Origin of the sequence: Streptomyces sp. NPDC014991 (assembly GCF_043080665.1) — a bacterium.
GTDB lineage: Bacteria > Actinomycetota > Actinomycetes > Streptomycetales > Streptomycetaceae > Streptomyces.
The window spans coordinates 1-56,675 of record NZ_JBIBVY010000023.1; the positions used below are offsets into that span (position 1 = coordinate 1).

Annotated in this window: 51 protein-coding genes and 9 pseudogenes (1 of these 60 running past the window's edge); 37 read left to right on the top strand and 23 right to left on the bottom strand. The window is 70.2% G+C overall.

The window, feature by feature from the left end; all coding sequences use genetic code 11:
- The 9 genes and pseudogenes from ACF1BE_RS28680 to ACF1BE_RS28720 form a co-directional block, all read left to right on the top strand.
- Positions 1–2,166: amino acid adenylation domain-containing protein (locus ACF1BE_RS28680; protein WP_392201914.1), on the top strand; the 2,166-nt coding region annotated here is incomplete at its 5' end.
- 92 nt (positions 2,167–2,258) lie between these two features.
- Entirely contained in the window at positions 2,259–2,489 is a 231-nt protein-coding gene (locus ACF1BE_RS28685; protein ID WP_392201915.1) for an MbtH family protein, read from the top strand.
- A gap of 26 nt (positions 2,490–2,515) precedes the next feature.
- Positions 2,516–3,568, top strand: a complete 1,053-nt coding sequence (locus ACF1BE_RS28690; RefSeq protein ID WP_392201916.1) for a TauD/TfdA family dioxygenase — start codon at positions 2,516–2,518, stop codon at positions 3,566–3,568.
- Positions 3,569–3,755: 187 nt separating this feature from the next.
- Positions 3,756–4,301 carry a GNAT family N-acetyltransferase gene (locus tag ACF1BE_RS28695; protein ID WP_392201917.1) on the top strand — a complete coding sequence of 182 codons (546 nt, stop codon included), beginning with the start codon at positions 3,756–3,758 and terminating at the stop codon, positions 4,299–4,301.
- 111 nt (positions 4,302–4,412) lie between these two features.
- Positions 4,413–4,976, top strand: coding sequence for a cysteine hydrolase family protein (locus tag ACF1BE_RS28700; protein WP_392201918.1), 564 nt, complete (start codon positions 4,413–4,415; stop codon positions 4,974–4,976).
- A gap of 135 nt (positions 4,977–5,111) precedes the next feature.
- Positions 5,112–5,645 (top strand): 2'-5' RNA ligase family protein, encoded by a 534-nt coding sequence (locus tag ACF1BE_RS28705; protein ID WP_392201919.1) that lies wholly within the window; start codon positions 5,112–5,114, stop codon positions 5,643–5,645.
- A gap of 631 nt (positions 5,646–6,276) precedes the next feature.
- Positions 6,277–6,459 (top strand): annotated as a pseudogene (locus tag ACF1BE_RS28710) (Tn3 family transposase); the annotation flags it as partial.
- Between the two features lie 173 nt (positions 6,460–6,632).
- Positions 6,633–7,055: pseudogene (locus ACF1BE_RS28715) on the top strand (DUF6882 domain-containing protein).
- A gap of 69 nt (positions 7,056–7,124) precedes the next feature.
- Positions 7,125–7,661, top strand: a complete 537-nt coding sequence (locus ACF1BE_RS28720) for a GNAT family N-acetyltransferase (protein WP_392201999.1) — start codon at positions 7,125–7,127, stop codon at positions 7,659–7,661.
- Here ACF1BE_RS28720 and ACF1BE_RS28725 read toward each other — a convergent pair.
- A complete protein-coding gene (locus ACF1BE_RS28725; protein ID WP_392201920.1) occupies positions 7,645–7,935 on the bottom strand; it encodes a transposase in 291 nt (96 codons plus the stop codon). The genes ACF1BE_RS28720 and ACF1BE_RS28725 overlap by 17 nt on opposite strands.
- A gap of 544 nt (positions 7,936–8,479) precedes the next feature.
- Between ACF1BE_RS28725 and ACF1BE_RS28730 the strand changes: the two are divergent.
- A pseudogene (locus ACF1BE_RS28730) lies at positions 8,480–9,200 on the top strand (IS5 family transposase); the annotation flags it as partial.
- A gap of 17 nt (positions 9,201–9,217) precedes the next feature.
- On the opposite strand, the gene ACF1BE_RS28735 reads toward ACF1BE_RS28730, so the two are convergent.
- Positions 9,218–9,385: a hypothetical protein gene (locus ACF1BE_RS28735; protein ID WP_392201921.1), complete on the bottom strand. Its 168-nt coding sequence runs from the start codon at positions 9,383–9,385 to the stop codon at positions 9,218–9,220.
- Positions 9,386–9,523: 138 nt separating this feature from the next.
- Here ACF1BE_RS28735 and ACF1BE_RS28740 point away from each other — a divergent pair.
- Positions 9,524–9,688, top strand: a pseudogene (locus ACF1BE_RS28740) (IS5/IS1182 family transposase); the annotation flags it as partial.
- A gap of 16 nt (positions 9,689–9,704) precedes the next feature.
- On the opposite strand, the pseudogene ACF1BE_RS28745 reads toward ACF1BE_RS28740, so the two are convergent.
- Positions 9,705–10,082, bottom strand: a pseudogene (locus ACF1BE_RS28745) (DUF5959 family protein); the annotation flags it as partial.
- A gap of 1,027 nt (positions 10,083–11,109) precedes the next feature.
- On the opposite strand from ACF1BE_RS28745, the gene ACF1BE_RS28750 reads away from it, so the two are divergent.
- The gene (locus ACF1BE_RS28750) at positions 11,110–11,385 is read left to right on the top strand and encodes a hypothetical protein (protein ID WP_392201922.1); all 276 of its coding nucleotides are present in this window, start codon (positions 11,110–11,112) and stop codon (positions 11,383–11,385) included.
- A gap of 390 nt (positions 11,386–11,775) precedes the next feature.
- Positions 11,776–12,138, top strand: coding sequence for a hypothetical protein (locus ACF1BE_RS28755; RefSeq protein WP_392201923.1), 363 nt, complete (start codon positions 11,776–11,778; stop codon positions 12,136–12,138).
- 30 nt (positions 12,139–12,168) lie between these two features.
- Here the strand turns inward: ACF1BE_RS28755 and ACF1BE_RS28760 are convergent.
- Positions 12,169–12,981 (bottom strand): annotated as a pseudogene (locus tag ACF1BE_RS28760) (IS5 family transposase).
- A gap of 100 nt (positions 12,982–13,081) precedes the next feature.
- On the opposite strand from ACF1BE_RS28760, the gene ACF1BE_RS28765 reads away from it, so the two are divergent.
- The gene (locus ACF1BE_RS28765; RefSeq protein ID WP_392201924.1) at positions 13,082–13,822 is read left to right on the top strand and encodes a class I SAM-dependent methyltransferase; all 741 of its coding nucleotides are present in this window, start codon (positions 13,082–13,084) and stop codon (positions 13,820–13,822) included.
- Between the two features lie 54 nt (positions 13,823–13,876).
- On the opposite strand, the pseudogene ACF1BE_RS28770 reads toward ACF1BE_RS28765, so the two are convergent.
- Positions 13,877–14,354, bottom strand: a pseudogene (locus tag ACF1BE_RS28770) (aldo/keto reductase); the annotation flags it as partial.
- Positions 14,355–14,707: 353 nt separating this feature from the next.
- On the opposite strand from ACF1BE_RS28770, the gene ACF1BE_RS28775 reads away from it, so the two are divergent.
- The 3 genes from ACF1BE_RS28775 (at position 14,708) to ACF1BE_RS28785 (ending at position 17,780) form a co-directional block, all read left to right on the top strand.
- Complete coding sequence (locus ACF1BE_RS28775; protein WP_392201925.1) at positions 14,708–15,358, top strand: hypothetical protein; 651 nt, start codon at positions 14,708–14,710, stop codon at positions 15,356–15,358.
- A 354-nt stretch (positions 15,359–15,712) separates the two neighbouring features.
- A complete protein-coding gene (locus ACF1BE_RS28780; RefSeq protein WP_392201926.1) occupies positions 15,713–16,546 on the top strand; it encodes a PIG-L family deacetylase in 834 nt (277 codons plus the stop codon).
- A 748-nt stretch (positions 16,547–17,294) separates the two neighbouring features.
- Positions 17,295–17,780, top strand: a complete 486-nt coding sequence (locus tag ACF1BE_RS28785; protein ID WP_392201927.1) for a hypothetical protein — start codon at positions 17,295–17,297, stop codon at positions 17,778–17,780.
- A gap of 234 nt (positions 17,781–18,014) precedes the next feature.
- On the opposite strand, the gene ACF1BE_RS28790 is transcribed toward ACF1BE_RS28785, so the two are convergent.
- Entirely contained in the window at positions 18,015–18,557 is a 543-nt protein-coding gene (locus tag ACF1BE_RS28790; protein ID WP_392202000.1) for an NUDIX domain-containing protein, read from the bottom strand.
- Positions 18,558–18,718: 161 nt separating this feature from the next.
- Here ACF1BE_RS28790 and ACF1BE_RS28795 point away from each other — a divergent pair, with 161 nt between their 5' ends.
- Positions 18,719–20,698, top strand: a complete 1,980-nt coding sequence (locus ACF1BE_RS28795; RefSeq protein ID WP_392202001.1) for an amino acid transporter — start codon at positions 18,719–18,721, stop codon at positions 20,696–20,698.
- A gap of 590 nt (positions 20,699–21,288) precedes the next feature.
- On the opposite strand, the gene ACF1BE_RS28800 is transcribed toward ACF1BE_RS28795, so the two are convergent.
- Positions 21,289–21,579, bottom strand: coding sequence for a hypothetical protein (locus ACF1BE_RS28800; RefSeq protein WP_392201928.1), 291 nt, complete (start codon positions 21,577–21,579; stop codon positions 21,289–21,291).
- Positions 21,580–21,615: 36 nt separating this feature from the next.
- Between ACF1BE_RS28800 and bla the strand changes: the two genes are divergently transcribed.
- The gene (bla, locus tag ACF1BE_RS28805) at positions 21,616–22,467 is read left to right on the top strand and encodes a class A beta-lactamase (protein ID WP_392201929.1); all 852 of its coding nucleotides are present in this window, start codon (positions 21,616–21,618) and stop codon (positions 22,465–22,467) included.
- A gap of 232 nt (positions 22,468–22,699) precedes the next feature.
- Here bla and ACF1BE_RS28810 read toward each other — a convergent pair whose 3' ends face one another.
- From ACF1BE_RS28810 to ACF1BE_RS28825, 4 genes are all read right to left on the bottom strand, one after another.
- Positions 22,700–23,029, bottom strand: coding sequence for a hypothetical protein (locus ACF1BE_RS28810; protein WP_392201930.1), 330 nt, complete (start codon positions 23,027–23,029; stop codon positions 22,700–22,702).
- A complete protein-coding gene (locus ACF1BE_RS28815; RefSeq protein WP_392201931.1) occupies positions 22,987–23,493 on the bottom strand; it encodes a lamin tail domain-containing protein in 507 nt (168 codons plus the stop codon). Before ACF1BE_RS28815 ends, ACF1BE_RS28810 begins: the two co-directional genes overlap by 43 nt.
- Positions 23,494–24,737: 1,244 nt before the next feature.
- Positions 24,738–25,139 carry a hypothetical protein gene (locus ACF1BE_RS28820; RefSeq protein ID WP_392201932.1) on the bottom strand — a complete coding sequence of 134 codons (402 nt, stop codon included), beginning with the start codon at positions 25,137–25,139 and terminating at the stop codon, positions 24,738–24,740.
- Positions 25,140–25,305: 166 nt separating this feature from the next.
- Positions 25,306–26,286: a helix-turn-helix domain-containing protein gene (locus ACF1BE_RS28825; RefSeq protein WP_392201933.1), complete on the bottom strand. Its 981-nt coding sequence runs from the start codon at positions 26,284–26,286 to the stop codon at positions 25,306–25,308.
- A 720-nt stretch (positions 26,287–27,006) separates the two neighbouring features.
- On the opposite strand from ACF1BE_RS28825, the gene ACF1BE_RS28830 reads away from it, so the two are divergent.
- A protein-coding gene (locus ACF1BE_RS28830) for an IS5 family transposase (RefSeq protein ID WP_392202002.1) occupies positions 27,007–27,833 on the top strand; the annotation gives its coding sequence in 2 pieces (ribosomal slippage) (positions 27,007–27,354 and positions 27,357–27,833; 825 coding nt in all).
- 50 nt (positions 27,834–27,883) lie between these two features.
- Here the strand turns inward: ACF1BE_RS28830 and ACF1BE_RS28835 are convergent.
- The 5 genes and pseudogenes from ACF1BE_RS28835 to ACF1BE_RS28855 all read right to left on the bottom strand — a co-directional run bounded on the left by ACF1BE_RS28835 (position 27,884) and on the right by ACF1BE_RS28855 (position 31,801).
- Complete coding sequence (locus ACF1BE_RS28835) at positions 27,884–28,228, bottom strand: hypothetical protein (RefSeq protein ID WP_392201934.1); 345 nt, start codon at positions 28,226–28,228, stop codon at positions 27,884–27,886.
- Positions 28,229–28,719: 491 nt separating this feature from the next.
- Positions 28,720–29,516: pseudogene (gene istB / locus ACF1BE_RS28840) on the bottom strand (IS21-like element helper ATPase IstB).
- Positions 29,517–29,523: 7 nt separating this feature from the next.
- Positions 29,524–29,994 (bottom strand): hypothetical protein, encoded by a 471-nt coding sequence (locus ACF1BE_RS28845; protein ID WP_392201935.1) that lies wholly within the window; start codon positions 29,992–29,994, stop codon positions 29,524–29,526.
- Positions 29,995–30,161: 167 nt separating this feature from the next.
- Positions 30,162–30,557: a RidA family protein gene (locus ACF1BE_RS28850; protein WP_392201936.1), complete on the bottom strand. Its 396-nt coding sequence runs from the start codon at positions 30,555–30,557 to the stop codon at positions 30,162–30,164.
- A 38-nt stretch (positions 30,558–30,595) separates the two neighbouring features.
- Positions 30,596–31,801, bottom strand: coding sequence for an MFS transporter (locus tag ACF1BE_RS28855; RefSeq protein WP_392201937.1), 1,206 nt, complete (start codon positions 31,799–31,801; stop codon positions 30,596–30,598).
- A gap of 47 nt (positions 31,802–31,848) precedes the next feature.
- On the opposite strand from ACF1BE_RS28855, the gene ACF1BE_RS28860 reads away from it, so the two are divergent.
- Together ACF1BE_RS28860 and ACF1BE_RS28865 are read left to right on the top strand one after the other, a co-directional pair.
- Positions 31,849–33,258 carry a PLP-dependent aminotransferase family protein gene (locus tag ACF1BE_RS28860; RefSeq protein ID WP_392201938.1) on the top strand — a complete coding sequence of 470 codons (1,410 nt, stop codon included), beginning with the start codon at positions 31,849–31,851 and terminating at the stop codon, positions 33,256–33,258.
- 11 nt (positions 33,259–33,269) lie between these two features.
- A complete protein-coding gene (locus tag ACF1BE_RS28865; protein WP_392201939.1) occupies positions 33,270–34,031 on the top strand; it encodes a maleylpyruvate isomerase family mycothiol-dependent enzyme in 762 nt (253 codons plus the stop codon).
- A 33-nt stretch (positions 34,032–34,064) separates the two neighbouring features.
- Here the strand turns inward: ACF1BE_RS28865 and ACF1BE_RS28870 are convergent, their stop codons facing one another.
- Positions 34,065–34,967 (bottom strand): LysR family transcriptional regulator, encoded by a 903-nt coding sequence (locus tag ACF1BE_RS28870; protein WP_358591962.1) that lies wholly within the window; start codon positions 34,965–34,967, stop codon positions 34,065–34,067.
- A 258-nt stretch (positions 34,968–35,225) separates the two neighbouring features.
- On the opposite strand from ACF1BE_RS28870, the gene ACF1BE_RS28875 reads away from it, so the two are divergent.
- The 3 genes and pseudogenes from ACF1BE_RS28875 (at position 35,226) to ACF1BE_RS28885 (ending at position 37,148) form a co-directional block, all read left to right on the top strand.
- Entirely contained in the window at positions 35,226–36,119 is an 894-nt protein-coding gene (locus ACF1BE_RS28875) for a ketopantoate reductase family protein (RefSeq protein ID WP_392201940.1), read from the top strand.
- Between the two features lie 5 nt (positions 36,120–36,124).
- Positions 36,125–36,400, top strand: a pseudogene (locus ACF1BE_RS28880) (DUF6817 domain-containing protein); the annotation flags it as partial.
- A gap of 193 nt (positions 36,401–36,593) precedes the next feature.
- Positions 36,594–37,148: a VOC family protein gene (locus ACF1BE_RS28885; protein WP_392201941.1), complete on the top strand. Its 555-nt coding sequence runs from the start codon at positions 36,594–36,596 to the stop codon at positions 37,146–37,148.
- A gap of 578 nt (positions 37,149–37,726) precedes the next feature.
- Here the strand turns inward: ACF1BE_RS28885 and ACF1BE_RS28890 are convergent.
- Positions 37,727–38,158 (bottom strand): ASCH domain-containing protein, encoded by a 432-nt coding sequence (locus ACF1BE_RS28890; protein ID WP_392201942.1) that lies wholly within the window; start codon positions 38,156–38,158, stop codon positions 37,727–37,729.
- A gap of 288 nt (positions 38,159–38,446) precedes the next feature.
- Here ACF1BE_RS28890 and ACF1BE_RS28895 point away from each other — a divergent pair, with 288 nt between their 5' ends.
- The 6 genes from ACF1BE_RS28895 (at position 38,447) to ACF1BE_RS28920 (ending at position 46,132) form a co-directional block, all read left to right on the top strand.
- Positions 38,447–39,142 (top strand): TetR/AcrR family transcriptional regulator, encoded by a 696-nt coding sequence (locus ACF1BE_RS28895; protein WP_392201943.1) that lies wholly within the window; start codon positions 38,447–38,449, stop codon positions 39,140–39,142.
- 256 nt (positions 39,143–39,398) lie between these two features.
- Positions 39,399–40,538 (top strand): FAD-dependent oxidoreductase, encoded by a 1,140-nt coding sequence (locus tag ACF1BE_RS28900; protein ID WP_392201944.1) that lies wholly within the window; start codon positions 39,399–39,401, stop codon positions 40,536–40,538.
- 383 nt (positions 40,539–40,921) lie between these two features.
- Positions 40,922–41,575: a zinc-binding dehydrogenase gene (locus ACF1BE_RS28905; RefSeq protein ID WP_392201945.1), complete on the top strand. Its 654-nt coding sequence runs from the start codon at positions 40,922–40,924 to the stop codon at positions 41,573–41,575.
- A 349-nt stretch (positions 41,576–41,924) separates the two neighbouring features.
- Positions 41,925–42,683: an SDR family oxidoreductase gene (locus ACF1BE_RS28910; protein ID WP_392201946.1), complete on the top strand. Its 759-nt coding sequence runs from the start codon at positions 41,925–41,927 to the stop codon at positions 42,681–42,683.
- A 1,533-nt stretch (positions 42,684–44,216) separates the two neighbouring features.
- Positions 44,217–45,620: a cytochrome ubiquinol oxidase subunit I gene (locus ACF1BE_RS28915; protein WP_392202003.1), complete on the top strand. Its 1,404-nt coding sequence runs from the start codon at positions 44,217–44,219 to the stop codon at positions 45,618–45,620.
- A 53-nt stretch (positions 45,621–45,673) separates the two neighbouring features.
- Positions 45,674–46,132 carry a cytochrome d ubiquinol oxidase subunit II gene (locus ACF1BE_RS28920; RefSeq protein ID WP_392201947.1) on the top strand — a complete coding sequence of 153 codons (459 nt, stop codon included), beginning with the start codon at positions 45,674–45,676 and terminating at the stop codon, positions 46,130–46,132.
- Positions 46,133–46,491: 359 nt separating this feature from the next.
- Here ACF1BE_RS28920 and ACF1BE_RS28925 read toward each other — a convergent pair whose 3' ends face one another.
- Positions 46,492–46,653, bottom strand: coding sequence for a hypothetical protein (locus ACF1BE_RS28925; protein ID WP_392201948.1), 162 nt, complete (start codon positions 46,651–46,653; stop codon positions 46,492–46,494).
- A 313-nt stretch (positions 46,654–46,966) separates the two neighbouring features.
- Here ACF1BE_RS28925 and ACF1BE_RS28930 point away from each other — a divergent pair, with 313 nt between their 5' ends.
- The 4 genes from ACF1BE_RS28930 to ACF1BE_RS28945 all read left to right on the top strand — a co-directional run bounded on the left by ACF1BE_RS28930 (position 46,967) and on the right by ACF1BE_RS28945 (position 52,705).
- Complete coding sequence (locus ACF1BE_RS28930) at positions 46,967–51,694, top strand: RHS repeat-associated core domain-containing protein (protein ID WP_392201949.1); 4,728 nt, start codon at positions 46,967–46,969, stop codon at positions 51,692–51,694.
- Positions 51,695–51,725: 31 nt separating this feature from the next.
- Positions 51,726–52,187, top strand: a complete 462-nt coding sequence (locus tag ACF1BE_RS28935; protein ID WP_392201950.1) for a hypothetical protein — start codon at positions 51,726–51,728, stop codon at positions 52,185–52,187.
- A gap of 78 nt (positions 52,188–52,265) precedes the next feature.
- The gene (locus tag ACF1BE_RS28940; protein WP_392201951.1) at positions 52,266–52,568 is read left to right on the top strand and encodes a hypothetical protein; all 303 of its coding nucleotides are present in this window, start codon (positions 52,266–52,268) and stop codon (positions 52,566–52,568) included.
- Positions 52,481–52,705 (top strand): hypothetical protein, encoded by a 225-nt coding sequence (locus tag ACF1BE_RS28945; protein WP_392202009.1) that lies wholly within the window; start codon positions 52,481–52,483, stop codon positions 52,703–52,705. The genes ACF1BE_RS28940 and ACF1BE_RS28945 overlap by 88 nt, the downstream gene beginning before the upstream one ends.
- On the opposite strand, the gene ACF1BE_RS28950 is transcribed toward ACF1BE_RS28945, so the two are convergent.
- Positions 52,647–53,033 carry a helix-turn-helix transcriptional regulator gene (locus ACF1BE_RS28950; protein WP_392201952.1) on the bottom strand — a complete coding sequence of 129 codons (387 nt, stop codon included), beginning with the start codon at positions 53,031–53,033 and terminating at the stop codon, positions 52,647–52,649. The two genes, ACF1BE_RS28945 and ACF1BE_RS28950, sit on opposite strands and share 59 nt — an antisense overlap.
- 268 nt (positions 53,034–53,301) lie before the next feature.
- Here ACF1BE_RS28950 and ACF1BE_RS28955 point away from each other — a divergent pair, with 268 nt between their 5' ends.
- A complete protein-coding gene (locus tag ACF1BE_RS28955; RefSeq protein ID WP_392201953.1) occupies positions 53,302–53,427 on the top strand; it encodes a hypothetical protein in 126 nt (41 codons plus the stop codon).
- 40 nt (positions 53,428–53,467) lie between these two features.
- Entirely contained in the window at positions 53,468–53,683 is a 216-nt protein-coding gene (locus tag ACF1BE_RS28960) for a hypothetical protein (RefSeq protein WP_392201954.1), read from the top strand.
- 21 nt (positions 53,684–53,704) lie between these two features.
- Here ACF1BE_RS28960 and ACF1BE_RS28965 read toward each other — a convergent pair whose 3' ends face one another.
- The 3 genes from ACF1BE_RS28965 to ACF1BE_RS28975 all read right to left on the bottom strand — a co-directional run.
- Positions 53,705–54,604 (bottom strand): hypothetical protein, encoded by a 900-nt coding sequence (locus ACF1BE_RS28965; protein WP_392201955.1) that lies wholly within the window; start codon positions 54,602–54,604, stop codon positions 53,705–53,707.
- Complete coding sequence (locus tag ACF1BE_RS28970) at positions 54,601–55,614, bottom strand: SPFH domain-containing protein (RefSeq protein WP_392201956.1); 1,014 nt, start codon at positions 55,612–55,614, stop codon at positions 54,601–54,603. Before ACF1BE_RS28970 ends, ACF1BE_RS28965 begins: the two co-directional genes overlap by 4 nt.
- A gap of 1,018 nt (positions 55,615–56,632) precedes the next feature.
- Positions 56,633–56,675, bottom strand: partial view of an SDR family oxidoreductase gene (locus ACF1BE_RS28975; protein ID WP_392201957.1) — the 3' portion only. Its footprint extends 686 nt past the window's final position; the window shows 43 of its 729 coding nt (coding positions 687–729); its start codon lies beyond the right edge, outside the window; its stop codon occupies positions 56,633–56,635.

Here is a 56,675-nt window from a genome sequence, read left to right on the forward strand (position 1 = left end):
GGACGGACCGCCCCCCTGACACCGGCGCACCCCGCCTACGTGCTCTACACCTCCGGCTCCACCGGCACACCCAAAGGCGTCGTCGTCCCCCACGCCGCGGTCGTCAACCGGCTCCTCGGCATACAGGACGAGTTCGGTCTCGAACCCTCCGACATCTGCCTGTACAAGGCACCCGCCACCTTCGACGCGTCCGTGTGGGAACTGTTCTGGCCCCTGACCACCGGCGCCCGCATCGTCGTCGCCGACCCCGAAGGGCACCGGGACCCCGCCTACCTCGCCTCACTCATCCGCCGACACGCGGTGACGACCGTGCACTTCGTGCCGTCCATGCTGCGGGCCTTCCTCGACGAGCCCACCGCGGCCCTGTGCACGAGCCTGCGACGCGTCCAGACCGGCGGCGAGGCACTGCCGGCGGAGCTGCGCGACCGCACCACCGGCCTGCTCGGCGCCACCCTGAACCACCTGTACGGCCCGACCGAAGCCACCATCCACGCCACCACCTGGACCTGCGGGCGCCGCCCGGCCACCGGCCGGGACACCACCCGCCCGGTACCCATCGGCCACCCCGTGCGCAACGTCCGCGCCTATGTGCTCGACGCGGGCCTCGGCCCGGTGCCGCCCGGCGTCACCGGGGAGCTGTACCTGTCCGGCGTCCAGCTCGCCCGCGGCTACCTGGGCCGGCGAGACCTCACGGCGGAGCGCTTCGTCGCCTGCCCCTTCGGCGCGCCGGGAGAACGCATGTACCGCACCGGCGACCTGGCCCGCTGGACGGCCGACGGACTGCTGGAGTTCGCAGGCCGGGCCGACGACCAGGTCAAGATCCGCGGCTTCCGCGTCGAACTCGGTGAGATCGAGGCGGTGCTGGCCGGCCACGGCACCGTCGCCCGGGCCGCCGCCGTCGTCCGAGAGGACCAGCCGGGGCAGCGGCGGCTGGTGGCCTACGTGGCCGCGGCGCCGGGCGCCGAACCGCGCCCCGCCGACCTGCGGCGCCACGCCGCGGAGCGGCTGCCGGAGTTCATGGTGCCGGCCGCCGTGGTCGTGCTGGCCGCCCTGCCCCTGACGACCAGCGGAAAGCTCGACCGGCGCGCCCTGCCGGAGCCGGGACCGCTGTCCGCGGTGTCCAAGCGGCCCGCCCGCACTCCCGAGGAGGAGACGCTCTGCGGACTGTTCGCCGAGGTCCTCGGCCTGGTCGGCACCGGGATCGACGACGACTTCTTCGACCTCGGCGGGGACTCGCTCGCGGCGATCCGGCTGGCCGGCCGGATCCGGGACACGACGGGCATCGCCCTGTCCGTCCGGGACCTGTTCGCGGCGCCCACGGTCAGCAGCCTGATGGACCGGCTGCACCTCGGCGTCCCGGGCGACGCCTTCGACGTCCTGCTTCCGCTGCGGGCCTCCGGCGGGCGCCCGCCGCTGTTCTGCGTCCACCCCGCCGGCGGTCTGAGCTGGTGCTACACCGGCCTCCTGCGGCACCTGGGACCGGACCGACCCGTGTACGGGCTCCAGTCCCGCGGCCTGGCCCACCCCGAGGCGTACCCGGAGACCATGGAGGAGCTGGTCGCCGACTACGTCGAGCAGATCCGCTCGGTCCAGCCCACCGGCCCCTACCACCTGCTGGGCTGGTCCTTCGGCGGCCTCGCGGCCCACGCGGTCGCCGTCCGCCTCCGGGCCCAGGGCGACGACGTCGCCTTCCTCGCCCTGCTCGACTCCTATCCCCAGGACCCCGAGGTTCCCGCCCCGCCCGCGGACGAGCAGGAGGTCCTGGCCACGCTGCTCGACTTCGCGGGCCACGGCGAGGACGTCGCCGGCGGCGAACGGCTGCGGATCGACGACGTCATGGAGATCCTGCGCAGCGGCGGCGGCCCCCTGGCGGACATCGAGGAGCGCCGTGTCGCGGCTCTGGCCGACGTATACGCCAACAACAGGAAGCTCGCGTCGGCGCACGCGCCCGGCCGGTTCCACGGCGACCTCCTGCACTTCACCGCGACCGCCGACCGCCCGGACGGAGCACCCACCGCGGACGTCTGGGAGCCCGTCGTCACCGGGCACGTGCGGCGGTACACCGTGGACGCCACCCACCACGACATGTGCCGCCCCGAGCCGCTGGCCGAGATCGGCCGTGTACTCGCCGAGCGGCTGGACGCGGCGGACGGACCCGCCCGGTAGTGCCCCCCGGCCCGCGCCCCGGGCCCGCCAGCTCACAGTCCGAGGCCGGGAACGCCCCGGACCCCGTAGAAGGAAAGAAGAAGGAGCACGCCATGACCAATCCTTTCGAGAGCACCGACGGCACGTACCTGGTACTGGTCAACGACGAGGGTCAGCACTCGCTGTGGCCGTCGTTCGTGAAGGTCCCGGCCGGCTGGACGGTCGTCCACGGCGAGGACTCCCGGGACGCCTGCCTCGCCTTCGTCGAGGAGCACTGGACCGATATGCGCCCGAACAGCCTCGTCCGGGCCATGGACGAGGCCGCGTCCCCCTCCGCCCGTTGACTGCCGGACCCTGAGGAGACACCGCCTTGCTGACGTACCAGGAGCCCCCCATCGGCGGCGTCGAGGGCGTGACGGTGGAGCTGACACCGCAGGAGGCCGAACAGTTCCGCACGGTCGCCGCCGAGATCGCCGGCATACTGCCCCGCGGGGGCCCGGCCGGCCCCGGGCAGCTCGACGACCCCGGGCTGCTCGCGGAGATCGAGGTGGCGGCCCGCTGGCTCCCGCCGAGGCTGACCCGCGCGCTCAGTCGCTTCCGACGGGAGGGCAATCCGCACGGCACACTGATCGCGCGGAACGTACCGCTCGACGACGAACTGCCCCCCACCCCCACCGACGGCGTCGCTCCCGACTGGTCACGGCTTCCGCTCACGACCGTCGCCCAGCTCGCCGTGATGACCTGGCTCGGCGACGTCATCGCCTACGCCGACGAGAAGGCCGGCCGCCTGGTCCAGGACATCGTCCCCGTCAGGGGTGCCGAGCGGCGGCAGGAGAACAGCGGCAGTGTGATGCTCGAACTGCACACCGAGGACGGCTTCCACCCCTACAAGCCGGACTTCGTGACGCTGCTGTGCCTGCGCGCCGACCACGAGCGGCGGGCGCGCACCACCTGCGGCGCCATCACACGGGCGCTGCCCCGCCTGTCCGCCGAGTGCGTTTCCGTACTGCGCCGCCCGCTGTTCCGGATCAGCCACAGCAGCTCGTTCGGCGGACCCGGCGGCGGAGCGGCCACCGCCGTCTCGCCGCCGCTTCCGGTCCTGTCCGGGCCTGCCGCCACCCCCGAGCTCGTCGCCGACTTCCACGCCATGGAACCGCTGGACGAAACCGCGGCGCGCGCGTTCGACGAGCTGCGCGAGGCCATGCTCGCCGTGCTCGTGGGCACGGTCCTCGAGGCCGGCGACCTGATCGTCGTCGACAACCGGGCCGCCGTGCACGGTCGCACCGACTTCCGGCCCCGCTACGACGGGCGGGACCGGTGGCTGCGGCGCTGCTTCGCGGTCGCCGACCTGCGTCCGTCCCGCGCCGTCAGGGCCCCCGGATCGCAGGTGTGCGCACCGCTGCGACCGGCGGGCGGGCCGTGAGGGCCGTTCCCCGGGCCGGGGCGAGACCGCGGCGTTCGGCCGGGCGCGTCGACGCTCGGCCGACCGACGGCTTCGGCCGGGCGAGTACCACGCGGTAGGTCCCGCGACTGGCTGCCTGCCGGGTCGCGGGGCGCCGGTGCTGGTAATTGCGTTGTCGATCCGGTGAGGCCGAGGCAGCATCCCGGTCATGGGACAGCCTGCTGATGTGCTTCGCTCCGACCAGGTCGAACTACGCCGATGGCGTGGCGACGACATCGAGACCCTGCATCGGGTGATCACCGAGTCGCGTGATCACCTGCTGCCGTGGATGCCCTTCGCGGCCACCCACGACCGGAAGCAGGGGGAACGGTTCCTGGCCCACTCCGAGGAGCAGTGGACCTCGGGGCAGGCATACAACTACGCGATCACCTCGGGTGGAGTAGTGGTCGGCAGCTGCGGACTGCACCGCCGGATCGGACCTGGCGGTCTGGACATCGGGTATTGGCTCCATCACGCGTGGACCGGGAAGGGGCTGGCCACTATGGCCGCGGCTGCCCTGGTGCAGGCGGGGCGGAAGCTGCCGAGCACCGACCGCATCGAAATCCACCACGACGAGGCCAATCCCGCGAGTGGCGCCGTCGCCCGCCGCTTGGGCTTCACAGAGGTCGAACGCGCGCGGGTGCCGGAGGGGCCCGAAGCCCCAGGCGAGACGGGCGTCCGCGTCATCTGGCGCCTTCAACTGCCTCGTAACTGACGGGCGACACCGCTTCTCACCGAGTGCGGACAGCAATTGGTGAGAAGCGGCACCGCGGCTCGGTCGGTTCACCAGACTTGTTCTTGTTCCCCAACGGAAGGGTCGGCGAGCATGGCGAACAGCGCACTTCTGGTGATGGACGTCCAACGGGACATCGTGGCCATCGCCGACGACGGTTCCGGTTACCTGCCCCGCTTGCGCAGAGCGATCGACGGTGCCCGGGCTGCCGGCATCCCCGTGATCTACGTGATGATCGCGTTACGGCCGGGCGATCCAGAAGTCAGCCCTCGTAACAAGGTGATCACAAACGCCGTGCGGGCCGGCCTGTTCACCGAAGGTGCCGCCGGCACCGAGATCCATCACGACGTCGCGCCCCAGCAGGGCGACGTCGTGGTCACCAAGAGGCGGGGGAGCGCGTTCTCGGGCAGCGACCTCGAACTGGTACTCAGGGCCCGCGACATCGACAGCCTTGTTCTCACCGGCATCGCCACCAGCGCCGCGGTGCTGTCCACCCTGTGGCACGCCATCGACCTGGACTACGGCCTCACCGTCCTGGCGGACGCCTGCCTCGACACCGACCCCGAGGTGCACGGGGTCCTCACCGAGAAGCTGTTCCCCCAGTGGGCAGATGTCCTCTCCGTCGAGGATTGGCTCGAAGCCATCGCACCGCAATAGCGGGGGGGCCGTCCGGACCTCACCACGCAGAGCACTCCAAGGCCGGTACCGTACGGAGACCCCAACGGACCGTCACCGAGTCGGACGCAGCGGCAACATGGCGGGACCACGGGCGATCGCCGGTAGGCTGCGGCGATGCGCACGGTCGAGCTCCTGCTGGATGAGGCGGCGGACCTGGCGGTCCGGGAGGCTTGGCGGCGGCTCGCGGACGCGGGACTGCCCAGTCAGGCGCGCCACCGCTCACCCACCAACAGCCCGCACCTGACCCTGGCCACCTGCCCGGAGCTGACCGCACCGATTCGCTGGGAGCTCGCGGAGGTGGCCGCCGCCCTGCCGCTGCCGGTGCGGTTCACCGGCGTGGTCCGGTTCGAGCGGCCCACCTCGGTGCTGGCCTGGGCGCTGGACCTCGACTCCGCGCTGGCCGGCTTGCACCGCCGGGTATGGGAGGCGGTCGCATCGGACAGCCCACCCGAGACCCTCAACCCGTTCCACGAACCCGGACGCTGGAGCCCGCACATCACCCTCGGCCGGACCCGGTCCGCCGGTGCCTTTGCCGGCCGGCGGGTCCCCGAGCTGCTGCCGGCGCCACCGCTGTCGGCCCGGCTCACCACCTTGCGTAGCTACGACACCGAAACCGGCGCCGTGGAGATGCTGGAGCCCCGTTCCTGAGACGTCCCCGCCCCAGACGTACCGCGAAGTGGCAGCCTGCACGTCCCTACGTACGCGATCGGTACGGGATCTGTACGCGGCAGGGGTGCACGTGCGGCGGATCGCCCTCCTGGTCTTCGCCGGGAGAGACCCGCGAGTAGTGCAGCTACCCACGCTCACATCTTGCGTTCTGGGGTGCATCGGCGGTCCTGCTCGCCCGCTGACAGGCCACAAGCATCGGCAAGCCGACGCCTCGTGGAGACACGGTAGAGCGTGCGGCCGGGTCGGTGCGGAGGGTAGGCCAAGGCCAGGCGGGCTCGGGCGCCGCGGGCCGGTCGGGTGCCCGGCGCGTTGCGCGACCAGCGAATCCGCTGATACGACCACGGGATTCCGGGGTAGGCGGGCACCATGTTCTTCTTCAGTAACCGGGTCGGCTGCCTGGGTTCCCTGCTCATCAGCGCGGTAGCGACCGCCATTCTCTTCCTGATCTTCGCCCGTTGATCCAGATGCTCAGTTCCAGCGCATGCCGATGGAGGACGAGCTGCTTCACCCGCTCCGGTGTCAGCGTCGTGGCCCTGCGTCGCTGCCTCCCGATCCACGCCCCGAGCCGGTGCTACCCGTGGGTGCCCTTCGCGTCCGTAGAACTGCCGGGCGGCCTCTGCACCTGCGCACCTTGCGCGACCCGGTGGACGACACCTACCGCCGCCTGATGCACCGGCAGCTCACCGTGGAGAAGTCCCGTCACCGGCTCGCCCGCGCGAACTGCCACGGCGGCCGGGGCCAGATCCGCCAGGCGTACCGCGAGGGCGAGGCGGACCAGCTCGCTGTCCTCGGCGAGGCCCCCCGCCACAGGGCGAGGACCGGTACAACCTCTGGCAGACTGCGCGGCATGGGGTTGTTCAAGCGGGCCAAGAAGTCGGAGAGTGCTGCTCAGGGTGGGGACAGGACGATCTGAACACGCTGCTGCTGCAGGGCGAAGGCATGATCGACCAACTGGCTCGTGCGCACATGTCCTGGGGGCTGGGCTCGGCGGACCGCTGGGGCCTGGATCAGCGGACCGGCCTCATCACCTGGACGTTCGCGGACAAGACTGCGACGGCGCCCGCACAGATCCTCGGCAGTTTCAGCGCCGCGTCGGGCTCGTGGCTGTGGGCCTGGGCGAACTAGAGCATCCTTCCCGAGATGAGCCGCGACGCCCGAAGCGTCCGGGAGTGGGCAGAGGCCCACGATCACCTTGCCCTTGCCCAGCCGGAGATCGACGCTGACGAACAGGTCGCGGCGACCCTCGCGGCTCTGGCCGTCCGGGTCACCGAGGCGACCGGCTTCTATCGGGGCCCCGGAGGCCGTTCCGTCGCGATCATCACTTTCGGCCCGGTCACTCTGACCGCCGCGGACGGCAGCACGTCCACCTTCGACATCAATATCAACTAGGGCGTGTATCGAAAGTGCCTGGTGAGGATGACGGAGAGCCTATTTGTGATCAAGAATGATCGGATGGTCATGCTTGAGACTCCCCGTTTGATCCTGCGTCGCTGGCGCGAGGAAGACGTTGCGCCTATGGCTGCCGTCAATGCCGACCCCGAGGTCATGCGGTGGATCCGTGACGGCGGCGTCCTTGACGAACAGCAGACTCGCGGTCGGGTCCAGGCGTGGGAGAGCGAGTGGGAGTCACAGGGCTTCGGCCTGTTCGCCGTGGAGATCCGATCCACTGGCGAGCTGGCCGGGTTCGCCGGCCTTTCGGTGCCGATCTACTTGCCGGAGGTACTGCCGGCGGTTGAGGTCGGCTGGCGGCTGGGACGTTCCCACTGGGGGCAGGGCTTGGCCACCGAGGCCGCTGCGGCCGCTGTACGGTTCGGGTTCGAAGAGCGAGAGCTGGAGCGGATCGTCAGCATCGCTCAAGTGGGCAACGACGCCTCCGAACGGATCATGACCAAACTGGGGATGCATCCGGTCCGTGAGACCGTCAATCCCGCCGGTGGTCGGCGAGTACGGGTGTTCGAGTTGTCGTCGGACCAGTACGTCACAACCACTCGTTGATGGCCGCTACGAGGATGGTCGCCTCGTAGCGGACCGCGAGTTTGTCGAAGCGGGTGGCCACAGCTCGGTGCCTTTTGAGTCGGTTGATTCCACACTCGACCGCATGCCGAGCCTTGTAGTCCTCGGCGTCGAATCTGGACGGCCGGCCGCCGAGAGCGCCCAGCTTCTTGCGGTTACGTGCCTGGTCGGCCTTGTCCGGGATGGTGCAACGGATGCCGCGTCGGCGCAGGTAGGCGCGGTTCCTGCGGGAGGCGTACGCCTTGTCAGCCCTCACGCGATTGGGACGGACACGTGGTCGGCCGGGCCCGATGCGGGCACGCTCGCGCGGCGGGTTCACAACTAAGTTGCACCTGGCCGTCGAACGCGTCCGAGCCCGTGATCTCCGGGCTCGGTGAAGACACCTCCCGGTGGTTCCTTTTGCAGTTCACCCCGCTTGCGGGCGCCGGCCGCATGCTGGTGAGCGCGGCACACCGTGGAGTCGACGCTCAGGTTCCAAGTGATCGCACCCTTCGCGTCGGCCAGGGACTGGAGCCGGGTAAGGACCCGGTGCCAGGTGGCATCCCGCTGCCATCGGCGGAAGAGGTCGTAGATCCGGCCCCACGGCCCGTACTCGACTCACAGCTCAAGATCCACTGTCGACACACGGCCTGGGGCGGCGCCCCTGCTGAAGCCCCACACACCGGTCGTTCACGCAACGATCCGGCGGGCCGGGCCAAGAAGCCTTGGTCGGGTGGTCTCGACCGGATGGAGGCACGAGAGCGCGGGGACCTCTTCGGCAGCCACGAAGAAACCCGCACCTGTGAAAGATAGGCACCGAGCGGTCCTGCTCGCCTTGGCGGGAACTGCCCGACGAGCTCGGCTCGTTCCAGACCGCCCACGAACGGCTGATCAGGTGGGCCGTGGACGGCACCTGGGAACGCATCCTTGCCGTGGTCCTGGCAGCGGCCGAGGGTGCCGACGACATCGGCTGGACCGCGTCGGTGAACTCCACCGTCTGCAGGGCTCACCAGCACGCCGCCGGAGCCTGGAAAAAGGGGCTCCAGGCCGGGCCGAACCCGACGACCATGCGCTTGGACGCTCCCGCGGCGGCCTGAGCACGAAGGTCCACCTCGCCAGCGACGGCCATGCGCGACCCCTGGTCCTCCGCGTCACCGCAGGCCAGGCGGGCGACGCTCCAGCCTTTGAGACCGTCATGGCCGGCATCCGTGTTCCGCGAAGCGGGCCCGGAAGAACGAGGACCCGACCCGATGCTGTGCTGGCGGACCGCCCGTGCGATCCGAAGTCACCTCCGGCCGACGCGGAATCCGCGCAGTCATCCCCCAGCCGTCCGACCAGATCGGCCACCGTCTGCGGAGAGGTCGCGCCGGAGGTCGCCCACCGGCTTTCGACGCCGAGGCGTATCGGCAACGCAACGCGGTCGAACGATGCATCAACCGGCTCAAACAGTGGCGCGGCCTGGCCATGCGAACGGACAAGCTCGCCATCGCCTACCAGGCCGCACTCCACCTCGCCTCCATCCTCATCTGGGCACGACGGTGACGCGAAGCGACGGCCTTTCAGTCGTAGAAGAAGAGCTCAAGGTCCTCGACGGATCCCGGCCCGGTGAGGAAGCCCTCAGCCTTCGCGATCTCGTCTTCCAGTGGCAGCTCACCCTTCAGGAGTTGCCGCATCCAGATTTCTCCTTGCTCGCCGACCGCGTAGATGCCAGACAGCAGCTCGGTCATGCCCGCAGGGTGCGGTGGACGACGCCCGGCGACTGGCTGGAGCACCCATCCGCCTGATCGGGCCGCGAGCCGCAGCACCCCGGCCCAGTTCGCGATCCTCCCGATGCGTACGTGCCACGAGTCCTCGGTGAACGGGGGATTCACCCGGCCGCAGACGGCCATGCACGGCCCCTGGCGCTGGCCGTCACCGTGGGCCAGGCGGATGACGCGCCCGCCTTCGAGACGGTCATGCCCCGCATCCGGGTGCCCAGAGGCCCCGGCCGGCCTCGCACCCGCCCGACCATAGTTCTGGCCGACCGTGCCTCCTGGGACCAGGTGTTCACCGCTTGCGATCGGGGCTCCACTCGTAAGCTCCTGGGGCCGTCTCGATGACTTCGCGGGGCCAGGTCAGCCGGACCTGTTCCAAGCGCCCACGGTGCTCGGCGATCCAGTCTCCCCGGAGTCGAGTTCCGAGGGCCGTCGTAAGGCGGTCCGGGTCGCTGACCCGGATCGACAGCCAACTGTCTTCGTGCAAGTGGAAGTCGAGACTCAGGCCGCGATCTCCGCCGATGCTGACCGTCTGGCCTGTCCCCAGGTTGGACAGTTCTTGCTCCCAGGAGTCCAGGTCATGCTGGAAGAGGTAAAGGTCGAGCCGGGCGTCGACGAAGCTCGCGGAGACGAGCACGTCCGCGTGCAGAATGTCGTGGCCGGTCAGCGGCCGAGGCGCCGCCGTGGCCGCCGCCGACCCGCCCGGCCGGCGGGGTGGCGTACCGGCCCTGCCAGCTCATTGCCGCTTTCGCCTCGCTCGTCACTCTTGGGGCCTTGGTTGTGAGCTTCATGGCTCACCGGCATCAAGTGGCGCGTGCGGCGGCTCTGGACGTTCGTGAGGGGCGTGTCGAAGCCCGGGAAAGTGCGCTGGAGCAACAAGAGCGACGCATCCAGGCGTCGATGATCGAGGTACATGCGAACGCCTCCCGGTCATCGCTGCATGATGGCTGGGTGACACCGCGGCTCACGATCATGAATCCTAGCAATCAGCCCATCAGAGGCTTGAGGGCGAACTACCGCGGTGAGGCGGTGCCCGACGTGGTCGGTTCGCTCGGGCCAGGAACTACACGCTCGTTTCCCCTCCCGCCGACAGGGAGCGCTGCTCACGCGCACCTGGTGCTTCATCAGGTCACAGTGATCTTCACCGATGCTGCGGGAACCCGTTGGCTCCGAGACGGCGGTGGTGGCCTGCACAAGGGCGTCCGGAGGGCAGACGGCGAATGGGAGTGGATGAACCGCGAAGATCCGGTCATCACTGAGTCCAGGACGAACGACTACCCTCCAGCTCCTCAGGAGCCCCCCCACCCCCGACCCGCCCCTTCTTATCCGTCCCCGCTGCATCGGCTCCGACTGCCGTATCGCCACAGCACCAGGCGTCGCCGACTGATGTGGCTGGGAGCTGCAGCAATGATCGCACTTGCAGCGACCTTGGCAGTATCGCTCGCACACCGGTGACAGGGTCGGTCCCAAAGGCGCCGGACCGGGGGCTCGGCCAGTGATGAGCGACCTCCCGCCTTCCCGCGCAATGCCGGGCGCCCAAGCAAAACACTCAATGGGCGCCTGAGGCACTCAGTCACAGCTGCCCAGTCATTGGCTGGTGTGATCACCCAGCGTTGTTTGCGAGCGGCTGCGAAGGAGAATCAGGTCCTGCGCCCGGCGGTGCGCGCCACTGGCGAGTGCGGGACCACGCTTCGCGAGTGAGCCCCGTTCTGGTCATCGCTCGTGACGACGACCGCACCATCAACGACTCGCTCGCCTCGGCCCGCACCCGCAACCACAACCGCTACGCCCCCTACGACATGACCGCCGCCGCGGCCCGGCTACGCGGCCGCCGGGCCGCCTGTCACCGGGCCGCCACGCCAGCGCACCGCCGAGACAGCCCCGCCGCACACACCGAGTGGACCACGCGCGAGGACGAACGCACCCTGGACGCCGACCACGCCTGGTCGGACCTGACACCGTCTGCCTGCTGACTCTCGGACCGGACGCCGACAAACAGCTCGCCGCTCATCACCACCCGCTACGCCGACAAGGCCGGCGCACTGGTCTTCGCCTGTCTCCTCTACCTCAGCGGCGAGACGGCAGGTCAGCTTGTCCGGGACAGCGTCCCGGACAAGCGCCCGACCAGGGCGAAAGCCGGAAGTTCTGTCCGGGACAGCCCATGTCCGTTGCTGCTCCGGAAGAACGGGCCACAACATTGATCACGCCCGGCGCTCTGCCGCCGGGCGGTTCGTAACTCCATCGACCGAGGTGACCAGTGCGCACACCGTGCCCCGCGCGGCGTCCGACGGCCGTGACGGCGGTCGGGGATCGCCGGCTTCACGGTGATGTCCTGTCCAGTGGTCTCAGCGAAGGGAAGAAGCATGAGTAAGGCAGCAAAACTGTTGGCGGTGGCCGGAGTGGTGGCCGGCAGCGGGCTGATCTGGGTGAGCCCGGCGACGGCGCAGACGTCCTTACCGACGGCGGCGACCATCCAGGCGCTGCCCGCCGGCACGGCGCTGTCCCCGGCGCAGGAGATCGCTGCGGGCTGCTCCAAGGGCGGCTTCGGCCAGTCGGTGGGCTTCGCGACCTGCCCCAGCAGCTTCGGCAAGTTCAAGGTGCGGGTGTGGTGCACCTGGGGCGGCAGCGGACTGAGCGAGTCGTGGCGCACGAACTACAACTCCGCGGGCTGCAGCCTGGGCAGCGTGCACACCGAGTCCAACGGCATCGAGATCATCAGGTACTGATCCGAGCTGAGCCAGGGTCTGTCTCCTTGGTCAGTGTCGGGTCCGGATGAGGATGCCCGCGAGGTGGAGTGCGGCCTGGTAGGTGATCGCGAGCTTGTCGGTTCGTGTGGCCAGGCCGCGCCACTGCTTGAGGCGGTTGATACACCGCTCGACGGTGTTCCGCTGCTCGTACGCCTCGCTGTCGAAACCGGGCGGACGGCCACCGAGTCGGCCTCGCCGCAGGCGGTGCCCGACTTGGGCGAACGGCTGAGGGTGACCGCACGGATGCCCTGGCGCCGCAGACAGCTGCGGATGGCACGTGAGGAATACGCACGGTCCGCCAGAACGGCCAAGGGCCGGGTCCGCGGTCTGCCTGGGCCGGTTCGGGGCATGCGAATGCGGGACATCACCGTCTCGAAGGCGGGTGCATCACCTGCTCGGCCTGCAGTGACAGTGAAGGCGAAGGGGCGTGCGCGGCCGTCTGCGGCCAGGTGGGCCTTGGTGCTCAGTCCGCCGCGGGAGCGTCCGAGCGCGTGTGCGGCGGGCTCGCCGGAATGGGCCGACCCTTTTTCGTGCTCCGGCCGCGTGCTGGTGGGCCCCGGAGCCCACCGACACCGTCCAGTCGATGTCGTCGTTGGCGTCCGCCGCCGCCGGGACAGCGGCAAGGATCCTCTCCCAGGTGCCGTCGATGGCCCATCTGATCAGCTGCTTGTGAGCGGTCTGAAATGAGCCGAGCTCGTCGGGAAGACCCCTCCAGGGCGAGTTGGTGCGGTACTTCCACGTGATGGCCTCAAGAGTGCGGCGGTGGCCGGCCCATCGGCTGACCGGATCGGCCGGCATCGACGGCTCGATCCGGTCCCACATCGCATCGGTGATTGGCCGAGCCAGGGCCGGACCGAGGCGAGGGCCGGCCAGGGCCCTGATCGTGTTGACTGCCCCCGGCAGGCAGTGCTGGAGTCGGCACGTGGACAGCATCCCCGCCAACCGGCGGCTCTGGAACCAGATCAGCAGCGCTTACCAGCACGAGCACGACCCGCAAATCGGCGCCACACCCCGGCTGTGGGGCATGTACTCCATCCCCGACGTGCACCTGCAGGCCCTGGGCGACGTCACCGGAAAGCGCGTCCTCGAACTCGGCTGCGGCGCCGGCCAGTGGTCCAGGGCGCTCGCCGCCGAGGGCGCCACCGTGGTCGGGCTCGACCTGTCCGAAGCCCAACTCGTCGCAGCGGACCGCGCGATGGGAGCGGCCCGCTACCCGCTGGTTCAAGGCGCCGCCGAACAACTCCCCTTCGCCGCCGACAGCTTCGACCTGGTGTTCTGCGACTTCGGCGGGCTCAGCTGGGCGCCCCCGCACCTGGCCGTCCCGCAGGCCGCACGCGTCTTGGTCCGAGGCGGGCGCCTGGTGTTCAACGTCGCCAGCCCATGGTTCGAAGCCTGCTACGACGAAGCCGCCAGCCGCGTGACCAGGACGCTGCAGCGGGACTACTTCGGGCTGAACACCATCGCCGAAGACGACGGCGCGACCAGCTACCAGCTCACTTACGGCGACTGGGTCAAGGTCCTGCGCGGCGCGGGTCTCATCATCGACGACCTCATCGAGCCGCGGCCCGAACCCGGAACACCCAACGGCTACAACGAAACCGACCCACCCGACTGGGCACACCGCTGGCCGGCGGAACTGCTCTGGGTTACCCACAAACCGTAAGTTCCGCCGCGTCGAGACGATGGCATCCCCTCACCGGACAGGCCCTGGTGCCGCTCAACAGTCCAGATGGCGCTTGGCGAGCCAGATGGCCATCTCGGGATCGTGGTGGTCGAAGAACAGGGAGCGGCCCGTGTCGAGGGTGGCGATCCGAGCCGCCTGCTCGTCGGTGAGCCGGAAGTCGAACACGTCGATGTTCTCGGCCATGTTCTCGGCCATGCGGTCGGCGCGCACCGACTTGGGGATGGCGACGACGCCGCGCTGGGTCAGCCGGCGCAGCACTACCGTGCGACCGACTTGCCGTACTCCTTGCCGATCTCGGCCAGCAGCGAATTGGTGAACAGGTCGTTCCCGCCCTCGGTGAAGCCGTCCCAGGACTGGATCTGCACCCCGTGCCCGCTCAGGAGGGCCTGGTAGTCGGCGCGCTGGAAGAAGGGGTGGGTCTCGATCTGGTCGACCTGCGGGGTGATTTGTTGTTGACGATCAGGTCGATCAGCCGGTCGGGGTAGAAGTTGGCGACGCCGATCGCCTTGGCTGCTTGGCGGGGGGAGTGACCCCGAACGCTGCCGCGGCCCTTGCCCCGCCGATCGCGGCGTGGGCCGCCGCACACCGCGACTTCGGGTTGTTCACCACCGCCGCCGCCGCTGACCGTCGGCTCGCCGCTAGGGTGCCGTGCCGTTCCTCCATGTCCCCGTAGGAAGGCTCCCGTTGAGCACCCCGCCGCCCCCACACCCCGCCTGCCAGCCGCCCCAGGGGCCGTACCCGCAGACGCCGGGGCCGGGTCCGTACCAGCAGGCGCCGAGCCCGTACCCACAGGCACCGAGGGCCTTTCCGTCGGCTGCCCCAGGGCCACGGCACAACGGCGGCGGGGTGCCGACGGGTGGGCCGGTGGCCGGTGGGCCGATAGCGGCCTGCAAGGTGTGTGGGGCGGCGCCCGCCGCGCCAGTGACCGTGCGCGGTCACCAGGGCATGCTGGTGATCATGCGGTTCCTGCGGCAGCAGGGAACGTTCTGCCAGACCTGCGCACTGGCCATCTTCCGTAACATGCAGGCCGACACCCTGATCCAGGGCTGGTGGGGCGCGCTGTCGGTGTTCATCACGCCCGTCACCCTGCTGCGTAACCTCGGTGCCCTGTCCTCGATCCGCAGCATGCCCGCGCCGGTCATGCCCGGCACGCGACCGCCGCTGGACCCGGGTAAGCCGGTGTTCAAGCGGCCGGAGGGCATTCTTGCCCTCGTCCCGCTGGGACTGGTCGCCCTGGCCGCAGTGGCGGTGCCGGTGCTCTTCGTCATCGGCCTGATCTCCGGGCCGAGCGGTGACGGCGACGGCCGTCCGGTCCTGCGGGTCGGCTCATGCGCGCACAACAACGCCACCTGGCCCGAACAGGACTTGCGGTCCGTGAGTTGCGGCTCCTCCCAGGCCCAGTTCCGCGTCCTCGACCCGGAGGACCCCGACTGCGAATCCTTGGACCTGGTGGCGTATCCGGAATACAGCAGTAGCGGCGATGTGTCCCTGTGCCTGAAAGAGCTGAAGAAGTAGGCGGCGCCAGCAGTTGTCATCGCATGTCACGCCGACATCGGCAGGGGAGAAGAGGGCGGCTGCCGGAATCTGACGGCTGGTGCCGGACGGAAGTCGGATCCGACCTGGCGCTGAGACATGCGGGGCGCGCCTGTACCTCGTTCACGTTGACACGCCGACGCCTGGAAGGCCGAGCCGCCGTGCCGGGAACAGCCGGTCCGGTCGGTACGGTTGCATCAACCGAGGGACCGGCGTCGTACGGGCGGGGAAACGGAGACCACAAGGTCGTCCGCCCCACCAGGATCCGGGCCTCAGGAGCGCGGCACGCCTGCCGCGCACTCGGACCAAGACGCGTTCCTGCAGGAGGATTGTTCCATGACTGATCGGCCCTTGACGCTTATGGCAGTACACGCCCATCCCGACGACGAGGCCACCGGAACCGGAGGGGTCCTCGCGCGGTATGCGGCGGAAGGCATCCGCACGGTTCTCGTGACGTGTACCGATGGCGGTTGCGGTGATGGACCCGGTGGTGTCAAGCCGGGCGATCCCGGGCACGATCCGGCGGCGGTCGCCCTGAGGCGCCGCCAAGAACTCGCGGCGAGCTGTGACGTCTTGAAGGTCAGCGATCTGGAGATGCTGGGCTATGCCGACTCCGGGATGACCGGCTGGCCGAGCAACGACGCCCCCGGATCCTTCTGGCAGACTCCCGTGAAGGAAGGCGCGGCCCGACTCGCGGAACTCATGCGGCACTACCGACCTGATGTGGTCGTCACCTACGACGAGAACGGCTTCTACGGCCACCCCGACCACATCCAGGCCCACCGCATCACGATGGCGGCGCTGGAGATGACAGCGCTGGCACCGAAGGTGTACTGGACGACAATGCCCCGCTCGATGATGCAGCGGTTCGGCGAGATCATGCGCGAGTTCCATGAGGACATGCCGGAGCCGGATCCTGCCGAGGCCGCCGCGCTGGCCGAGATCGGCCTCCCCGACGATGAAATCACCACCTGGGTGGACACCACCGCGTTCAGCGGTCAGAAGTTCGACGCGTTGGCCGCACACGCCAGTCAGGGCGAGAACATCTTCTTCCTCAAGATGGGCAAGGAGAGGTTCGGCGAGTTGATGGGCATGGAGACCTTCGTACGTGTCCAGGACACCACCGGCGCGGCCATACCGGAGAACGATCTCTTCGCCGGACTGCGCTGATCCGTCCGTCCCTCCGACCGGCCCGCGAAGGGGCATCGACCACACAGCGGGATCGAGCGGGTCACACACCCGGAGGCTTGTTCACGCGAATTCCGCTTCGGCAACCCGCGTCCAGGCCCTCGCCGACGGCGTCGACGGGTGCCCGCACTTCCGACCCGACACCCCCATGTATGGGTGCTAGCGACGATGCCTCAAGGGATGGGGCCACAGGCGGTCGTCGGTGCGCAGCGTGATACGCAGACGGTGCCGCGACAGCTCTCCGGCCACAGGAAAGAGCCGGGGAGCTGACGTCGTCGCTGATCACTCGGTGCCGGGCTGTCAGAGGGCCGCTGACGCTACTACGTCGTGGTGGGCTGAGGGTCGAGGCGTGTACGTCGGTTACAGCCTGGTTCCAGGCCGCCAGGCTGTCTTCCGGCTGCCCTGCAGGTGCCGGTAGTGGGGGTGCTGACGTTCCGCTGCTCGCCGTGAACAAGGGGGAATGGGCGCATGCCTCCTGCAGGACGCGGCGCTGTGCCTCTTCGCTCAGGTGCGGCAGACCCCTGGCCTGCGCGCACAGCTGGTCCCACAAGGAGCGCCATCGAGTTCTCCCGCAGCAGCCGTCTACGCTTTCGGCATACAGCGCAGCGACGTCACGCGGGACGACGGCACATGGGTAGGTCTGTCCCTGGATGTACAGGACCGCCACCAGCCGGGGCTGTGCGTGCTCACTGCCGGGCGGCGACTTCTGGTCTCCCAACTGTCGCGGCCTGTGCTGCTTGCTGCTGTCGACCAGCCCCTCCGGGGCGTGGTTTTCTGGCGCACCGAAGACTACCGTTCCTTCGTCCCGCCGCTGCGCGCCGATGTGGGGCGGGCCCTGGTGGGCAGCCCGCAACGGTGGGCCCACCGCTTCGCGCAGTACCTCATCGACTCGCCGGACAGCCCGTTGCACGAGGGCCGGTGGTTGCTCTCGCGCGAGAGTCCGCTCCGGCGCTGGCGCCACGCTGGTACTTCGCATGCCGAGTACTGGAGCTCGATGCTCGTCGACGGCCTGGCACGCTTCGCCGAACTCCGCGCCGTCCACGGCCCCACTGTCCCGGACGGCGCCGCCACCGCCGGCCCACAGCTCGTCCGCCTTCTCCACGACCTGAACACGGCGGAACAGCCGACCTGGGCCTGGCCCCTGCCCGGCGGAGAGGCTCGGTGGCGTCGCATCGCACGCGAGGTGACCGCCGGCCAGGACTGGCCCCGTATCTGAGCCCTGCCGAACCCCTTGCGCTAACCGTCACGTGCGGGCGTACCGCCATCCCGCCAGGGGGCGGGCACACCGCGCCGAAGGGCCGCCTGGCCAGGCAGGAGCTCGCTCGGTTCACGTGCGTTCGGCGAGCCCCCTCGGAGCCGATCAGTGACGTCATCGCCGAATCGCTGTCGAATGGTCCGGTGCTGGCGATTCAGCGCCAGGTGTAGGTCTCGTCCACCATCGGCGGCAGGTCTATGGGCCGGTCGGACATGGCGACTGCCGGCCGCCGGGCCAGGCTCGGCCGGGGGAGCGGTAGGCCTGGAAGTCGGCAGGCGGGTGGTCGAGCGGCAGATCCGGGTCCCAGGCGGTCAGGCACTGGGCGCTCGGTACGAACAACGGGCCGGGCAGCGCGTCACGGGGCCTGAACCTCCAGGAGCCGATGGCCTCCTCGCGCTGCTGTGGGACGCCGGACCACTGCGTGACGACGACGGGCACCGTCACCCGGACGGCGTCGCCCACCCGGTCCAGGAGCGTGCCCAGCACGCGCACGTCGCCGGGATCCGCGACGAGGCCTGCGTCTTCACAGAGCTCGCGGACCGCCGCCTGGGCGAAGGTCTCGCCCGGCTCAACGGTTCCGCCGGCGAGCTCCCACGTACGGCGCCGGTGCCGCCCGAGCAGGACTCCGTCCGGGCCGTGCACGATCACGCCGACGCCCAGCGCGGTGTTCGCTCGAGGCGGCGCGCTGGTGCGGGGACGGCTCGGTACGCGCTGCGGGCGGCTGGCGGCGTAAGGGATTGGCTGAGGTGAGCAACGGTTCGTCTTTGGTGTGACGGACGCGGGGAAGAAGGTGGGGCGCGGCCACCTTGACCGGCGTCATATTCGGTGGTCGTGCCGCGGGCAGGGCTCCGAAACTGGTGCGCTGCGTCGATGGGAACCAGGGAAGGCTCATGGAGCATATGGAAGATGTGAATCAGCCGCTCGTCCCCGAGGTCGTGGACAGTCCGGCTCTGCGCATCAGGCCGAGAGGCCGTCTTGCGCGGTGGATGTTGCGTCATCAGGTGCAGCCGGTCGGACCGGCGGCGGGTGGAGGACACGCGGAGACGCATGCCTGGTGGAAGGTGATGTGTCTGACCGGCGTGGACTACTTCTCCAGCCTCGCCTATGTGCCTGCGATCGCCGCACTGGCTGCCGGCGCCGTCTCGCCCCTGGCGACGCTGCTGATCGTGGCGCTGACCTTGCTGGGCATGCTGCCGATGTATCGGCGCGTGGCGAAGGAGAGTCCGCACGGGGCCGGATCGGTGGCGATGCTGGAGGACTTGCTGCCGTTCTGGTGGGGGAAACTGTTCGTGCTGGTCCTGCTCGGCTTCGTCGCCACCTCCTGGATCATCACCATCACCCTGTCCACGGCGGACGCCTCCGTCCACGTAGTGGAGAATCCCTTCTTCCCTCAGGCTCTGCACGGACATGAGGTCGTCCTCACCGTGGCCTTGCTTCTGATCCTGGGCGGGGTCTTTCTCCTGGGGTTCAGCGAAGCCGTCAAAGTGGCCATCCCTTTGGTGGCCATATTCCTGGTCCTCAATGCCGTGGTCATCGCCGTCGCTCTGACGGATGTATTCAGCACACCCGGAGCCGTGTCGGGCTGGACCGACGCCCTCGGTCGAGGCGGCGGCTTCGGCGGCCTTGCAGGCCCGGCTCTGCTGGCCTTCCCCCTGCTGGTCCTGGGCCTGTCGGGCTTCGAGACCGGCGTGAGCATGATGCCGCTCGTGACCGCAGACGCCGCAGACGCTGAACAGCGTCTGCACACCCGGATCCGCAACACCCGCCGACTGCTCACCACCGCGGCGCTCGTCATGAGCGTCTATCTACTGGCCGCCAGTTTCGCGACCACCGTCCTCATCCCCCACAAGCAGTTCGAGCCCGGCGGCGCGGCCAACGGCCGCGCCCTGGCATGGCTCGCGCACGAGCACGTAGGGGAGGCGTTCGGCACCCTCTACGACATCAGCACCATCCTGATTCTCTGGTTCGCCGGCGCGTCGGCGATGGCCGGACTGATCAATATCGTGCCCCGCTACCTGCCCGGCTACGGAATGGCCCCCGAATGGGGCCGCGCGGTACGCCCCGTGGTGATCGTCTACACCGCACTGTGCGTCCTGATCACCATCGCGTTCGGCGCGGATGTCGACAAGCAGGCCGGCGCCTACGCCACCGGCATCCTGGCCATGATGGTCTCCGGCGCCTTCGCCGTCACCGTCTCCGTCGTACGCCGCCGCAAGCGCACGGCCGCCGTCGGCTTCGCGATGCTGACCGCGGTCCTCTTCTACGCCTTGGTCGCCAACATCATCGACAAACCCGACGGAATCGCCATATCGGGCATGTTCATCCTCGGCATCATCATCGTCTCGCTGGTCTCACGCGTCTCGCGCACCACTGAACTGCGCGCCGACCGCCTCGTCTTCGATGAGGCCGCCCGCCGGTTCATCGCCGATACCCTCGCCCACGACCAGTCCATCAACATCATCGCCAACCGCCGGCAGGCCGGCGACGAAGCCGAGTACTCCGCCAAAGAACTCGAACAGCGCGGCACCAACCCCGTCCCCGGGCCCGCCGACGTACTGTTCCTTGAGATCGATGTGGTCGACCCTTCCGATTTCAGCGACACCCTCACCATCCATGGCATCCAGGTCGGCCCGTACCGCATCCTGCGCGCCGAGGCCCCGGCCGCCCCGAACGCCATCGCGGCCATCCTCCTCGCGCTGCGCGACACCACCGGCGTCAAGCCGCACTGCTACTTCGCCTGGGCCGAAGGCAGCCCCCTGAAGCACATGTTCCGCTACTTCCTCCTGGGGCGCGGTGACACAGCTCCCGTAACTCGGGAGATCATCCGCAGCAACGAACCCGATCCCGGTCGCCGCCCCGGCATCCACGTGGGCGACTGACCTGCCACCGCGGGGTCCGGGCGGCGACCGCACCCGGTAGGCCGAGGGCCGTCCGGACCGGTTCTGTCCGGTGCCCCGCATCCGACGTTCGGGACGCGGGGCCACGACCGAGTGGGTGAACGAGTTGCTCCTCCTCGTCAAGGCGCTCCGCCATGACCGCCGAGAGCGCATCACCACCCGTCTTCGCCGTCGAGCTGCCGAAGACCCAGATATTCGACTGCCGTACCCAGGGAGCTGATCCAGCGGCCCGCCCTGCTCCACGGGGCGTGACCGCAGGCACGATGTAGGCCATGACTTACACCGCCCGCCGCAGGCTGGAGCCCACTTGTGGCCGGTGGGCCGAGATATGCCCCTCTCGGTCGCCACATGCGCGACGGGCCGGCCGGACAGGACGCGTTCGAGCAGGATCCGCCTGCCGTGAGCGTCAGCCTGTATGGACGCCGTCGTCACCGACTCATCCGGTGCCACAGGGCGGGCGGCCCCACCCGTGCGCGAGGCCGCACCCGCGCGCCGTGCACGCCTTGACCCCGCCGGGCGGCTCCGTGCCTGCCTCCCTGTGCTTCTCAAGCCCGGTCGGGCCGGTCTCCTGGTCACTTGGACCGGATCAGCTGCGCCTGCACGCCGTAGTGGTCGGACAGATGGACCCGGCGGCCGTCACGCAGTGTCACCTTGTCCTGAAACACGAAGTCGGCCGCGCCGGTCAGTGTCTCCCCGGCTGCGGCCCGGACCAGTACGTGGTCCAAGGCCGGCGGTGACGGCCATCGAGGTGTGGACCGGTAGGTCGGACGCGTGTCGCCGGCGAGGATGTCGTGCAGCCCCGCTGCGGCGACGAAGCCGGCGAATGCCGCTGATTCGCGCGGGATGTTCAAGTCACCGACCACGGCGACGGGCAGGGAGGGTTCGATGCCCGCGATGCCGTGACCGCGACGGCCCTCGCCGCGCCCACCGCCTTCGCACGCCCCGGCGCCGGATCGTCCGCCGGACGGGCCGAGGTGGCCGAGCTGGAGGAGCGTTTCGGCGCCCGGCTCGGCCTGTACGCGCGCAACGTCCGCACCGGGCGGACCCTGGCCCACCGGGCGGGCGAGCGGTTCGCGATGTGCTCGACGTTCAAGGCGTTCGCCGCGGCGGCGGTCCTGCGTGGCGCGGCCGGCTGCGCCCCGCTGGACCGGGTGGTGCACTACCCGCCGCACGACAGCTTGCCCAACTCGCCGAAGACCGACGAGCATCAGGCGACCGGCATGACCGTCGCCGATCTGTGCGCGGCGGCCATCCAGTACAGCGACAACGCGGCCGGCAACCTCCTCCTCCGGGAGATCGGCGGCCCTGTCGGCCTGACCCGGTTCTTCCGGTCGCTCGGCGACGAGGTGAGCCGGCTCGACCGGTGGGAGACGGAGCTGAACAGCGCGATCCCCGGCGACGCGCGCGACACGACGACCCCCGGGGCCGTCGCCGCGAGCCTGGAGCGCCTCGCTCTCGGCCCGGTCCTGGCCCCCGCCGACCGCGAGCGGTTCGTCGGCTGGTTGAAGGGCAATACCACCAGCGCGGCGCGGTTCCGGGCGGGGCTGCCACGGGGCTGGGTCGTGGCCGACAAGACCGGCACGGGTTCCTACGCGACGGCGAACGACATCGGCGCGGCCTGGACGACCCACGGGACCCCGGTTGTGCTGACCGTCCTGTCTGCCAAGCCCGCTGAGGACGCCCCGGTGGACGACAAGCTCATCGAGGAGGCGGCCCGGATCGCGGCGCGCGTCGTCGCCCCCGGTGAGTGAGCCGGCTCAGCCGAGGAGGTCGCCCGGGCGGACGGGGTGCGCCTCCCGGCCCGGCGCGGGAACGCTGCCGCCGCAGCGCGGGTGCGGGGATCCACCCGCCGTCGCGGATGCGGCCCAGGGCCATCACCCCGGGAAGCCGAGGGCTGCCGGGAGCTTCATCCCTGGGTACTGCTTGGCCGCCTCACCCTGGAGGCGGCCAGGTGTGTGCGCCGTCCTCTTGTGGTCGGCGGGATCAGCAGGGGAAGGTACCGCTGTAGACGGCGTGTCCGTAGGAGGAGCTTCCGGAGCCGAAGCCGTAGATGCCGTCGTCGCTCCATACCGCCTCGCGGAAGCCGTTGACGCAGGTCGACGTCGGCGCGATCGCGAAGCCCTCCAGGTTGTCGGCCGGCATGACGGCCGGGTTCGTGTAGGTCACGTCCGGGACGATCGCGCCGCCTGCGTTGACCTTCATGAAGGTGTGCGTCTCGCCGCAGGTGTTGTCACAGGTCGCGACGATGCGCTGGGTACCGGCGTCGAACGTCACTGTTTGCCGGCCGCGCTCCATGAGGCGTCCGGCATCCACTTGCCGTTGCTCTTCCCGTTGGTGGCCCACTCGACGCGGTCGACCACTGTGCTGCCGGCCGTGTAGATCACCAGCTTGTCCGAATCACCGAGCCCCTTGGGCGAGTTGAAGGTGACGAAGCCCCCTGCCGGGACCGTGCTGGAGGACGGGCTGAAAGTCTGCGGCGAGAAGCTGTCGTCGGACATCTTCCAGCCACTGATGCTCACTGCATTCGAGCCGGTGTTGTACAGCTCCACCGTGTCGTTGTTCGACGAGGTGACCTCGTTGATCCGAACATCCTGGTAACCGGCCTGGTCCGCGGCAGCCGCAGGCTGCGCGGCAACCGTCCCTGTCACGAGCAGTCCTGAAAGCGTCAGAGCGGCGGCGCATACAGAGGCGACGCCGGAACGCGAGTGTGAGGTAGGCACGATGCCGAATTCTGACGACGCGATCCTGAAACAGCGTGTACCCCAGCTGAACGCCACGCGCTCGCCACCAGAACGCCAGGCGCACCTCGCCACCTCGCGATGCGACGCCACCGCCGAAACCGGTCGGGAACACCGCGATGGAGCACCCGCAGGGGAACGGGCCACGCGCGATCCGTCGAGGTGGGACACCCCCACGACTGGACAGCCCCGCAGCCGGCCGGCGACCGGCGCCTCAGGACTCGCTCTGCTGCTTGCCACCGGACGACGGCTTCACCACGTGCGGGGCACGGAGATGGCCCTCACCCATTGTTCGAGCTGGGGCTGGGAGAAGATGGCGGGCACGGGACGAGCCTCTGGACGCCGGGCAGACCGCCGCCACGCGGCACGTCCGCCACGGCCGGACAGCGCCGACGCGCCGCAGGGGCACGGCCGCTAACCGGTCCGACCGGCCACCCCGTTGACGACCCCGAGGCGGTGCGCGCGCTCGTGGAACCGGTCGACTTCCTCGACGAGGCCATGCCCAAGGAGATCACCGACCGGATGCGCAAGACTCACGGCCGCCGCCGCACTTCCGCCACATGCGGCTGGATGGACATGCGACGGTCCGAGTCCACGGAACCTGTACCAGGACCGGCGCGGATACGTGTGGCACAGCGACGCCGACACCGCGACCCGGCGTGAAGACGGTGACCGCCTCGCCGACGCATTCCCATCGGGCCACCGCCGCGACCACCGCGGTGCCGACCACCGCCACGGCGGTGAACACTGCGTCGGCCACTGATCTCCGCAGCCGGCGTAGGCGACGGCCGGCCGTGAGTCGATGGTGGCCGAGGTGGCCCGTCCACATCGGGGTGTCCACCTGCCTGTGCGTCGCCTGGTCGCCGCCCCGCAGTGCGCCTGACCGTCCGCCGTCCGTGGTCCCGTCCGGCGCCATGATGCGCCTGAGCCGACTCCGGCCAGTCCCGCCTGTCCGCCATGACCCGGATCCGCGGCTCTCCCGTTGCGCCTCGTCAGCACCCCCGAGGCCGGCGGACGAGGCGCAGCGCGCGGGTGGTTGTGTGTCGGCTCCAGACCGGCCCCCGCTGCGGCCGACGTCAAAGCCCGCCCCCTGCCGCGCCGTACGCGGCGATGCCAACCCACCGCACAGGGGAGAGGCAGTGCCAGGGGACAGCGGCCCAGTTCAGGCCTGGGCGGCCTGCTGCGCCAGTGAGGCGACAGGGGAGCGCCGGCCTTGCTCCACAGCACGCGGCTGCTCCCAGTCGCCCCCCCCCGCGAGGCCGCCCCTCATGGCTCGGCGTGGATCAGCAGGCGTCGATGTAGCGGATGCCCGTCCAGTCGCCGTGGGGGTCGCCGTAGGGGGCGCCCGGGGTCGTGTACACGAGCTTCTTGTTGATGTCGTACATCTTGGCTTTGGTGCCGGTGGACTGGTTGTTGTACCAGGAACCGCCGGTCCTGGCCGCGATCGGCTGCATATAGCAGTCCGTGAACTTGAAGGCCGGGCTCGTGTAGTTCGCACCCGCGTATCCGCAGAAGTAGTACTTCGGACAGTTGTCCGGCGCCGCCATGATGCGGGCGCCCGAACCCTGCTGCCCGGCGGCCGAGGTGGTGGCCTGGGCGGTGCCGGCGGCCGAGGCCACGGCGAGCAGGGCGCCCGCCACAAGGGCGGTGCGGCGAATCCGAGTGCGCCTGGCTGTGTGCCTCATCGGTGTCTCCCTTTCAGGAGTTCATCCGGTGCGCTCCTTCTGCGGCACCGGTCTCACCCCAGTCTCGGGGGACGCGGCAGGCATCGCCTTAGCGAGACGTGCCAGATCATTAGCGCGGAGCGCCAGAAACGATGATCACTCGGGCGAGGGCGAGAAAGCGAAAAGATCATGCACGCGAGGTCTTGCATGCGCTTGGGCGCTGGAAGGCCTGGTGTCGGTAGTCGGCAGGCGCAACACCGTAGGCGGAGCGGAACGCGCGAGTGAAATCAGGGGGGCGGAGATAGCCCCAGCGGGACGCGATGGCTCTGATGGGCACGTGACGCTGCATCGGATCGGCCAGGTCGCGGCGGCAGCGTTCCAGGCGCTGCTCGCGTATCGAAGCGCGGACGCTCGCGCCGTGTGCCTGAAAGAGCCGGTGCAGTGAGCGGACCGAGATGTGGTGGGCCGCCGCTATGCCGTCGACGCTGAGCAGGGGGTCGCCGAGATGCTCCTGGATGAACGAGGTGACGCGGGTGTACAGGGCTCGTTGCCGGCTGTCGGCCGGAACCTCGCCCTCCCGCTCCAGATGATGGGCGAGAACGGCAGCGGCCAGGTCGAGACCGATCGTGCCGAGCCGAGGCATGTCTGGGGGCGTGTAGTACGCGTGGTCGTCCGTCACACGGGCCAGGTAGTCGACCAGCAACTGCCCGATCCCCCTGTCGCCAGGCAGCCGACAGGCAACCAGCTGGTCGACATGGCGAGCACTCAGCGGTAGCAGGGCGAAGGGGAACTGCATGAGCATTGCTTTGCCGATGGCATACGACTCGAACGGCCGGGAACTACCGAAAAGCACCAGCTCCCCGGGCCGAACGAGAGTCCTGCGCCCGTTCTGCTCAATGACATGAGGGCCGGAACGGGGCACAACGATATGCAGGCACTCCGGGTCGGAGACGCGGATCAACCTCCGTGTCCGAGATGTCGTTATCGGCGAGTAAGCCATCGACGAAATCTGCACCGGTCCCAATGACATTTCGTCGAACCAGCCGCGGAACACGTCGCCGTCCACGGTGCGGAACGTTTTCGGCATCACCGCCCGCCGGGTCATCTCTGTCCAGGCGGCCAGAGCCTCTTGGCTGGCGAAGTTCTTGCTGTCGAAAACCCGTTCCATGATCCTCCCTCTCCGGGTTCGATGAGCGATGTGCACCGGCTTACCACTCGACGTCCCACATCCGCAGGGTCCGAATCAGGCATCCTTCTCAATAGCCGCTCCTTCTGACCTGGCCGTCTTTCGGCTGAAGCACGTGCTGTCGACCGGCCAGGTCGGTGTCGGGGCGGTGTCCAAGCCTCCGGGGCACGAGCTACGACCTTGCTGTCCGGGATGGCGAGAGGCCGGCAGTTGACAAGACCACCGGCCAGGTCTTCAGCGACCTGTACGACCGCTGCATCGACGGTGAGGGGGAGGAACCTCCGTCGGGCGCGGTGGAGCATGGCCGAGGAGACTTCGGCCTACGCGGCAGCCGTGGCGGAGTCCGACCGCGAAGCGCCGGGTCGGCCGCCTGCCCGGAGCTGACCGCTCCGCTGCGCCGGAAGCTCGCCGAGGTGGCGGCCGCACTGTCGCTACTGGTGCGGTGCCCGGACGAAGCGGCCGAGCAAGGCCTTTATCGGTTCTCCCCCTGGTGTATGTGGTCTTCTCGAGGAGGACGCACCGGCGGCCGGGCGGATTCCAGGTAATTGAGCCGATCTTGAGCCTCGTTGCGCTCCTGGAACCACATCGCGGCGACCCGCGGATACGCCCAGGCCAACGCGACACCCACCCAACCCACCAGACCCGCCCCCTTCCTGGGCTGCTGTCAGGTCTCGGGAGTGTGTCGTCGAGGGGGGCCGAGCACTGCCCACCACCTTTCGGCCTGAGAAACCGGGGAGGCCGCCGATATGGACAAGGCGGCAGCTCATCGACGGGATACGGTGGCGGACGCGGGCAGGGACGCCGTGGCGGGACGTGCCCGAACGGTACGGCCCATGGGATCGCGTGTACGACCTGTTCCGCAGGTGGCAGCGCAATGGCACATGGAAGCGGATCCTGGAACAGCTGCAGGCCGAGGCTGACGCAAAGGGCCTGATCAACTGGGACGTCAGCGTGGACTCCACTGTTTGCCGTGCTCACCAGCACGCCGCGGGAGCCCGTAAAAGGGGGACCTGCAGAAGGAACCGCCCGGCGGCGTCGACACCGAGCCCGACGACCACGGATTGGGACGTTCCCGCGGCGGCCTGACGACGAAAGTCCACCTCGCCACCGAGCAGGGCCAGAAGCTGCTGTCGCTGCACGTAACTGCCGGACACCGGCACGACAGCCCCTGCTTCCGGCCGGTCCTGGAGAAGATCCGGGTTCCCCGCCTCGGGCCCGGTCGGCCGCGCACCAGGCCCGACAAGGTCAGGCCCGACAAGGCTTACGGTTCCCGCGCGAACCGCGCCTACCTGCGCAGACGCCGGATCTCCTGCACCATTCCGGAGAAGGCGGACCAGGTACGGAGCCGTAAGAACCTCGGCTCCCGCGGAGGCAGGCCGCCGAAGTTCGACCGGGAAGACTACAAGCAGCGTCACGCAGTGGAGTGCGGGATCAACCGCCTTAAGAGACACCGCGCAGTGGCAACACGGTACGACAAGCTTGCGGTCCGCTACGAAGCAACCGTGCTGATCGCGGCCATCAACGAATGACTGTGACCAGCACTGTCGCAACAGAACCCTCCTTCGAGCAGCACTGCAGCTCACGCGACCCGACGGCGCCGAGCGTAGGCGATCGTGAGGGCGGCGACCAGTGGCCCCCAGGCCAGCAGCGGGGCATAGCAGACATCCATGATCACGCCCGCTGTACCGTGCGGGAAGTCGGGGTTGTCCAGCGGTCCTCTTGGCGCCAGCGTGACCGCCGCGCACAGCGCCATCACCGCGACGGCGCCCACTGCAGCGGGTATTATCACGGCCAGCGGTGGGATGCGGCGGCCGCCCAACCACGGAACCCAGCGCGGGACCCACTCACCCCAGGGCTTCACCAGGCCCAGCGTCAGGCAGGCGGCCGCCTGTGAGGCCACCGACAGGATCAGTACGTAGAGCATGATCGACGTCCCCGTGTAAAGCGAACCGAGTCGGCCAGTGAAGCCGACATCGACCCCAAACCCGAGTGAGAGCCGCCACACACACGACGGCACCGTGCAAAGCACGGTCGCCCAAGCCGCCTGGACTGCCCACCGAGGGGCGGCAATCTGGGCATTCGGCGACGGGAACGCACTAGCCATCACGAGCTCCGGTGTGGTGAGGCGAAAAGACCCCTTGACGATGTCACCACCCAGCAGCCAGCGGCATCATCCCACCAGCCAGACCACCTCCCCCCCGCGGAGGAGCCTACCGGGGCATCAGCTCGCCCTCCGGAGGATCACAGCCGACGCCACCGCCACGATAGACAGATACGCCTTCGGCATCGCAAAAGCCAAGGGCATGACGGGTCGCCGTCTAAAGATCACCTTGGAAGTGGTCGCAAACCGCTGAGGCAAACCTGGTCTCTCCGTGGTCGCGATCGCGACATCCATCGGGGAGTGGCCGGTGCTGGTCAGCCTGCGGCAGTGTTCTGAGCTTGGGCGGCCCTGGTGCTGGCGAGGCGGTAGGAGTCACTGCCGGTCTCGATGATGTTGCCGCCGAAATTGAGCCGGTCCACGATGGCCGCGCAGAGCCGCGGGTCGGTAAATGCTTTCGTCCACCCGCCGAACGACTCGTTCGAGGCGATGGCGACGCTGTTCTTCTCCTCCTGCTCGGTCAGAACCTGGAACAGCAACTCCGCGCCGCGGCGGTCCAGTTCCATGTAGCCGAGCTCGTCGATCGCGATGAGGTCGACGCGGCCGTAGCGGGCGATGGTCTTGGTCAGCACCTTCTCGTCCGCGGCCTCGACCAGTTCGTTGACCAGTTTGGTGGCGAGTGTGTAGCGGACCCGGTAGCCGGCCATGGCGGCTTCGGTCCAAGGGCGATGAGCAGGTGGGACTTGCCCGTGCCGGAGTCGCCGATCAGGCAGAGCGGAAGGCCCTTCTTGACCCAGTCGCAGGTGGCCAGCGTGTGGATGACGGCCGGATCGACGAGGGGATTGGCCTCGAAATCGAAGCCCCGCAGGGACTTCTCCCTCGGGAAAGCGGCAGCTTTGATCCGCCACTCCGAGCGCCGGCGGGCCCGGTCGTCGCACTCGGCCATCAGCAGCTCTGCGAGGAACCCGCGATACGACATCTGGTCGCGGGCAGCGGCTTCGGCCAGGTCGGGGAACTGGGCGCGGATGGTGGGCAGCCGCAGCATGCGGCATGCCTGGTCGACGGCGGCGTCGGCGGCTTGTTCGGTCAGCCCGCGGTGGCGTTGGAACGTCACGGCGTCACTATCCCTGGATCGCGGGGCGGTCGGCCGGCTGCCGGGCTTTCAGCAGCTGGTCGTAGGCCGCAACCGAGGGCGGCGGCCGGGTGTCGGGCGGCAGGTGGGCCAACCGCCGCTGGGTCAAGAACGTCACCGTCGCCCGGTCCGACCGGGCGGAGACGGGTGGCTCGTCCACGTCGTCGGCCTCGGCTGCCTTCCGCGCCTCCAGCGCGACCGCGTCCGCGGTCAAAGCGCCTGCCCGCAGGGCGGTGGCGAGTCCGGCGACCAGGTACTCGTGGGTGAGGTGGCGGCCCAGCAGCAGGACCTCGATCAGAGCCCGGGTGCCGTCCCGGTCCCCGTGGGCCTTGCAGGCCGCGGCCCACCAGGCGTCATGGACCGGGGTGAACTTGCCCGCGGACTTCGCCTGTTCCAGGGCGGTCGCGCCGGGAAAGGCGCCGGGCTTCTTGACCAGGGCCTCCAGGTAGTGGTCCAGCACGAGTCGGGGCCAGAACTCAGCAACACTGCCCTCCGGGAAAACCGGGCGTTCCCCGCTCTGAGCAACAAGCGGTGTCAGCTCCCACGTACAAAACCAACCTTGCCGCGCCCTGGCGGCGCTTGGTCGAGCGGCCCGCGTTGGCGGACTGAGCTTGCTCCGGTTTGATGTCACGTGTCGGCAGGGAGGACGGCAAACGCGTCGATCTCGACACGGAACGCCGGGTGGACGAGTCCGGCGACCTTCACCAGGGAGCAGGCTGGCGGGCGGCCTGGGTCCAGATGCTCGTCGCGGATCTGGCGGAAGGCGTCCACGTCGGCCAGGTCGGTCAGGTAGACGGTCAGCTTGACCACGTCCTGGAGGCGGGCTCCCGCAGCATGGAGTGCCGTGGCGAGGTTCAGGAAGACCTGCCGGATCTGAGCGGCGGGATCGGACTCACCTACGACTCCGCCTTTGGCGTCCAGGGCTACCTGGCCGGAGACCGCGACCATGGGCCCGGTGAACGCCACAGCGTGGCTGTAGCCGTTGACGGGTGGACTGCCGGGCGGACGGACGGAATGCTGCACGGGGACTCCGGCGTGGTGGTCGCGACGGGTGTGGTGAGTCAGCGGCCGGCACGACGCTTCGGGTGATCGGCGCTGCGGTCGGTCAGGGCAGGGACGAGGGCACCGAGCATGGCCAGGGCGGTCAGCGCGAACGCCCACGGGTAGCCAGTTCCGGCAGCGAGCCAGCCGAAGGCGACGGCGCCGACGCCCATGCCAGCGTCGTAGGCGAAGTTCCACATCGCGCTGACCGTGCCGTAGCCGGCGGCGGAGACCCGCGCGTACATCAGCGTGAGTGTGGCGTTCTGGGCAACGCCGAAGCCGATGCCGAACAGACCGACAGCAATGATCACAGCCACCGGATGGCCGGTCAGCGCCATGAGCCCGGTGCCGAGCGCGGACAGCAGCAGACCCGGCAATACGAGCCCGGCGGAGCCGTGCCGGTCTCCGTGACGCCCGGCGAGCCAGCGGGCCAGCGTGGCCGCCGCGGGCTGGACGAACAGTGCCGCCGCGACCAGGCCCGTGGCCGACGCAGGGACGGCGAGCGGCAGGAAAGTAACGACAATCCCTGCCGCGAGCGCCGTGACCGCGAAGACCACGGCGGGGCGCAACAGTTCGGCAGTGCGGAGCGCCTCGGTGATGCCGATCGGCCGCCCGGAGGCGCGGATCCGGTCGGGCAGGCCGGGCACTGCGGGAATCGCGGCGAGCGCGGTCACTGCGCCGGCCGTGAAGACGACGGCGTAGCCCGCGTGTGCGGCCAACCACACCCCGATCGGCAGGCCCAGCAGCGAAGGGAGTCCGCTGACGATGCCGATCAGCGCCAGCCCTTCGCCGCGCCGTTCGGCCGGGATGAGGGAGGCGGTCAGCGCGCCCCCCGCGACCACGGTGAACGCGAAGCCGAGTCCGCGCAGGAGGCACATCGCGACGATCCACCCGAGGTTCCGGGAGAGCCCGAGCGCCAGCGCGGGTGCGCCCATCAGGGCCAGGCCGACGGCCAGTACGACGCGGTAGCCGCAGCGGCGGACCAGGACGGGGGTGGCAAGTTCACCCAGCACCGTCGCCAGCATCAGCGCTCCGGTGGCCAGTCCTGCCGCGCCGCCGCCTCCGCCCCGGTCTCCGGTCGAGGCGTAGCGCGGGACGACGGACAGCAGCAGGTAGAAGCTGGTCGAGGCGCCCAGGATGGACACGAAGCGCAGCAGCAGCGGCCGTGTCAGCAGAGCCGGGCGCGTGGTGGTCGTGGGGGAGGTGGTGTCGAGCGTTTCGGTCACAGCTGGACGCTAAGAGCGCGACCGGATCGCCGGTAAGCTCCACTTCCATGCCGCCGGAGTGGTCCAGTTCCCCGCCCGAGCTGCTGCTGACCGTCGACCGGACCAGCGGCCGACCGCTGCACGCCCAACTACAGCACGGGCTGCGGGACGCGATCCGCACCGGCCGCCTGCAGGTCGGCGAACGCCTGCCGTCCTCCCGTGATCTCGCCCGGTCGCTCGGCGTCTCCCGCGGCCTGGTCCAGGAGTGCTACGCCCAGCTCCAGGCCGAGGGTTACTTGACCACCCGTCCCGGGTCCGCCACCCGGGTGGCGACCGGCGCCGCCGTACCGCCCGGCATCCCGCAACCGAGCACTGCCGCGTCGCGCCTGGTGGCCGACTTCCGCTGCGGCGTACCGGATCTCGGCTCCTTCCCGGTCCAGGACTGGCTGTGGGCCCTGCGCGAGGCGGCCCGCACCATGCCGACCGCCCAGTTCGACTACGGCGACCCGCGCGGCGACGCGGCCCTGCGCGAGGTCCTGACCGGGTACCTGCGCCGGGTGCGCGCCGCGGCGACCGACCCGCAGCACATCGTCGTCTGCAACGGCTACGCACAGGGCCTCGGCCTGACGCTCCGCTCCCTCGCGGACGCGGGTGCGCACACCGTGGCCTTCGAGGCCCCAGGCTCACCCGGCACCGTCACCGCCTCAGCCGCCACGGCGGGCATGCGTGCGATCCCCGTCCCGGTGGACGAGCAGGGCATCGACGTGCGGGCGCTGGCCGCGACCGCCGCCCGCGCCGTCGTCGTCACCCCCGCCCACCAGTGGCCGACCGGGGTCGCCCTCGCTCCCGAGCGCCGACTGGCCCTCGTCGAGTGGGCCCGCGACCGTGACGCGGTCATCATCGAGGACGACTACGACGCCGAATGCCGCTACGACCGCGAGCCCGTCGGCGCCCTCCAGGGACTGGCCGCGGACCGGGTGATCTCCATCGGCACCGTCAGCAAGTCCCTCGCCCCCGCCCTGCGCATCGGCTGGATCGTCTGCCCGCCCCAACTGGCCGGACCGATCGCCGAGCAAAAGCACCGCAGCGACCGCGGCACGCCCACACTCGACCAACTCGCTCTGGCCAGACTGATCGAGTCCGGCCGCTTCGACCGCCACCTACGCCGCATGCGCGCCACCTACGCCGCCCGCCGCACCGTCCTGCTCGCCGCGCTCGCCGAACACGCCCCCGAACTGCCGGTCACCGGCCTCGCCGCCGGCTTCCACGCCGTCGCCCACCTGCCCGCGGGCGCCGACGAACACCACATCGTCACCGCCGCCCGCGAACGGTCCGTCGGCCTCTACGGCATGAGCGCCCACCGGGCCTCACACACCACCGCGCCGGCACAACTCGTCCTCGGCTTCGGCAACGTAGGCGAACGAGCCATCGCCGAGGGCATCGCGACCATCGGCCACCTGCTGACCGGCCGGCCGTAACCTACCGACCCATGACCACCAGTACCGACCTCGATCCGGCCGACATCGCCGCTCTCCTCCACGACGTCCGCAGCTCGGCCGCGCGCCTGGCTGCCGGCCTCGACGCCCTTACGGACGTGACTGCCCGCGAGCCATCCGTGCTTCCCGGATGGAGCCGTGGGCACGTCATCACGCACCTGGCGCGTAGCGCCGACGTCTACCGATGGCTGCTTGCCCTGGCTCGCACCGGCATCGAACCCGGAGCACGGGCCGACGCCGCCACCCTGGACCACGCGCTGCGGCACGGCGCCGGTCGCGGCGTCGCCGAGCTCATCGCCGACCTGCGCGGCAGCCTGGACCGCCTGCTCGACGAGGCCGCAGCGATGCCCGCCGACCGCTGGCCCACCCTCGTCACCGCCCTCGCGGGATGGCGACACCCCGCCTGGTACACCCTCCACCGTGCCCGGCGCGAACTCGAAACCCACCACATCGACCTGAAGCTCGGTTACACCACCGTCGACTGGCCCACCGGCTACGTCACCTGGGCACTCGACGAGACCATCGCCACTCTGGCCGCACGCAACTTCCCAGTGGCTCGCTTCGAAGCGACCGACCTCGACCGCTCCTGGACCCTCGCACCCACCGGCCCCACCGCGACCGGCCCCGGCCACACGCTCCTCGCCTGGCTCGCCGGCCGCGGCCCGGACGAAGACCTCCGGTCGGAACCGCACCTGCCGCCACCACCGACGTGGCCGCTCCCGCCGGAACCGGGCTGGGGGCGCGCGCATCCCTGACGAAAGGGACTGACGGCGCGTCGTGGCCGGCGGCTATTCCCGAACGGTCTGCTTGCCGCAGTGGTGCGCGACGGCCTCGGCGAACGCGCGGGCCAGCGGGGAGAGGGCGTCCCAGCGGCGTACCGCCCAGCCCGCGGTGAGGGCGGGGAGCGCGGGGATGGGGATCAGTCGCAGGTCGGGGTGTCCGGGGCCGCTCCAGGCGGGCAGGGCCGGGACGACGGCGAGGCCCAGTCCCAGTTCGGCCAGCAGGATTGCGGTGTCCCAGTCGGTGACGCTGGTGTCGAAGACCGGCCGGATCCCGGCTTCCGCGAGCCAGGCGCCGAGTTGTAGGCGGGAGGTGGAGTTCTGCGGAAGCCCGATGAGCCGGGCGTCCTGCAGGTCGGCCGGTTCGACGCGGGCCTTGGCCGCGAGCGGGTCGGACGCCGAGACGGCGAGCGCCCAGGGGATTTCGACGACGGGGCGTTGCTCGATGGCGCGATCTGTGGGCCCCAGGGTGATCCAGGCGAGGTCGGCGCGGCCGGCGGCGAGCGCGTCGAAGCAGCCGCGGCTGGAGGTCTCGGTCTGGAATTCGAGGCTGGCGCGGGGAAATTGCCGCCGGAAGTCGACGACGGCCGCGGACATGAAGTGCCGGATGGTCGTGGCTCCCGTCGTGACCCGTACCGATCCGCCTTCCGCGCGCGCGGCCTCGTCGAGTCGGCGAAGTGCGTGGTCGATGCTGCCCAGGCCCTCGGTGACCGCCGCGTTCAGCGTGTGTCCGGCCGGGGTGGGCACCACGCCTCGCGTGTGCCGTTCCAGCAGGCTCAGGCCCAACTCCCGCTCCAGCCGCTTCACGTGCTGGCTGACCGCGGACTGCGTGCAGGAAAGGTCACGGGCCGCCGCGCTCAGAGAGCCAGCCCGGCAGACCGCGGCGAAGACGCGGAGATCGTCGAGAGTCACGATGACCCAAGGTATCGCTTGGAGTGATGCCAGTAAATCCGTTGATTGACTTGGGTCTCGGGGCGCTTGATCATTACTGCCCAGGGCGGCAACCCGCCCGTCGCTCACCCGTTCCGGACGCGGTGCGGTGAGCGGCCGGCGGGTGTCGACCCGTTTCGCGCCGAGGGGAGATGCCGTGGTCCACGCGCCACTCCTACCGTTGGCTCCCGTCGGCCTCAGCCCGGCTGAACGGGTCTCCCAAGGACGACAGGAGCTCAGATGAACACAACCTCCCTGACGGTGGCCGTCCTCGGACCGGGTGGTGTCGGAGGCCTGATCGGTGCGCTCCTCGCCCGTGACGGGCACCGCGTCATCTGCCTGGCCGGCGAGCCGACCGCCGCCGCACTGAGCCAGGGCGGCCTGCGCGTCGAAAGCGCCCAGTACGGGGACTTCACCGCAGCGGTCGAGGCGGACACACGGTTGCGAGAGGCGGTGGACGCCGTCTTCGTGACGGTCAAGCAGACCTCCCTGGACGAGGCACTCGACCGCGTCCCGGCCCCCGCCCTCGGCAACGCGGTTGTGATCCCGTTGCTCAACGGCCTCGACCACCTCGGCCTGCTGCGCGATCGCTACCCCGCGGCCGAGGTCGTCGCCGGCACGATAAGGGTCGAAGCCACACGCACCGCACCGGGGCGCATCCACCACACCAGCCCCTTCGCCAACCTCGAACTTGCCTCTCCCCTCAGCGAGCTCGCGGACCGACTGCGGCACGCCGGTCTCGGCGTGACCCTGCGAACCAACGAGACGGCGATGCTCTGGGACAAGCTCGCCTTCCTCGCCCCGCTCGCCCTGCTGACCACCCGACACCGCGCGGACGTCGGAACCATCCGCGGCGACCTGCGCCCGGAACTGCTCGCCGTGCTCGACGAGATCACCGCCGTGGCCCGGGCCGCCGGCGCACAGGTAACGACCGAGACCGTGCTCTCCTTCTTCGATCGCGTCCCGGACACCATGAAGTCCTCCATGCAGCGCGACGCCGAGGCCGGACGCCCCCTCGAAGTCGATGCCATCGGCGGAGCGGTCCTCCGCGCCGGCGCCGCCCACCACGTCGAGACCCCGGTCACGGCCCGACTGGTGGCAGAAGTCGCACGCCTGACGACCCAGGAGGCCTGAACCCGATGCGGCGATCCGTCCCATCCGACGGCGGCTCACCAGGAAGCGCCCGTGACCCTGCGGCGGCCTGGCCCGCTGTCCAGGCCCTCCTGCGCGCCCGAGGCGCCAGCGAGACAAAGCATCCCGGCGGTACGCTCCTCGACCACCTGAACCGCGTCGCACGCCTGCTGGCGGAGTGGGGCGCCGGTCCGGACCTGCAGGCCGCCGGACTGTGTCACGCGATGTACGGAACCGACGGGTTCGACCACGCCCTGATGGGCACCGACGAGCGCGCGCTTCTCGCCGAGCTGATCGGAGAACGGGCCGAGGCACTGGTCTTCCTCTACGCCAGCTGTGACCGCGCGGTCGTGTATCCCCGGTTGGCGAGCGGGCGACCGGTGGTCTTCCGCGACCGCTTCACCGACCGCGAGCACACCCCATCGCCGCCGGACGTGCGCGCCTTCGGTCGAGATCACCGCGGCCAACGAACTCGACGTGCTCGCGCACAATCCCGACCTCGCCGAGCGCCACGGCCCCACCCTGCACCGGCTGTTCACCCGCTCACAGGACCTGCTCTCCACCCCGGCACGGGACGCCTACGAACGCCAGTTGGGCCGGGATTCCCTCGGACCGGGGCCGAGGATCCGGATCACCGGCCTGGACCACCTGGTGCTGACCGTCGCCGACATCGAACGCACCGTCGACTTCTACGAACGCGTACTGGGCATGCGCCCGGTCACCTTCGGGGAGGGACGCCGCGCACTGACCTTCGGCGCCAGCAAGATCAACCTCCGTCAGGCCGGCGGCGAACTCCTCCCGCACGCCACGCACCCCACCCCTGGCAGCGCAGACCTGTGCCTGGTCACCGACATCCCGCAGGAACAGGTCCTGGCCCATCTGACCGCCTGCGGAGTGCCCGTACTGGAAGGCCCCGTGCCGCGAACCGCCGCCCAAGGACCCACCACCAGTACCTACCTACGCGACCTGGACGGCAATCTCATCGAGATCAGCACCTACAGCCCTCGTCCGGCGGCCGAATCGAACTCGTGAGCCCCCTGGTGGCGTTGACACTGAGCCCGACGACCACGGCCTCGGACGCTGGCGCGGCGGACTGACCACCACGCTGCACCTCGCTGTCGAGCAGGGGCAGAAGCCTCTGTCCCTGCTCGACACCGGGGGCCAGAGGCGCGACAGCCCGCAGTTTCAGCCTGTGTTGGAGGGCACCGGGTGCCCCGCATCGACCCGGGCCGGCCCCGCACCAAGCCCGACCGGGTCCGTGCCGATAAGGCCTACGGCACCCGCGCGAACCGCGCCTACCTGCGCAAACAAGCGCGTGCACCATTCCGGAGAAGTCCGACCAGGTCCGCAACCGCAAGAAGCTCGGCTCACGAGGCGGCCGACCGCCCAAGTTCGACAAGGCCGGCCGCAAAGAGCGCCACACGGTGAATGCGGGATCAACCGGCTTGAGCGCCACCGAGCCGTCGCCACGCGATATGACAAGCTCGCCGTCCGTTACGAGGCAACCGTGCTGGTCGCAGCCATCAACGAGTGGCTTTGACCAGCAGCCGTTCCCAGCACCCACAGGGTCTGTCCGGTTGATCCCGAGCTCTCATCGAGTCGGGCCCGGCTCACGGACTACCCGAGCCGTCGGGCTCGACCACTCGGAAGCGTTCCGCAACGACAAGAGTGTGGTCATCAATGACTGGGCTGCGTCCCAGGTACTCGCTCACGCCATCGCTCCGGAAGAACTCTTCGTGGGCTGCCCGCCACTCGGCCACGTCGGAGTAGCCGCGTCCCTCGGCTCGCGCGAAGTCGTCGTCGATCTCCTTCATGGGAACGACGCGCACGTCGACGACCTCGATCGTGACGGCCGGGCGACTCTCGGAATCAAGCACCGAGAATTGCTGACCGGTCATCGGCACTGCCTCCCCGGCGTGCTCGTAAATCTCCAGGAGACCCGTGAGCGCGGTCTTCTGACCGCTCAGGATCGCCGCCACACCACGGTCACGTTCCGGACCGGGGAAGGCGAGTTCAAGGACCGGAAGGTCGTCATGTCCCATCGAGCGATGGTACGAAGCCCGGCAGCCTTGATCAAGGGCCACCGCTCCGCTCGCTCCCACCCATAGCAAGCACTTTCACAACGCACCTTAGTCGAGGATGCCGAGGGCGTGTCCGGCCGGCAGCGGACGCAAGCGGGCACCTGCTGTCGCCGATACCGCCGAGCACAACCTCACTCGGAAGACGGCAGGGGTGGGCAGCGCCAAGGGTGGCCGACCACGGCGGTGAGCCGGAGGCAGGCCGAGATGCACGGCCGACGCCTGCGCGAACATGTTCGTTACGATCGAGGGGTGACTGCGAGAAGAGAGCCGATCAACCGCCGGGAGCGTCCGGCGAAGCCCGCCCTCTCGCGGCGGTGGATCGTGGACACCGCCGTGCGGGTCATGCGCGCCGAGGGGCTGGAGAAGGTCACCATGCGCCGCCTGGCCAAGGAGCTGGACACCGGTCCGGCCTCGCTGTACGTCTACGTGGCCAACACCGCCGAGCTGCACGCGGCCGTGCTGGACGCCCTGCTCGGCGAGGTCGACCTGACCGGCGGGAGTTCCGGGGACGACTGGCGCGAGCGGCTCCGCGCCGTACTGGCCTCCTACACCGCCGTGCTGTTCGCACACCCTCAGCTCGCCCGGTCGGCTCTCGTGGCGCGCCCCAGCGGCGAGAATTACCTGCGGCTGGTGGAGCGCGTCCTCGACCTGCTGTCCCGCAGCGAAGCCTCCCGCGAGCAGGTCGCCTGGGGGGTGGACAAGCTGCTCCAGGATGCCACGGCCACGGCCGCCGAGCAGTCGACGCAGGAACACGACCCCATGGCCGCGGACGACTGGAACGCCACCACCCAAGCCCTGCGGTCTGTGGACGAGACCACTCATCCGGCCATCAAGGCACACATGCCCGCGCTGGTCAGCGGCTCGGCCGCCGACCGCATGAGCTGGAGCTTCGACGTGCTGGTCAACGGCATCACGTACACACCCGTCCCCGGCACCAAGGGCTGAATCCACCTCGCCGGTTGCCCGGCCCGCAGCCCCGGCAGCTTCGCCGTGGGCGCCCGTCCCATGGCCTCGTGAGCCGATTCCGGCCATGAACGAACTTGTTCGTAACGAACACGTTCGTTACTGTGGAAGGCGTCCGGTCAGGTCGCCTTACGACCGAGCCGTCCGCCTACCTGCGGCGGGACAGGCGGCGCCGGCTCCGAACACCTTTCCCGGGCAGCGCGCTTCGTGCCACTCGGTCAGTCATCTGGAGGCCCCCATGAGCGCCCACCACCCCATCGCCATCATCGGCGCAGGTCTTGGCGGCCTCACCGCCGCCCGCGTCCTGCACGTCAACGGCATCCAGGCCGCCGTCTTCGAACTGGAAGCGTCCGCCGAGGCCCGCACCCAGGGCGGCATGCTCGACATCCACAAGGAGAACGGTCAGAAGGCGCTGCACGCCGCGGGCCTCTACGAGGACTTCCTCAAGATCGTCCACGAGGGCGGTCAGGAGATGCGGCTGGTCGGCCCGGACGCCACCGTCCACGTCTCGGAGAAGGACGACGGCACCGGCGCCCGCCCGGAGGTGGACCGCGGCGACCTGCGTGACCTGCTGCTCAAGTCGCTGCCCGACGGCACCATCCGCTGGGGCAGGAAGGTCACCGGTGCCCGGGCGCTGGGCGACGGCCGCCACGAGGTGACGTTCGCCGACGGCACCGCCATCACCACCGACCTCCTGATCGGCGCCGACGGGGCCTGGTCCCGCGTGAGGCCACTGCTCTCCGACGCCACGCCCGCCTACACCGGCATCTCCTTCGCCGAGACCGACCTGTACGACGCCGAGGCCCGCCACCCGCGCAGCGCCGCCGTCGTCGGGGGCGGCTTCTTCATCAGCCTGGGCAGCGGGCGCGGCTTCCTCGCGCACCGCGAAACCGACGGCAGCCTCCACGTCTACGCCGCGCTGAAGGCGGAGGAGGGCTGGCTCGACACCGTCGACTTCACCGATCTCGTCGCTGCCAAGACCGCCGTCCTCGCCCACTTCGAGGGCTGGCACAAGGATCTGCGGGCCCTGGTCGCCGACGCGGACACGATCACCCCGCGCCGCATCCACGCCCTGCCGGTCGGACACCGCTGGGAGCGGATCGCGGGCGTGACGCTCCTCGGTGACGCCGCCCACGTGATGTCACCCTTCGCCGGAGAGGGCGCCAACCTGGCCATGCTCGACGGCGCCGAACTCGCCGAGGCGCTCGCCGCCCACCCCGGCGACACCGAGGCCGCGCTGACCGCCTACGAACAGACTCTCTTCCCGCGCAGCGAGGCGTCGGCCGTCGAGTCCGCCGCCAGCCTGGAGACGATGTTCGGCGAGCGGGGGCTGGAGCAGATGATCGAGTTCTTCACCGCCGGACCGGCAGCCGCGTAACCGCCGTAGACAGTACTGCCGACACCATCCGTGCGAGCCGGGAGGAAGCATGACCGCGCCCGTCCTGCGCATCGTCACCGCACGGCCCGACTTCGACGTGACCGCGCGGGAGGCCGGACCTGGACGGCTGACGGAGGGAGTGACCGGTCGCGTTGTACGGCAAAGGCGAGTGCTGCCTCTTGGCGAGCCGTCGGGGCTGACGATCCCGCTAAGCCCCACTGCGGAGGGTGGGAGCGGGCCGGGGATCCGGCCGGCGTTGCCACGGCCGGCATGGTTGCGGCCTTCGACCGACCGCGGAGCACCTCATTGTCGACACGCGAAGAATTCTGGCGGTCCCCGGTCATCTGAGCGACAACAGCGCCTGCCAGCTCGCCGTCAACCCATTGACGGCACTGCTGCTCGTGACGCGCGAACTAGACGTACAGCCGGGCGAGGGGCTGTTGCAGACGGCCGTGAACTCCACCGTCGGCCGGCTCGTCATTCAGCTGTCCAAGCATCTGGGGATTCCCACGATCAATGTCGTGCGGCGACGCGGTGCCGTCGAAGAGATCAAAGCGCTTGGCGGTGACGAGGTCATTTGCACGGAGGACGAAGATCTGGTGCAGCGTATGGCTGAGACAGGGCCAGCCGGCGTACGGAAAGCCATCGACTGCGTCGCGGGCCCCGTGGGTGCCCAGGTGTCCCAGGCATTGGCTCCGGGAGGGGCGGTAGTGGTCTACGGCGCACTCTCGACCCATCGGCAGACCGACCCCGCGGCGCTGACGATTCCGCTGCAGGCACGCTCGGTCATCTACGAGGCCAAAGCAGTCCGTGGCTTCTGGCTGAACCGCTGGTTCGGCACTGTCTCATCCGAGGATGCGCTGCGCGCGCTGTCCCAGGTTCGCGGTCTCGTCGCCGATGCGGTGCTGAGCATCCCCCAAGGCCAGCCGTTCCCGCTCGAACGCTTCACTGAAGCCGTCTCGCTCGCCGAGGCACCCGCACACGGCACCAAACCACTCTTCGTCTTCGAAGACGGCCAGGACGAAGGTGATGGGTAGCAAGCGGCCCTGCCGGTGCGTCGTGCCCACGCGGTGCGGCCAAGACGCGCCAGGGCCATCAGGCGAACGTGACCAAGCGCCCGCCGTTCGACCAGGTCAACGCCTGCACCGGTCCTCTGTTCCGGACAGGCCTCGCACGGCCGACGGCGAGACGGGGCCCGTAGCCGAGCGTCGTCACATGCGTCGCTGCGGCGTTCGCTGCACGCTGGTGGTGGAGAAGACGTCCTGGATGGTGTCCTTGCGCGGCACTGGCCTCACATGCAAGACCGGACATCGCCTCTTTCGGCACGTGCGCCGCGTCCCCTGCCAGCCCGGACGGGGACCGTGATGCCACAGCACAGGAGGACTCATGGCTTCTGAACCGCCTCGGGGGCACAGCACCGACGGCCTGCCCCTGCTCGGGCAGACCCTCGTCGTCATCGGCGGGAGCGCGGGCATCGGGCTGGCGACGGCACGGCTCGCTCGTACCCAGGGCGCCTCCGTGGTTCTCACCGGACGGGACCCGGGACGGTTGCGCACTGCGGCCAAGGAAGCCGACGCGCTCAGCACCGCCGCCTTCGACGCCCACGACACGGCGCTGCTGGAGCGGTTCTTCCAGCAGCTGCCAGGGCCGATCGACCACGTGTTGGTCACCGCGGGAGGTCCGTCCTACGGCCGCCTCCTGGACATGGACGCCGAGCAGGCACGCCGGGCGATCAGCGGGCACATGGTCCTCGCACTCGAGGTCGCGCGCCACTCCGTCGGCGTCGTACGGCCGGGCGGCACGCTGCTGCTCCTGGGCGGCACGGGAGCCCGCCGGATCCGGACCGCTCTGGGTATCGCCCCCGCGGTGACCGCCGCGATGCCCGCGTTCACGGCCAGTCTCGCCCTCGAGCTCGCGCCGGTCCGGGTGAACCTGATCGCCGCCGGTTTCGTGGATACGCCGTTGTCGGCCCGGCTGCTCGGCGACGCGCTCGACACCCGTCGCCAGGAGCTGCGCGCCGCGCTGCCGATCGGCCGTGTGGTCGTACCCGACGACGTGGCGGCGCTCGCCGTGCACATCATGACCAACACCGCACTCACGGGTGGGACCTACGACATCGACGGAGGCCAGCAACTCATCGGCTGAGCCACACATGGGTGGCGGTCATTCGCCCGGCGTCGCGGCCGGCTGTGGTCGATGAGGCGGCCCGACGTGGCACCGGCGGCGGGCGGACAACGGTAGGGCCGGGGCGGCCGACGACAGCAGGGGCGGCGGGCGGCAAGGGCTCGGGGAGCGTCTGCGCTCCGCTACGGAGTGACCCCACGGGCAACCTTCCCGCTCGGTACCTGATCGCCGGCATGGCTGGTGGCTGTGATCGACAACGCGACGGTGCGGGCCCGGTCACCGGGAAACCGAAAGCCGCTGAGTGGCCGTGGCCGACCTACCCCGGCTCCGGCCAGGTGGCGGTACACCTGCGGTCCCCTCGTCGGCGAGGGCGACGCGGGCGCCGGGCATGCAGCCGTACTCGCGGTGGCTGGTGTCAGCCGTGCTGCCACCAGGTCACTGCAAGGCCGGGCAGAAAGGCCTGCACCTGGTCGCCGCGACCGGCCCGGGGGCGCAGAAGATCGGGGTGAAACGCCGGCCGAGTCGACCGCCGCATTCGGCGTGTTCGAGCTGACGGTCGAGGCCTGGGCCGAGGGCGAGGACGCCAGGGCCGTCACCATCCTGAGCGATCCTGAGTGATGAACCTGGAAGCCCCCTCCCATGGTGGCACCGCGTTGACCACCCTGATGGCGCGGGGCCGGCCGAGGCGCCTTGGGCCTGTGAGTGGCCGCGGCCGGTCTCGCGCCGCTCCCTCGTCCGGGCATGGCCCTGTCGAGCTTGGCAACAGGCCTTCCGGAGCCGGACCGGTTGCCGCCTGGAGAGGCATTGCGCTGGGCGGGGCCTCGGGCTCCGCGTTCGCGATGCCCGCCACTCTTGGGTCGCGGCCGCGGGGATGCCACTGAGCGCGCTGCCCAACGTCGCGCCCTCCCTCCGCCGTCTCCTACCCGCCGGCGGACCCGGCCGCCCATCCGCTCACCGGCACCCGCGCACCCGACCTCGCGGTCGACCGCGTGTCAGGTCATGGTGACGGGCCATGTAGGTGCGGTGGGCCGTGGTTGCGCTGACGGCCAGTGTGTTCATCGACGCGTGGACGAGCAGTCCGATCCGGTGGCGTGCGGTGGCGGTCATGGCGGTTCCTCGCGCGCCGGTGGGACGAAGGGGTGCCAGTCGGTACAGGCGATGCCCGCTGCGATGGGGCGCACGTGGCCGGGTGGCGTCGCCGGGCAGGCTCCAGGTCGGGCGGCCGGCGCGGAGCCGGGCGCAGGGCCGGACACCTGAGGCGCTGATGGGGTGGAAGTGGTTTTCACCTCCGGTGCCTGGGGTGGGGGAGGGGGCGGCACCTGGAACGGAACAGGTACAGCTGACCGGTGCCGCACTCCGGGTCCGGTGCAGCTCTCCGGCCGGTGGTGCACGGCAGCTGACGACGACCCGTGAGTGGGGCAGGGACGTCTGCGGGGGTTTGTCGGGATGCGTGGCGGTTACTTCGGTGCGGCTGCGGGCTCGTACGGTGACACCGAGGCAACCTGCGGTGGTGGTTCCAGGGTGCGAGGGAGAGTGTTCGTGAACGACATCGCCATGGGCTCCGATTCGTGGCCTCTCCTGGTCTTCGCCCGTGCCGCGACAGAGGGAGACCTGTCGGCGGCGCGAGCACAGATGGGCTTCTCGCTGGCCTGGCATATTGTGGTGGCCTGCCTCGGCGTGGGCCTGCCTGCCCTGACCTTGCTCGCGGAATGGCTGGGCATCCACCGCAACAACCCCGCGCTGAAGCTGCTCGCGCGCCGTTGGGCGCGGGCCATGGGCGTGCTGTTCGCGGTGGGTGCGGTGTCCGGCACGATTCTCAGCTTCGAGATGGGACTGCTGTGGCCCGGCCTGATAGGGCGCTTCGGTCAGGTCATCGGGTTGCCCTTCGCGCTGGAGGGCATCGCGTTCTTCATCGAGGCGATCTTCCTGGGCATCTATCTGTACGCCTGGGACCGGATGCCGCCGCGCCGGCACCTGCTCACCGGTGTTCCCATCGTGATCGCGGGCACGGCCTCCGCCTTCTTCGTCGTCTGCGCCAACGCCTGGATGAACCAGCCGCGTGGCTTCACCCTGCGCGACGGCAAGGTCGTGCACGTCGACCCGTGGGCGGCCATGTTCAATCCGGCCAGCCCGCCGCAGACGGTGCACATGATCCTCGCGGCGTTCATGGTGGCCGCCTTCCTCACCGCCTCCGTCTACGCGGTTGCCCTGCTGCGGGGCCGCCGCGACGCCTACCACAAGGCCGGATTCATTCTTCCCTTCACCGTCGGGGCAGTGGTCGCGCCGGTCCAGATCGTGGTCGGCGACTGGGTAGCCCGGTTCCTGTCCGATTACCAGCCGGTCAAACTGGCCGCCATCGAGGGTGTCTACCGCACGGGCTCACACGTCCCCCTCACCATCGGCGGGATCGCCGGCGGCAACGGTCTGCGATACGGGCTGGAGATCCCCGACGGTCTGTCCTTGCTGGTCGGCTACCGGGCGGGCACGGTGGTCGAGGGTCTGGACCGGGTGCCCCGCAGTCAGTGGCCCGCCGTGACCGGAGTGCACTGGGCCTTCGACCTGATGGTCGCCGTCGGCTTCTTCCTGCTCGCGCTCGGCCTGTGGCTGCTGCTGCTCTGGTGGCGCACCCGCCGCAGCGGTGGCGGCTTGCTCGACCGGCGCGGCAGCCGACTGCTGCTCGCTCTCGTCGCGCTCGCCGGACCCGCCTCCGTGGTGGCGCTGGAGAGCGGCTGGAGCGTCACCGAGCTGGGCCGGCAGCCGTGGATCGTCTGGGGGGTGATGAGCGTGCGGGACGCCGTCAACCCGGCGCCCGGACTCATGGCGGGCCTGTGGCTGGTCCTCGTGGTCTACGCGGCCATGACTGTCGCCACGGTGTACGTGCTGCGCCGACTGGCCCGCGGCACCCCCGTACCAGTCGCACCGCAGGAGGCGGACGTGCGCGGCTATCCCGTGGTCTGACCCGGCCCGCACGCCCCCCCGCTGCCCGCGCCGTGAACGTCCTTGGAGGTCCCGTGCTCGCCGACACCGCTCTGGCCGTCATGTGGGTCGGGCTGACCTGTTACGCCCTGTTCGGAGGCGCCGACTTCGGCGCCGGAGTGTGGGACCTGCTCGCCGGGGGCGCCCGCCGGGGCGACGCGCAGCGACGGCTCATCGAGCACAGCATCGGGCCGATCTGGGAGGCCAACCACGTCTGGCTGATCTTCGTCATCGTGCTGCTGTGGTCCGGCTTCTCACCGGTCTTCGCCGCTGTGATGTCCACTCTCTACGTGCCGCTGACCCTCGCCGCGCTCGGCATCATCGCCCGAGGTGCGGCCTTCGCCTTCCGCAAGGCCAGCAACGAGCTGTGGCAGCGCCGGCTCTTCGGCGCGTGCTTCGCCATCTCTTCGCTGGTCACCCCGTTCTTCCGCCGCCGCGCCCAGGAGTTGATGGCGGAGTTCACCGACGTCGAACAGCTCGGCTTCGACCTGTAGCAGGCCTCATGCGAGTGATCCTCCCGCTCCACCCGTGACGACGGCGGGTAGTACGGGAGTTGGCCGGGTACGACCCGACACCTCATGAGCGCGGCCACCGTGGCGGCCGTCGCCCCCGCCACCGTCGTGACGGCCTCGCCGACCCCCGCTTCGCCCAGGTCCGGGCCTGCAACACCCAGGGGCACCCGAGCAACTGCACACCAGGGTCGCCTCCGGTCGACTGCGGGGCCGGGTGGGTGGCGAGTACACCGCCACCGGCCCCTGAGGGAAGCTGGGCCGGGCCAGCCGTGCGTGCATGGCCACAGTGGAACTCGTGGGATGTCGTGGTGCCCGGAGTGGTGGGCGGCCGGGTTCCGGGCCTAGTCGGCCAAGCCGTTGATGCACTCTTCGCCGGGCGGCTTCACCAGTTTCCAGGCGATGGCCCGCATGCGGGCGGCGTCGGTGCGCGGACGACGGGTGAGGTGGCGCGAGCGGTCCGGGCGCGCCGGTACGGCGGCGGGGTGTCCGGGGGAGGGCTGCACGGGCAGCCCCGGATCGATGTCCCGGGGCGTGGTGAAACTCCTGTGGGGGGAGAGCGAGGGAGGAGGACACCCGACGGGCCGTGCGTAGGCTTCACCCTCACTGACCAGGGCTGCCACCGGGTGAAACTGGGTGTCCGGGACCGTACTCAGGCGGCGGTGTCCGCTGTTCGCCTACCAGGCCCCGGGTGGTGACACCGGGCTGACGGAACCTCAAGCTTGCACGGGTGTACCCATTGCCGAATAGTGTTCGATCATGCATGCGGTGAGATCGCATGTGCGAACGGGTTCGAGGTAACGGGAAGGCGCACGGGGGATGGGCTACGTTCTGCCCGGATGGGCCGACGAGATTCTGGACTTCATCGGGATCAACTGGCCGAATGTCGACGAGGACGACTACCGCGACATGGCCGATGCCATGCGGGACTTCGCCGACAAGTTCGAGGACCACGGCGGCGACGCGCATCAGGCGGTGTCCCGCATCCTGTCCTCCTCGGAGGGGTGGGCCGTCGATGCGATGGAGAAGCACTGGTCGCACGTCAAGGCGGGGCACCTGGAGAAGGTCCCGGAGATAGCGAGGCTGTTCGCGGACGCGTGCGACGTGGTCGCGGAGATCATCTTCGGGATGAAGACGAAGGCCGAGATCGAACTCGGTGCCATGGCCGCCTCGTTGGGCATCTCGGTGGGACTGGCCTTCGTCACCGGTGGCCTGTCGGCCGTGATCGGGGCCGCCGAGACCGCGGCGATGCGGCAGGCGGTCAAGCGGATCATCGACGAGGCCGTCGACCGGATCGTGGACGAGCTGATGGCCCGGGTGACCGAGCCGGTCAACGCCAAGCTGGAGGCCATGGTCGAGGACATGGTCTTCGACCTGGTGGACGGTGCCTTCTCGCTGCCCCCGGAGCCGGGTGACGGCCAGCCGGGCGGCTCCGGAGGATCCGGTGGGTCCGGCGGCGGGGGCAAGCACGGCGGCGGTATGCAGCTGGCCTCCGCCGGTGACGGCGCCTCCGGCGCCGGCGCCGGAGGGGGCAAGCGGACCGTCATCGACCACGTCGAGTTCGAGGACGGCGCCGGCAAGGTCTCCTTCCACGGCGGCGAACTGCACCGGTCCACCTCGGGCTCGCTGACGAAGGCCAAGGGCGCCTTCGGCCGCACCCGCGGCAGGGACCCCTTCACCAAGGCCTTCGAATCCGTTCTGGAAGGCGCCCTGAAGGGCTCCGAGAAGGCCCTCGTCAAGATCAGCAAGCATGTCACCGAGACCCTCCCGGACCGGGTCAAGGCCACCTCCCGCCTGCACAAGGGCATCGACCTCGACGTCCGCGACCGGGTCAACGCCATCACCGGCGGCAAGAAGGGAGGTGCCGGCGACGGCGGGCACGGACGGTCCGACGGACCCGGACGAAAGCGCCCCGCGTCGCTGCGCACGGCGCTGGACAACGCCCGTGAGAAGGCCATCGCCCTGACGCAGCGCCGCTGCAAGTCCGACCCGGTCGACATCGCGAGCGGCGAGATGGTGCTATCCCAGACGGATCTTGCGCTGCCCGGCGTGCTCCCGCTGGTGGTGCGGCGCACCCACATATCCGGCTACCGCTACGGCCACTGCTTCGGGCCGAGCTGGGCCTCCACCCTGGACGAGCGGCTCGAGCTGACCGGCACCGGCGCCGTTTGGGCCCGCCCGGACGGCTCCCTGCTCGCCTACCCGCACCTGCCGCGCGAGGCGGACGAGGAGGTGCTGCCGCTGGAGGGCGAACGCATCCCCCTCGCCCTCGCCGGGCGATCGGCCCTGGGCGAGGTCACGTACGCCACGACCGACGTCCGCTCCGGCCTGACCCGCCGCTTCACCGGCAATCCGTACTCCTCGGGCGGCCTGTACTGGCTGAGCGACATCGAGGACCGCAACGGCAACGGCGTGCAGCTCGTCCGCGACGACGAGGGCCTGCCCATGACGCTCCTGCACGAGGGCGGCTACCGCGTCCGCGTCACCCGGGACACCGATCTCGCCCGGGTCACGGCCCTCGACCTGGAGACCCCCGAAGGCCCGGTCCGGGTCGCCTCGTTCGCGTACGACGAGGCCCACGACCTGGTGGGAACATCAGGCGCGCGCGGCGTACCCCTGCGGTTCACCTACGATGACGAGCACCGCGTCACCTCGTGGACCGACCGCAACGGCCACACCTACGGCTATGTGTACGACGCGGCCGGCCGGGTCGTGGAGACGATCGGCCCCGACGGCGCGCTGTCCTCGCGGTTCGCCTACGACACCGCCGCCCGCGAGACCCGCTTCACCGACTCCACCGGCGCGGTCACCGTCACCCGCTTCAACCAGCTCGGCCAGACGCTCAGCGAGACCGACCCGCTCGGCAACACCGTGTCCTTCGAGTGGGACCGCTACGACAACCTGCTGTCCCGCACGGACGAGCTGGGACACACCTCCCGCTTCACGTACGACGACGCGGGCAACCTCCTGACCGTCCACTACCCGGACGGACGCCAGGCCTCCACCACGTACAACGCGCTGCACCTCCCGGAGACGATCACCGGGCCGGACGGCGCCGTGTGGCGGAACGTTTTCGACGAGCGGGGCAACCGCACCGCGGTCATCGCGCCGGATGGGACCTCGACGACGATCACCCACGACGCGGCGGGCGCCCCGGCCACGGTCACGTTCCCGACCGGCGAGACGGAGACGCGCGTCAACGACCAAGCGGGCCTGGCCCTCTCGGTCTCCCACGGGCACGGCGCCACGTACACGGTACGCCGCGACGCCTTCGGGCGGCCCCGCGAATCCGTCGACCCCGCCGGCTCCGTGACCCGGCTGGAGTGGACGGCGGACGGCTGGCTCACCCGGCGCACCGCACCCGACGGCGCGAGCGAGCAGTGGACGTACGACGAGGAGGGCAACTGCCTCACCCACACCGACCCGCTGGGCGGCGTGACCCGCTTCGAGTACACGTGGTTCGACCTGCTCGCCGCCCGCACGGGCAAGGACGGGGCCCGGTACGAGTTCACGTACGACACCGAGCTGCGGATCAGCGCGGTGCTCGATCCGCAGGGCAGGACGTGGAGTTACCGGTACAGCCCGTCGGGCCTGACCGAGTCCGAGACCGACTTCGACGGGCGCACCACGCGCTATGAGTACGACGCCGCGGGCCGCCTCGTCGCCCGCACGACCCCGCTCGGGCAGCGCATCGGGTTCACGTTCGACGCGGTGGGCAACGTGCTGGAGAAGGACGCCGACGGCGTGCTCACCCGTTACAGCTACGACAGTGGTGACCGGCTCACCGCCGCCGTCTCACCGGCCTCCTCGCTCACCCTGGAACGCGACGCCATGGGACGGCTGCTCGCGGAGACGGTCGACGGCCGCAGCATGCGGTTCGGCTACGACCCGCACGGAGAGCTGGTCTCGCGCACCACACCGACCGGCGTCACCACCTCGTACGCCTACGACACCGCGGGCAACCGGGTGCGGGTCGACTGCGCCGGCCACGCGCTCGGCTTCGCCCGCGACGAGCTGGGCCGCGAGACGCGGCGCACCCTGGGCCCCGCGCACGCGCCGGTGACGCTCGCCTCGCAGTGGGACACGAACGGCCGTCTCTCGGCCCGGTCGCTGGCCACGCCCCGCGGCACGCTCCGGGACCGCTCCTACAGCTACCGCGCCGACGGCTTCCTGACACGGGTCACGGACCGGCAGGCCGGCGTGGACTGGCGGTTCGAACTCGACCCGGTGGGCCGCCCGCTCGGCGTCACCGCCGGCGACTGGTCGGAGCGCTACGCCTACGACGCCACCGGGAACCAGACCGACGCCCACTGGCCCGACCGGGCCCCGCACACCGAGAGCCGCGGCGAGCGGACCTATGAGGGGACCCGGCTGCTCGGCACGGACGGCGTGCGCTACGAGTACGACGACGCCGGACGGGTCGTGCTGCGGCAGAAGCGACGTCTGTCCCGCAAGCCCGACACCTGGCGCTACGCCTGGGACGCCGAGGACCGCCTGGTCTCCTGCACCACCCCGGACGGCACCGTGTGGCGCTACACGTACGACGCGCTGGGCCGCCGCACCGCCAAGCACCGCATGAGTGCGGACGGGCACGGCGTGGCGGCCACGGTCCGCTTCGCCTGGGACGGCACCCAGCTGGCCGAGGAGACGGACACCATGACCGGTGTGACGCTGACCTGGGAGTACGAGGGTCCGCAGCCGATGTCCCAGCTGGAGCGCAGACTGCCGGACGACGCCGGGCAGCAGGAGGTCGACAGCCGGTTCTTCGCCATCGTCACGGACGTCATCGGCACCCCGACCGAACTCGTCGACGAACAGGGCGACATCGCCTGGCACAAGCGCTCCACGGTCTGGGGCATCACCGCCCGCAACCGCGACGCCCGGGCTCACACGCCGCTGCGCTTCCCCGGCCAGTACGCCGACCCGGAGACGGGCCTGCACTACAACCTGAACCGGCACTACGACCCCGAGACGGCCCGCTATGTGTCGGCGGACCCACTGGGCCTCGTGCCCGCGCCCAACCCCGCCGCGTACGTCGTCAACCCCTGCACGTGGATGGACCCCGAGGGTCTGGTCGCCAAGGGGTGCACACAGGAGGCGGGGTGGTACGGGGGGCTGCTGCCGGCGAACCGGATGGCGAACGGCCAGCAGTATCCGCAGAGCATGGAGGTCAACCACATCCCGGCCAAGTCGGCCTACAAGGACGTCATCGAGCCCGGGTTCTACTTCGCGAACAAGCCCCACAAGAAGCAGAAGGTCAACAACGGCCCGGCCATCCGCATGGAGCGGGGCGACCACGAGAAGCTCTACAGCACGGGATACTCGTTGGAGTCCCAGGCGTGGCAGCAGTACCAGCGTGAGCTGATCAACCAGGGGCGCATCACCGACGCCATGCGTATGGACATCGACGACATCAAGCGACGGTTCCCCGGTAAGTACGATCAGCACATCGAGGAGATGGTGAACAGCCTGAAGCACAACAAGCCCCTCCAGGCCATGCTCACGAAGCGAGGATGGACCATTGACGAGAACGCCCTGCTGGCGTGAGGGCCTGGGGCGCGTGATCAAGGGAGTGAGTATGGAACTGGAGCTTCTGCCGCATGTGGGTGTCGGGCGTTTCCGGCTCGGTATGTCGGTCGAGGAAGCGCGTGCCGCAGTGGAGGCGTGGGGTCTCTTCCGGGCCGTCTCGATCGACGAGGAACCGGGGCAGATCGGCCTCACGCACGACGAGTCACGGCTGAACATCGTGCTCGGGTTCACCAAGGGCGCGCTGAGCGGCGTGGAGCTGTTCCGGTTCCAGAACGAGGACGCCGATGTGCGGGTGCTGCTGGACGGGCTCGACGTCTTCCGCACCCCGAGCGAGGACCTCTTCGAACAACTGGCGGAGCGGGGTCACACCATCGAGGAGAACGACCTCGGCTTCGATGCCCTGCCGGCACTCAAGGTGATCCTCGCGAATCAGAGCAGCTACGAGTACCCGGTGGACGAGGAGGGAGACCCCCTGTACTACGACTACGTTCTGCTCGCGGACCGCATCTGAGCGGCGCGGCCGGTATGGAGGGCAGCCATGGATCTTGTATTCGACCCGCCTCGCGGAGTCGCACCGATCCTCCCGGGCATGACCCTCGAGGAGGCGATCGCGGCCATGTCCGGCTGGGGCGAGCCCCGAGTGCTCAGGCGGCCGGGACGGGATTCGGCGAAAGTCTCCTCGGTCCTGGACGGAGTGGGCGTTCAGGCCCTGCTGGAGGGCGGCCGCACCGTCACGGCCGTCGAACTGTGGTGGCCCGGTGAGGGCCGGGTGTCCGGTACCCGGGTCCTGCTCGACGGGACGACGTGTTCCGCACACCCGCGGCGGAACTGTTCCGCCGCGCCGCCGCGCGGGGATGGACGGTCGACGCCTCGCATCCCGAACACCCGGTGATCCCCGGCGTGTCGCTGGCTTTCACCCGGCAGACCTCGCAACAGGTTCCCCGCGACGCCGAGGGCCTGCCATTGTCGGTCACTTCCGTCCTCGTCGGAGGGAAGGACCACTACGAGTACCGTCGCGACAACCGGTGACCGGATTCGTGTGCTGGGCGCTGCATGGGCGCCTTGTCCCCGCGCCCAGCATCCCCCCTCCCGGCGCTGCTCCGGCGGCGGCCGGCTGAGTCGTCACGTCGGGCGGCGTGCGAACCTGCGCTGGTGTCGCATGGTATTGCTTCTTGAAAGCGCGGATGAAGTGGCTGCTGTCGGTGAAATGCCAGAGCGCGGCGGCCTCTGAGACGCTGAGCTGTGATCCGGAGGCGGTGAGCGCTTCGGCCGCTTCCTCCAGACGTCGGCGGCGGATGTAGGCGCTGAACGACTCGTCCAGACTCGCGAAGGCCCGCTGCAGGGTGCGCACTGACACGTGCAGTTGCGCGGCTATCCCGGCCGGCGATAATTCGGCGTCGGTGAGCCGGGCATCGGCCAGGTCCCTGGCCGCCTGCGCCAGCGCCGGGGTGAAGGTGGGCTCGCGGTCGTCGAAGTGGTCGAGGATCAGCCCTTTGGCGAGTTCGAGCAGGGCGTTGCGGAGCCGGGTCCACCATCAACATCCCGGCCAACGCGCCGCACAACTTCCGCAACGCATCGGGTGCGCCGGCCCGCATGCTGTGCATGCCGGCCAGGACGAGTACTTCATGCGCATCGGCGACGTCATCGCCGGCAAGGACGCGCCGCCCCCGCAGCTGTCGGAGGACGAACTCGCGCAGCGCCGCCGCCGCGCAGCAGAGTTGGCCTCGGCCTACCGAAGCGAGTTCCTGTAGCTCGGCCCGGTTCTGTCTCTTCGCCCAACGTCGTGCCCAGATGAGCATGGCGGTGATGTGGAGGGAGGCCCACTTCAGGGCGGTCGTCACCGGACAGGTCGACCACTTTACGGCGTTGGCCGGGCCGGAGGCCCCGCACCTGGTGGGGATGTCGCCGAGCGCACGCCACGTGAGCCCTGCGGTCCTGCAGGGCGGCGGCCTCCTGCTCGACCGGGTCACGGTCTCCGTGCCGGCCCGCGCCTACGAGCCCCGGTGACCGAAGCCGGAGGTGGCGCGCTCAGGTCACCAGGCGCAGCGACGACGCCGCGATGCCCACCTGTACGCTCTGCCCCCAGGTCAGTTCCAGGGCGTCGGCCTCCATCCCGTCCCCGAAGACGACCATCCGGTCCGACTCCACGGTCAGCCGCAGCGCCTGCCCGCGCCCCAGCTCGCCCGCCACTCTGGACGTCCCGGTCGCGGGCGACGGCCATGCCTCGCGCACGAACCAAAGCAGCCGCGGGTCGCGGGGCGCGGGCATCGGCACGGTGCTGCCGCGCTCCAGCCACAGGGAGCGGAGCCAGCCGGTGGCGCCGGTGCCCGTACCGACGAGCACCCCGGAGGACGCCTGGGCCTCGCCCGGGTCGGCCGCGCCGCGGATGCCCAGCCGGTAGCGGGCCGTCTGGTGGCCCGGCGGGCCCAGGTACACCTCGTTCAGCGCGAGGAGACGCTGGGTGTCGTCGGCGACGGCCTCCACCATGGTCAGTTCCTCCACCCGGTCCCCGGCGGCGGTCGCGGCACGCAGCAGCCCGGCCGCGTCGGCGCAGCGGTGCCGGACCAGGACCCCCGGGTTGCGCCCCGGATCGGTGTCGATGCCCACCACCGGCTGTCCGGAGAGGTACTTCGCGGTGTTGGCGACCAGGCCGTCCTGGCCGACCACGACCACCACGTCCTCCGGGGCGAACAGGAAGCGGTCCAGATCCGCTCGCTCCACGCGGGAACTGCGCCAGGTGAGCGGTACCGCCGTCGCCACGTCCCGGAGTGCCTGTCGGGTGGCGGCGTGGCGGCGGGCCACCTCGTCGATCGAGCGGCCGCGGCTGGAGAGGAAGAACGCGGCCTGGCCGTGCGTGCCGTGCCGGGCGAGGAGTTCCTCGTACTCGGTCCTGCGGTGCACGAGCACCACCCGCGGTGCCAGGCTCACGCGTCCGCCCTGCCGTCCGGACGCCCGATCCTCGCGAGGAGGCCGGTGAGCACGTCGGGGGAGAGGGTGACGCTCTCGATCCGCGGCAGGTTCTCCGCCAGCCGGGTCGCCGCCAGGGCGTGCAGCGTGACCGGGTCGACGTCACCGTGCACCCTCAGCCAGGCGGCCTGGGCCTCGGCGCGCGCCGCGCCCGTCGCGCGCGCGGCCTCGGCCTCCGCGCGGGCCAGGCGCACCGTGCGGGCCGCCTCGGCCTCGGTGCGTACGCCGTCGGCCGCCGCCTCCTCCTCTGCCTCGCGCCGCGCGTTGGTGCCGCGTTGGTCGACCAACTGCTCCTCGCGCCGGGCCAGTTCGATCTGGCTGGCCAGCTCGTTCTCGGCGATGGCACGCTCACGTTCGACGGCGACGGCCCGCCGCTCGTAGGTGGCCCGGTCCGCCTCCTGCTGGATCTGCTCGCGGGCCGGGGTGCGCAGGGCGCGCTCCACCTCGGCCTCGGGCCGGATCGCGACGACGCGAACGGCCACCACGTCGATGCCGGTGGCCGGCAGGCGGGGCTCGGCGGCGAGACCGGCGGCGACCCGGTCCCGCACGGAGGCGACGCCGTCCACCAGCGCGACGGCCAGCGGGGTCCGGGCCAGTACGTCCAGCGTGTGCTGCTGCGCGGTCTCGGTGAGGAGGGTGGCGATCTGCTCCAACGGTGTGCCGCGCCAGTTCCCGCTGTCCGGGTCGACGGAGAAGTCGAGCCGGTTCGCCGCCTCGGCCGGGTCGCTGATCCGGTACGTCACGGTGGCCTGCACGGTGACGTCCTGGAAGTCGGCCGTACGGGCGTGGAACGCCATGGCCAGTTCCCGGTCGTCGACCGGTACTTCGGAGAGCGCCGCCGACAGTGACCGGTACCAGAAGCTGAGGCCCCGGCCGTCGTGGACGAGCCGGCCGCGGTGGTGGTGGCGGATGTGTGCGGTGGGCGCGGAGCGCAGATGGCGCCAGCCGAAGCGCCGGGTGATGTCGGCCATGGTGGACCCCCTCGATTTCGTCAATGCGACGATAACCAGAGGCGTTGATGTCGTCAAGTAGACGAGAAGGGGGATGTGTCGCCGAGCCCAGGTGACGGACGGACACCGGTGCCCGACCGAGGCGGCCGGGTGCGGTGCGCGGACGGGACAGCCCGCCCGCGCCCCGCGCGGGTCGCCGTCGACGGCCCGGCGTCACCCGGCCGGAGCCACGGACGAACCCGCGGTACGGCCGGTCAGGACAGGACCTCGACATACCCGTCGGTTCCGTGCACGCGGATCCGCTACCCTCCCGGATCAACCGGGTGGCCCGCAGCGCGACAGTCATCGCGCTGAGCGCGGTCATCCCTTGCCGGGTCCAGCCCTTGGTCGACGAGGTGGCCGGTCTGTCGGGCCATCGGGATGCCCACCGTGGATGACCGGCGACCGGGACCCGCTCCGGTGGGCCCGCTCAAAAGGTGAGCACATCCCCCCCGTCAGGTTCGGGACCCCCGCGTCGGCACCGGCGGGGAGGATGCGGTCAGTGCCTGCGCCGTGTTGAGATTCCCGTGGCTCTGTTCACGAGAACCAACAGCATGCGGACATGAGATCGGGCAGTACCCGAAGCAGTGTAGAAAACGAACACTGGCAGAGACAGGTTCTCGGCGATCGGACCCAGAGGCCGCCCGGGACGGGCCATGTGCAAGTGACACCCCCTCCGACGGAGACGGAGACGGAGACGGAGACGGAGAAGAGACCGAGAGCTAAGACGATCTCCGGGGATCAGCCTCCGAGTCCGGTCAGGATCGACGGGGTACGTGTGACACTCGTGGACGGAAAACGGAAATCCCAGGCCGCCCACCGGTACCGGCGCGTCCAACGCTGTGCGTCTGCGGTCGAATGATGCGACGTCGACCGGCAGGTCCCACCCGAGAGCCGCGCCGCACCGCCGATGCGGAAGGCGGCCCGCGAGGCGGGCGGTTGGCGAGGTGGGCGACGGGGTGGCTCTTTTGCGGGTTGCGCACCTCAGAGGGCGAGCGGGTCAGGAGAGCCAGTCGGTGTAGCGGGTGGGGGCGAGGTGGGCG

What these genes read in the sequence shown, in the direction of transcription:
- ACF1BE_RS28685 (WP_392201915.1), top strand. Translation starts at nt 2,259, where the DNA reads ATGACCAATCCTTTCGAGAGCACCGACGGCACGTACCTGGTACTGGTC.
- ACF1BE_RS28695 (WP_392201917.1), top strand. Translation starts at nt 3,756, where the DNA reads ATGGGACAGCCTGCTGATGTGCTTCGCTCCGACCAGGTCGAACTACGC.
- ACF1BE_RS28700 (WP_392201918.1), top strand. Translation starts at nt 4,413, where the DNA reads ATGGCGAACAGCGCACTTCTGGTGATGGACGTCCAACGGGACATCGTG.
- ACF1BE_RS28705 (WP_392201919.1), top strand. Translation starts at nt 5,112, where the DNA reads ATGCGCACGGTCGAGCTCCTGCTGGATGAGGCGGCGGACCTGGCGGTC.
- ACF1BE_RS28720 (WP_392201999.1), top strand. Translation starts at nt 7,125, where the DNA reads ATGCTTGAGACTCCCCGTTTGATCCTGCGTCGCTGGCGCGAGGAAGAC.
- ACF1BE_RS28735 (WP_392201921.1), bottom strand. Translation starts at nt 9,385, where the DNA reads ATGACCGAGCTGCTGTCTGGCATCTACGCGGTCGGCGAGCAAGGAGAA.
- ACF1BE_RS28755 (WP_392201923.1), top strand. Translation starts at nt 11,776, where the DNA reads ATGAGTAAGGCAGCAAAACTGTTGGCGGTGGCCGGAGTGGTGGCCGGC.
- ACF1BE_RS28780 (WP_392201926.1), top strand. Translation starts at nt 15,713, where the DNA reads ATGACTGATCGGCCCTTGACGCTTATGGCAGTACACGCCCATCCCGAC.
- ACF1BE_RS28795 (WP_392202001.1), top strand. Translation starts at nt 18,719, where the DNA reads ATGGAAGATGTGAATCAGCCGCTCGTCCCCGAGGTCGTGGACAGTCCG.
- ACF1BE_RS28820 (WP_392201932.1), bottom strand. Translation starts at nt 25,139, where the DNA reads ATGAGGCACACAGCCAGGCGCACTCGGATTCGCCGCACCGCCCTTGTG.
- ACF1BE_RS28825 (WP_392201933.1), bottom strand. Translation starts at nt 26,286, where the DNA reads ATGGAACGGGTTTTCGACAGCAAGAACTTCGCCAGCCAAGAGGCTCTG.
- ACF1BE_RS28835 (WP_392201934.1), bottom strand. Translation starts at nt 28,228, where the DNA reads ATGCTCTACGTACTGATCCTGTCGGTGGCCTCACAGGCGGCCGCCTGC.
- ACF1BE_RS28860 (WP_392201938.1), top strand. Translation starts at nt 31,849, where the DNA reads ATGCCGCCGGAGTGGTCCAGTTCCCCGCCCGAGCTGCTGCTGACCGTC.
- ACF1BE_RS28865 (WP_392201939.1), top strand. Translation starts at nt 33,270, where the DNA reads ATGACCACCAGTACCGACCTCGATCCGGCCGACATCGCCGCTCTCCTC.
- ACF1BE_RS28875 (WP_392201940.1), top strand. Translation starts at nt 35,226, where the DNA reads ATGAACACAACCTCCCTGACGGTGGCCGTCCTCGGACCGGGTGGTGTC.
- ACF1BE_RS28890 (WP_392201942.1), bottom strand. Translation starts at nt 38,158, where the DNA reads ATGGGACATGACGACCTTCCGGTCCTTGAACTCGCCTTCCCCGGTCCG.
- ACF1BE_RS28900 (WP_392201944.1), top strand. Translation starts at nt 39,399, where the DNA reads ATGAGCGCCCACCACCCCATCGCCATCATCGGCGCAGGTCTTGGCGGC.
- ACF1BE_RS28910 (WP_392201946.1), top strand. Translation starts at nt 41,925, where the DNA reads ATGGCTTCTGAACCGCCTCGGGGGCACAGCACCGACGGCCTGCCCCTG.
- ACF1BE_RS28915 (WP_392202003.1), top strand. Translation starts at nt 44,217, where the DNA reads ATGGGCTCCGATTCGTGGCCTCTCCTGGTCTTCGCCCGTGCCGCGACA.
- ACF1BE_RS28930 (WP_392201949.1), top strand. Translation starts at nt 46,967, where the DNA reads ATGGGCTACGTTCTGCCCGGATGGGCCGACGAGATTCTGGACTTCATC.
- ACF1BE_RS28935 (WP_392201950.1), top strand. Translation starts at nt 51,726, where the DNA reads ATGGAACTGGAGCTTCTGCCGCATGTGGGTGTCGGGCGTTTCCGGCTC.
- ACF1BE_RS28940 (WP_392201951.1), top strand. Translation starts at nt 52,266, where the DNA reads ATGACCCTCGAGGAGGCGATCGCGGCCATGTCCGGCTGGGGCGAGCCC.
- ACF1BE_RS28955 (WP_392201953.1), top strand. Translation starts at nt 53,302, where the DNA reads ATGCGCATCGGCGACGTCATCGCCGGCAAGGACGCGCCGCCCCCGCAG.
- ACF1BE_RS28960 (WP_392201954.1), top strand. Translation starts at nt 53,468, where the DNA reads ATGAGCATGGCGGTGATGTGGAGGGAGGCCCACTTCAGGGCGGTCGTC.
- ACF1BE_RS28970 (WP_392201956.1), bottom strand. Translation starts at nt 55,614, where the DNA reads ATGGCCGACATCACCCGGCGCTTCGGCTGGCGCCATCTGCGCTCCGCG.